A 57,166-nucleotide genomic window follows, 5' to 3' on the forward strand; every position below is an offset into this window, starting at 1 on the left:
TGATCAGTGAAGATGAGCCAAAACCTCTCCCTTAAGCAATCAGCTTATCCGGACCCATAGGCGCTGACGGGGAACACGTTTGCAGTGCCTGATTGGCTTTTGCCTTCGCTGATTTCACCAATTCGGTGATGGTTGTGATCCCCTTGTCCGCAGCTTTGATGGTCTGGACGGATTGGCCCATATCATCAAGCAACGTGCCGAGATCACTTGCCCGGGCATTGAGACCCGACGCCGTAAAGAAGGAATTCGGATTGTCGAGGGCCGAGTTCACCTTCTTTCCGGTCGCCAGTTTGTTCTGGACACCGGACATGAAATCAGCAGTGGACTGGAGGGTAAGCAGATTCTGCCTTACGGCAGCCGACAGAGTGATGTCAGACATTCAGGATCCCTTTCCTGGGGTCATGACGCCTCTTCCTGAGGCGTCAAAAATTACATTGTTAAAAATAACAATAAAAACTGTGTCGCACTTTTATGGTTAATAAGGGTTTAACGACGTGTGGGAAGGGAATTTCTTTGTTTTGAAAAAAGCCGAAAGGGGAGGCAGGCGCAGTTGCCGTAAAAGCGACGGATCGTCGGCCTGGCGGTTCGCGGCCGATCAGTGGAGACAAAAGAAAAAGGCGGGCCAAAGCCCGCCTTCTCTGATTGTGTTTAAGACTTTCTGTCTTAGAAGAGACGCAGAACGTTCTGGTCTGCCTGAGATGCGAAGGACAACGAAGTCGAAGCCAGCTGCTGACGGGTCTGCAGGGCCAAGAGGTTTGCACCTTCCTCGTTGGTGTCGGCAAGTGTCAGCTTACCAGCACCTTCTTCCAGCGTGTTGATCAGGCTTCGTGTGAAGTCCTGACGGTTTTCAACAATGGAAAGGTTGGTACCGAATTCAGAAGCTTGGGAACGCAGGTTGGACAATGCGTTGTTCAGCTTGCTGATCGTCCGGTTGATGTCGTTGTCGGTTGCGAAACCAGAGTCGGACAGTGCAGAGATGCTGAAAGAACCGTTGGTCGTTGCAGCAAAGTTCTCACTACCGAAGTCGGTGTTGTTTGAACCATCACGGCTACTGTTGATGGTCAAATCCGTTTCTGAGGTAACGCTGATCCGTCCACCAGCGAAAGTTGAACTTACGCCGTTGAAGTCGTTAATAAACGTGTTCAGATCATCAACGGTTGAGGAACTTTCGACTTCGAAAGATCCAAGCTCATAGCCGTTGCCGTCGGTCAATGTAATGACATCACCAAGTGCGAACGAGCCACTGTCCGTTAGGGACGAACCAGACGTGAGCGCAGATGCATTTACCGAGGCCGCAGAACCAATCGTCAGAGCGGTTGTAGCGGTGGTATCAGTATCAGAGATCAAGAAGTCTTGGTTGCTGTAAATCGTCAGCTCGCCGTTGGTTTCGTCAAATTCCGCACGAACACCTTCAGTTGCGTTGAGAGAGTTGACCAGATCCTGAACGGTTGCGCCGTTGCTCACGGTCGTACCGATCAAAGTTGGAGTCGAGGACTCAACGTTCGTGAATTCCAGAGTTGTTGTTGTTGAAATCGCAGTGGATTCGTTCAACGTGGAGCTGGAGTTCAGGGATCCATCAGCACCTGTCAGGGTGATGGTGGTCTTGCCGCCGGACAGGTTGAACGCAGTTGCGCCACCTTGACCTTCAGTCAGATCGGACAGGTTCAGACCAGTCGACAACGTGGTGTCGGTGTAATCAACAGCGGAAACATCCAGTTTGGACGTGGAGTCTTCGTTGAAGATGGTCCGAAGGTCATTGCCGGAACCCGCGAGCAGGTTCTTGCCTTTATAGCCGGCGTCTTTTGCAACGTCTTCGATCTGTGTGAGCAGTTCATTGTACTGCGCAGCAAACTGTTTCCGCTCATACTGGCTACCGGTTTGCAGGGCCTGGTTAGCTTTAGCTTTCGCGGACTCAACAAGCTTCGTGATGGCGGTGATACCGTCGTCGGCTGCTTTAATGGTCTGAACCGATTGGCCCATGTCATCGAGCAGGGTGCCCAGATCGTTTGCACGGGACTGAAGACCGGAAGCGGTGAAGAAGTTGCTCGGATTGTCCAGAGCCGAGTTCACTTTTTTGCCGGTGGCCAGTTTGTTCTGGACATCGGACATGAACGATGCGGTCTGCTGGAGAGTGTTAAGGTTCGCACGAACCGCGCTGGACAGAGTAATGTCAGCCATTTTGTTTCCTTTCTAGGAACACGAGATACACAGCCCCTTTCTGGGACTGGCACGCATGAAACGGCTGAAACTGAAAACGGAATCTAAATAAACATGGTTAACAAGCGTTATGGATAACGTAAAGTAAACAGGTGTAGGCGGCGGGGTTACACCCCGTCGCCTGAAATAGTCGTCATTTCAATGCTCTACTGTTGCTCTTGGCTTTTTGTTGAAAGCGCCAGGAACTTGAGAGCAGTCTGCCTTAGAACAACCGCAGCACGTTCTGTGATGCCTGGGACGCCATCGACAGGGAAGTGGACGCCAGCTGCTGCTGTGTTTGCAGAGCCAGAAGGTTCGCGCCTTCAACGTTGGTATCAGCCAGTGTCAATGCGCCCGCACCTTCCTGCAGTGTGTTAATCAGGTCGGTCGTAAAATCTTGCCTGTTTTCTACAATGGAAAGATTTGTACCAAATGTGGACGCTTGAGCACGCAGTGTGTCCTGAGCAGATTTCAATGCAGAAAGGGCTGTCTCGATTTTTGCATCCGTGTCGAAGTCACTGATTGTTCCACCAGTCCCGATTTCTTCGGATCCGTTTTTCAGCTGAATGCCTTCACCGGCAAACGTGATGTTTCCGGTCGTGTTGTCATAAGTTGACGTAACGCCGGTTAAGCCGTTGAGTGCTGTTGCTAGATCGGCCATTGACATGGTGTCAGTTATTGAAACTGTTCCAACAGAGTCGCCTTTACTGTCCGTAACGGTGAGGGTGTCGCCAGCTTTATATGTACCCTGATCTACGACGTGAGCTGTAGTTGACGTTCCGTCGGCGGCAAACTCAAGTTGAGCTGTTGCAGAAGTGGCCGTGCGGTCGATATCGCTCAGACCAAGGCCAGCAGATGAGTTGGTGTAATCAACTGCTGAAATTGACAGGGATGACGAGCCGTCTTCGTTGAAGGTCAGAGAAAGGTCATTGCCAGTTCCGGACAAAAGGTTTTTACCCTTATAGCCCGAGTCTTTGGCCAAATCTTCCATCTGGCTCAGCAGGTCATTGTATTCCTGAGCGTATTTGGAACGCTGTACTTTATCTGACGTCTGCAGCGCCTGGTTGGCTTTTGCCTTGGCGGCATCGACCAGGTCGGAAATCGCCGAAATCCCTTTGTCTGCTGCCTTTAGTGTCTGAACGCCTTGGCCCATGTCGTCGAGCAGGGTGCTGAGATCGCTTGCGCGGTTCTCCAAGCCCTTTGCCGTGAAGAATGAATTCGGGTTGTCGAGCGCGGAGTTCACCTTCTTGCCGGTCGCCAGCTTGTTCTGAACATCCGACATCATTTTCGCGGTCGAAGTCAGAGTGTTGAGGTTGGCCCGTACGGCGTTGGTGAGGGTGATGTCGGACATTTCTTTTCCTTCCTTGGAAAAACGCAAAACAAGATTCCCGTCCTGGGGATCACCGACCAAGAAAGACTATAGGTATTAATGACAATGTAAAAAATACGGTTAGCAGAAATTAAGGTTAACAAAGTCCTACAGTCACAATTTGGCTGAAACGAGCCGTTCCTGCAAGGAAGACTGCTGTGTTTCTGGGAATGAGTGCTTTAACCGAGCCGCCTAACGGTCTCTTTCGAACGATTTTCTTGGACTGTTCCCGCCCGTGGCTGACCGATGTTGGTTTTGATTTTGGCGACGGCTGATTGGGGGAGGCCTGGGGAGTGATCGATCACGTTCGGATGGATACTTGCAAAGCCGGTTGGACTGGCAGCAGCGGGAACTGCGGTCTCAGTGGGAATGACGAGCTTCTACCCGGGCGACAGACTCGACACGATGCGGGAGCTCATCAGATGATAAAGCAGTTCAGATTGTGATGTTTTGGAAACTGGAAATAGATATCCGTGGCCCATGAAGCATGGGTCCGGAACGAGCCGTTCAACCGTGATTTACACTGTGCGTTGAACGGCTTCGTCTTCAGAGCTTGAGCGCTGCTGTTCTTCGACCTGGGTCCGGTAAGCGGCAACCGTTTCGCTGTAGGCACGCAGCCTCAGCAAGGTTTCGCTTGGAATCTGACGAATAACATCGCCTGTTTCCGTGTTGGTTGCGACGTAGATGAGGCTTTCGCTGTCTTCGTCGAACACGTTCTGGCGTGTCACGGGCGGCGTGTAACGCTCCAGTGCAGACTGATCAGCGCGGCCTTCACTGGCCCTGTTTTGTTCGTTTGTCGCAGCCCGTTGAGATCCAGATGAATCTGGGGAAGGACGGACGGTGTCCTCCGCCGGCAAATCCGTAGAACTTGCCGGTTGATCTTTTTCCGGGGCGCGTGTCACCGGCGTGATCGCCGTATATGTCGGCGATGGAGGCCGGACTAATGCGGTATCCATTTTGCCCTCCGGGTAACGTCATACTATGACCCGATAATGACAAAAATAACGTAAGGGAATGAATCTTCTGTTAACGGAATAGTTAGAATTTTAAGGGGTTGGATTTATCTTCTTGTGACCATTTTGATTTGTTTTCAAGCCCGGGTCTCTCAGTTCGTTTTGATAGCTAAAACTGGATACTGAGGAAAATATCAAGGCTTAGCTGGTGTCTCAAAGAGATTGGTTCACAGCAATGCCTTGAGCTGATTGCGGCCCATTGGGAGAGGCGCCCGTCCGGCCGTAAGTGGTCGGCGCTGTTGCGTTTTTGGCCCCAACAGCCTTTGCGACCGACGTCACAATGTTATTCGTCACTTCGCGGGCCGTTGCAAGAACAGCCAGATTGATGCGCAGCACGGGTTGGAATTCGCCATGCTGTCGGCGCAGCGACTGTGTCGCGGCAGGCGCAAGGTTGCCAAGCGCAACAGCATGGTCCTTTGCGGACATCATGCCGCGCGTATATTCATGAATGAGACGCGCCTTGTCGGCTTGCAACTCACCGGCTTCCTTCAGCTTTCCCGCACGGACAAGATCTGTCTCCATTTCGATCACGGACAGGAGCGCTTCCATGGTCCCGGATAATGCGGAGCAGAAGTTTTCAGCCTCCTGCTTGCTGGCCGGCCGGTCGAGAGAAAAGGGAAGGGTGCTGGTATCTGGTTGTGCGGTCATCGGGCGCCTTCCTGCAAAGCAAGCAGTTCACGTTCAACACTATCTGCGATTCCAACGCCGCCGGCAGCAGAAATCGTACGGGCATATTCATCGACAAGCATGCCTTGCCAGGCATCAGACCCCGTTCCGCCACCCCAGGCACCGCCATTTTCAAGGCCGGAAAACATGCTTTGCAGCATATTGTTCAAGAACACGGCTTCGAATTCTTCTGCAGCGGCCCGCGCGGCGGTCTTGTCACCCGGGTTCACACCCTGGAGGACATCAAGCGGGTTGGAGCGCGGCATGGAAGGGGCAAGTGGCAAATCCATCAGAGCACCTCGATTTCGGCTTGGAGAGCACCGGCAGCTTTGATTGCCTGGAGGATGGAGATCATGTCACGCGGACCAATTCCGAGCGCATTCAGTCCATCAACGAGTTGTTTCAAAGTCACTGTATTTGGAACGATCGCCAATTTCGCGTCTGGATCGGTGTTCACGTTAAGATCCGTGCGTGGTGCGATCGCCGTTTGACCGTTTGCGAAGGGCAGGGGCTGAACGACTTCCGGTGTCTCTGCAATCGTCACGGTCAGGTTGCCCTGAGCAACAGCCACCATCGAAACCTTGACGTCCTGGCCCATAACGATGATGCCGGAGTTTTCATCGATGATGACCCGTGCGGCAAGGTCCGGTTCAACAATCAACTGTTCAATGTCGGTCAAAAGATCAACGATGTTGCCATCGTATTGGCGCGGCAGGTCAAGCTGGACTGTTGCTGGGTCGACAGGCTCTGCAGTTGGCATGCCGATCAATTCGTTGATGGACAGAGCCACGCGCCGTGCTGTGGTGAGATCCGGGTTGCGCAAGGCAAGGCGAACTTTTGTCAGCGATGCCAGTTTGAAATCCAGTTCGCGCTCGACAAGGCCGCCATTTGCGATCCGGCCAGCTGTCGGGACGCCGCGGACAATAGACGCAGCGTCGCCTTGTGCCGAAAAGCCGCCAATCGCGACTGAACCTTGCGCGATTGCATATACTTCGCCATCTGCACCAACCAAGGGCGTCACAAGTAGCGTTCCGCCCTGTAGAGAAGAGGCGTCGCCTAAAGCGCTAACGCTCACGTCTATCCGCGTCCCTTGAGTGGAGAACGGTGGCAGGTTTGCCGTCACCATGACGGCTGCAACCGTGTTGGTGTTGAGCGGAATGTTTCGTGTGTTCACACCGAGCCGTTCCAGCATGGCCTGCAAGCTCTGCTGCGTAAACGGTGTGTTGTTGAGGCTGTCGCCAGTTCCGTTCAAGCCGACAACCAGGCCGTACCCGATTAGTTGGTTCTCACGAATGCCTTCAAAATCCGCGATGTCCTTGATTCTTGAGGAAGCGACAGCTTGAACGGCGATCGCAAGCTGTAAGCCGACAAGGGCAGCCGCAATGAGTGTGACGCGGGCCGCGCGGTTTTCGAAATATGTGATCAGACGACGCATTCTTCACGCAGATCCATCTAAGAGGCCGTTTTATCAGCCAAGGGTCACTATGGTTCGAGATGCATTATGCGAGAGTCGTGCCAAGTTTCAGGCCTGGTTGGATTGAGACGCTAAAGTGGCTGGATTCTGCGCCGTTTGCGGAAGAATGGCGAGTATATCCACGCAAATGTGGCGAATAGAGTTAATGATTAACAATAGATGCCCGGCAAATATTGCCTTGCTTGCCCGGACTCATTTACCCTTCAAGGCAGATTCTGTCAGGCCATGGAACAACTTGGTGTTGACCAGCCGTTCAGAACATTAGGAAAGAGCAATGCGTATAACCGGGAGCAAACCGTTAACCGGAGTTCAGGGGCGCGGCGCAAAGAAGAGCAGCAGTTCAGGCAGCGATTTTGCGCCGGACCTTGGTGGAGCCGCTGAGCAACCGGCAACGCAGGCCACAGCCGGTGGAGCTGGCATTCAGGGCATCGACGCGCTTCTAGCTCTGCAGGAAGTGGATGAACGGACCGAGCGGCGCAAGAAAGCAGCGCGTCACGGGCATACACTGTTGGACAGCCTGGAAATGATCCGGGCGGATCTTTTGGCAGGCCATGTTTCCGAAGATCGTTTGGAGCATCTTTCGCTGACAGTTTCAAAGCGCCAATCCAGCGGCGACCAGGAGGTCGACAGGGTGCTGGAAGAGATCGAACTTAGGGTCAAAGTAGAGCTCGCAAAGCTCGGCCGATTCCCTGATTGAGCGTGCCCAAGGGCGTTGAAACTGAGCCGGGATATTGGCTAAAATTTACGCAACAAATTGAATTAATTGCAGAATTTATGACGCTAATTTTACCAAATGAACCGTTGTCCCCGGGACGAACCGCCTATATATTGCGCCCGTCATAACGGTAAACCGGAGTTGTAGATGACGGTTGATATTGAGTCTGAATACCGACCCTCGGAAGACGAGCCGTTCATGAATGATAGGCAGCGGGAATACTTCAAAAACAAGCTGCTTGCCTGGAAAGATGAGATCCTGAAAGAAAGCGCTGAAACACTCGCGACCCTTCAGGAGGAAAGCCAGAACCACCCTGACTTGGCAGACCGCGCATCTTCGGAGACGGATCGTTCTATCGAGCTGCGCGCACGTGATCGCCAACGCAAGTTGATTTCAAAAATCGATGCCGCCCTGGAGCGGATTGCGGATGGCAGTTACGGATACTGTGAAGAGACGGGAGAGCCGATTGCTCTGCGCAGGCTCGAGGCGCGGCCAATAGCGACGTTGTCGATTGAGGCTCAGGAAGCGCACGAACGCCGTGAAAAGGTGTATCGCGACGACTGATTTCCAGTAACGGCCGGTTTGCTGAATTCGCAAGCCAATTTGACTTGAAGACCTTCCCGGAGACGGGGAGGATTTTTTTATGTCTGATTGAATGTCGGTGATCGCTGGGATCAAAAGAAATCGGGCACGGCACTCGGGGAGCGAGATGCCGTGCCCGGTTCAGCTGCAGTGGGCCTTTCACGTCTGACTTGCCTGCCGCAGCCGGGGGAGCTGGTGTGTGATTTTGCCGGTTTAAAACGGCAGGAGGATATCCAGAACCTGATTGCCGTAGCGCGGCTGCTGAACATCGGTGATCTGGCCACGTCCGCCGTAACCGATGCGAGCTTCCGCAATCTGCTGGCTGGCAATCGTGTTGTTGGAGGTGATGTCTTCCGGACGGACAATACCGGCTACAATCAACTCTCTGACTTCGAAGTTCACCCGGATTTCCTGACGCCCCTCAATGACGAGATTGCCGTTCGGCAGAACCTGGGTCACGACAGCAGCAACAGTTGTGCGCAGTTCTTCTTCACGGTCCACTTCGCCGGCTCCGGCGAAAGTCGAACTGCTGTTAACGTTTCCAAGGTCACTGGCAGAAGTGCCTGCCGGCAGGAAGATAGTGTCGATTGCAGTTCCAAGCGCACCGCCAACGCCCGCGCCGTTGGTTTCGGTACGGCTTCTGGCTGTATCGTTTTCGATCTCCGCTTTTTCATCGATGGAGACCACGACGGTCAAGATGTCACCGACTTGGCTTGCGCGCTGATCCTTGAAGAAGGCTCGGCTACCTGATTGCCAAAGGGAGTTCGGATTGTAGTGCGCCTGAACCGGGTCCGGCATCGGCATTTGAACCGGCCTGTATCCGGGAGTTGTTGTCGGGTCCTGAATGGCGTTCAGGGCGGGCTGCTGGCCGACATTCGCCAGCCGGTCTGCGGAGCCGCATCCTGCAGCAAGTGCTGCGAGGGCGATGCTGCCCAACAGGGATATGTTGCGAGAGATAGACATTAATTGGCCTCGTGGTTCAGGCTTGCAACAACTGCATGAGCGGCATGAACAACTACTTGGCCGCGGGAAGTCACGGTCGCAGGTACAACACGCCGGGACTGGAGATTCATGACATCAATGACGTCGCCTTTGGCGCCATTGGTCAGGGCTTTCGCCCGGGAGGTGAGGTTCATAGCGCCGAGATTGTAGGTAACTGTGACCTTGTCGCCGCGTTCGACCAGAACCGGATATTCAAAATCCTTGTGCGACAATGGTTGGCTCGGGCGCAGGTTCACTCGAGCAGCCTTGCCGACAATGTTCGCGCCGTCCTGGAGCGCGGCGGTGTTTACCTTCAAACGCGGCAGGCGGACCGTTGTGAAGTCTCCCTCTTGAACGATGTCGCCGCGCTTCAGCGGCTGGCCGAGCACAAGAACGTCAATCATCTCAACCGCAGTGCCAGTGACGGTCAATGGACGTGTGCCGTGTTCGACTGCAATGGTTGCGAACACTGTGAAGTGTCCGTTGTTCCGGCTCCAGTTGATCCTGTCGATACGGACCGGATCCACCGCCTTCGGGTCGGCCAGGATCTGGTCGGGGGCCTGCAGAAGCGTGATTTCGAGCCCTTCAGGATCAATGCCTGCTTCAAGCTTTGCCAGATCGTTGCGAATAAGGTTTTCCAGCTGATGGCGGTTGAGCCTTGTCGCGCCGCGGTGAACGACGACAGTGCGCAAGCCGTCCGTGCCGGCTGTAACCAGGCCGGCATCCCGGGCGCGTTGTGCAACCGTGGTTGCCGGGACATTGCCTGAGGTTCCCATGTCAGGGGACCGGAACAGCGGCACTTGTGCCACATCTCCGGCGTTGGAGTAGAAGTCCCCGACTGTCACAATGTCCGACAAGGTCATGACCTGGGACCGTAGAACCGGGCGCTCATTGGCTGCTGCACCAAAACTGGCCAGTGCTGCCATTGCCAGGCTAAGAGCGGCTATCATTAAGGCCTTCATCGACTTAAGCCTTTCTCGTTAGCGGATCTGAGTGGTGGTCGAGTACATCTGGTCGGCCGCCTGGATGACTTTCGAGTTCATCTCATAGGCGCGCTGGGCCGAGATCAGATCGGCGATTTCGGTCACCGCATCCACATTGGCCATCTCCAGAAAAAACTGCTGAGTGCTTCCGTAACCATCCTCATTGGGATTGCCGGTCTGCGGTGCACCACTGGCATCCGTTTCGAGAAACAGGTTGTCACCGATCGCTTCAAGGCCGGCTTTATTGACGAACCGGGCAAGCTGTATCTGACCGAGATCAACTGTGGCGCCTGCTTCGTCAACGCCTTGAACCTTACCAGATGGAGCGATTGTTAGATCGCGCGTGTTTTCCGGAATAGTAATGTTTGGATCAAGTTGGTAGCCATCAATGGTCACCAGCTGGCCGTTTTGATCCCGTTCGAACGAGCCATCTCGTGTGTATCCGGTTGTTCCATCAGGGAGCTGAATCTGAAAGAAGCCTTCCCCGCGGATGGCAATGTCCAGTTCCTTGCCGGTGTTCTCCATTGATCCTTGCGACATGACTCGGCCAGTTGATGCCAGTTTCACACCGGTGCCGATCTGGATGCCGGTCGGGACGATCGTGCCTGCATCGGAGGTTTCCGTGCCCATGCGGCGCAGGTTTTGGTACAGAAGGTCCTGAAAATCGGCCCGCTGTTTCTTGTAGCCCGTGGTCCGCATGTTGGCGACGTTGTTCGAAATGACTTCAACGTTGTATTCCTGCGCCTTCATACCGGTCGCGGCGGTGTAGAGAGCTCTCATGTTGCGTTCTCCTTAAGGCGCTTAGGCTTCAAGTTTTCCAAGGACCTGGATCGCCTGTTGGCGAAGATCATTCACGTCCTTGAGCATCTTGGTGATGGATTCGTAGGCCCGGGTGACTTCGATCATCTGGGTCACCTGGTAAACACCTTCGACATTGGAGCGTTCGAGGGCGCCCTGAACGACATTGAACCGCTGCGGGATGCCCGGGTTTTCGCCCCGGTACAGGTTGTTACCCTGTTTCTCGAGTTCCTGCGGATCTTCAAAGGACGCCACGCGGATGACGCCGCGAATTCCAAGTTCCGTTGAAATCGTGCCGTCTTTGGCGATCTCAACAGATCCATCTTCGGTCGAGAAAGTGATCGGGCCGCCGGTGGTCAAAACCGGGCGTCCATCGGATGTGACGAGTTGACCGTTCTGATCGATCACAAACGCACCGTCGCGTGTGTAGGCTTCGGTCCCGTCACCCATCTGGACGACGAAAAAGCCTTCGCCTTCGATCGCCAGGTCCAGATCGTTCCCGGTCATCTTGAATGCGCCGGTGTCGAAGTCCGTGATGGACTGATAGTCCAGAACATAGGACAGCGTTTCGTCCGGTGTTTCGAATTCTGTCGCTTCGGCAACCGGCATCAAATACTCTTCAAAGAGCAGCCGCTGCGACTTAAAACCTGTCGTGTTGATGTTCGCCATGTTGTTGGCGACCACATCAAGCTGATTCCGCAAAGCGGACTGCCGGGACAGGCCTATGAGATGTACGTTCTCCATAATGAACGGTTCCTTTGCTCCCCGATGAGCGCTTCAGCCTCCCCAGACGTCGGCGCCCGTTAAGGTTAATGCAGGAGCCGTGCCAGTTTTTAAATCCTTGGGAAAACTGGGCAAAACCCGTGAGTGGGTGGTGCGTCCGGCAAGAGATTCCGGCAGAAGTTAACCACTTGGCAATTTTTGCCCGGTGACTCGCTGAAGTGGATTGGTAACCATTCGTTAACCTTTAACACTTTAGTAATTTTTAAAGCGCGCGCGAGCGCTTGCGCATGTGCGGAGGGCAGCATGACCGACGAGAATGCCGCAGCCGAAGAAGATGGTGAGGAAGATGCCGCCGGTGGTGGCGGTAAGAAGAAACTCATTCTCTTTGGGGCGATTGGGCTTGTGGTTCTGCTCGCCGTTGGAGGCGGGGCTTACTACTTCTTGTTCATGGGCGACAGCATGCCGGCGCCTGCGCCAGGTGAAGATGCGGCGCCGCAGGAAGTGCAAAGACCGGTGGTCTTTTATGACCTTCCGGAAATGACTGTGAATTTGGCGACCGAGGGCCGCACGACCTACCTGAAGGTCCGCATCGCTCTGGAGGTCGAAAACCGCGCAATGATCGATCAGATACAACCGTATCTGCCGCGCATCCTCGATGCGTTTCAGATCTACTTGCGCGAGCTTCGTCCCGCAGACCTGGAAGGGTCTGCCGGCCTTTTCCGTTTGAAGGAAGAATTGCTCAGGCGGATCAACTTGTCGGTCTATCCGGCAAAAGTGGAAGGGGTGCTGTTCAAGGAAATCCTTGTTCAGTGATGGTGTGAATGGCAAACGCCGACGACGATGATGATCTGTCCGAAGAGGACATGGCTGATGCGTGGGGTGCTGCTCTGGCGGAGCAGGGCGCAGGTGGCGATGACGATGAAGATCTGGCTGCGGCCTGGGGTGCTGCTCTAGAGGAGCAGGGCGCTGGCAGCTCGGACGATATGGCTGCGCAATGGGCGGCCATGATCGACGACAGCGAGCCGGATCTGGAAAACGCCACCCGCGGCGCCGACCGCGTTCTCAACCAGGAAGAGATCGACAACCTCCTCGGGTTCAATATCGAGGACACGATTGCTGGTGATCAGAGCGGGATTCGCGCGCTGATTAACTCGGCAATGGTGTCCTACGAGCGTTTGCCGATGCTCGAAATCGTGTTCGACCGTCTCGTGCGATTGACCACGACGTCCTTGCGCAACTTCACCTCCGATAACGTTGAAGTGTCGCTGGACTCAATCAGCTCCGTGCGTTTTGGCGACTATCTGAATTCCATCCCGCTGCCGGCGATCCTCGGTGTCTTCAAGGCGGAAGAGTGGGACGGATTTGGCCTGATCACCGTTGAATCGAGCCTCATTTATTCGATCATTGACGTCTTGCTGGGCGGTGGCCGGGGCACCACGGCGGCCCGCGTGGAAGGGCGTCCTTATACGACCATCGAAACGAACCTTGTTCAGCAGATGGTATCGCTGATCCTTCAGGATGCCGAACAGGCTTTCGCGCCGCTGTCTCCGGTTCATTTCAATCTGGAGCGTCTGGAAACCAACCCACGCTTTGCTGCCATCTCCCGCCCGGCGAACGCGGCGATCCTCGTCGAATTGCGTATCGACATGGAGGACCGTGGCGGCACCGTTGAAATCATGATGCCCTACGCAACTCTGGAGCCGATCCGTGATCTGTTGCTCCAGATGTTCATGGGCGAAAAGTTTGGCCGTGATCCGATCTGGGAAGGCCACTTGGCGACAGAAATTCATGCGGCAGAGATTGAAGTCGATGCGGTGCTTTATGAGACCTACTTGCCGCTCGGCCGGGTACTCAGTCTGGATGTGGGGCAGACCTTGGTCTTCGATGTGTCGCCGACGGATCCAGTGCTGGTGAAATGTGGAAACATCCCTTTGACAGAGGGAACGCTTGGCAAAACGGAAGACTCCATTGCCATCCGTATCGCGCGGAACCTGCGCAAACCGAAAATGACATTGGCGGCGTTCGAGCGGGCCATGCAGAGTGAAATGGAGCAACCATGACATCCTTGCCAATCGGATTGATTATTGAGGCTCTTGTTGCCGTTCTGCTGGTCATTACGATCGCTTACTGCTGGATCTTGAACCGCCGTTTGCAGCGCTTGAGAGCCGATGAGCAGACCCTGCGGGCAACCATTTCCGAATTGATGACGGCGACGGAAATTGCCGAGCGGGCAATCCTTGGTTTGAAGACGACCGCAGCCGAGGCAGACAAGTCGCTCGGCAAGCGTCTTAAGGAATCGGAAACCATGTCGAACGCCTTGGCTGACCAGATCCGCGAAGGTGATAAAGTGTTTACGCGGATATCTCAGATTGCAGGGGCCGCGAAGTCATCGGCTCCGCAACGGGAACCTGTTCCGGCAGCGGACCCGTACCCGGTGCAGGCGCAAAATGCTCCGGTGCCGCAACCTGGGGGGTACGGAGCTGTTGAACCAGTGGTTCCGCAAAGTGCGCCAGCTGTCGAGCCAGAGCGCAGACGTGCAAGCAGGGCCTCGGATATCCGCAGTGCTGCTGAGGAAGCCACGGCGCGGTTGGAGCAGTTTCGAAACAAGCGTAAGGGCGCTGCTGCATGAACTTGAGATTGTTGCCATTGTTGGGTGTCGCTGCGAGCGCGCTGTTCGGGTTGAAGCTTTTGGGACTTGCTGTGGGTCCTGAAACCGGCAGCCTGCCAATCAATGGTGCGATTGCACAAGAAACGACAGAACCCGCGGCGGATGGCGGTGAAGCGCCACCAGCCCCTGCTGATCCGGCGGCGCAACCTCCCGTGGCCGTGCCTCCGCCTGCCCAGCCGGTGCTTCCGGATAGCTTGGAAATCGGCGGATCTGCGGCTGAGCGCGCTGTTTTGGAAAGCCTCGGGAAACGTCGGGAAAACCTGCAGAAGCAGGAAGGTCAGTTGGATCTGCGGGAACGCCTACTTCAGGCGACCGAAGAACGGATCGAACAGCGAGTTGAAGAACTCAAACAACTCGAGGCCCGCATCGGTGCTGCCGTTGAGGAAAAAAAGCAGCAGGAAGAGAACGAGATCGCTGGTCTTGTGACCATGTACGAAAACATGAAGCCGAAAGACGCAGCGCGTATTTTCAACCGTCTCAGCCTGCCGATCCTTTTGAAGGTCGTACGCCAAATGAAACCGCGGAAAATGGCGGATATTTTGGCGCGCATGTCACCTGATGCCGCGGAACGTTTGACGGTGGCGATTGCCAGCCAATCTTCGGCGCCGCCAGAGCCGGAAGCGCAACCTGTTCAGGCCCAGGCGCCCACCGGTGGAATCCTACCTAAGATTCCGTCGAATTGAGCAAAAAATAGCCTGATCTCTGCAAGCGACGTAAGGGCGCGTTAACAAGACATAACTAAAATACAGTGTTGGCGGCAAACGAGGTCAAAACAACTTGCCAAGGCGAATTCAGACATCGCTGGCTCTTATGAAATTCGCAGATTACTGCGAACGGAGAGCCTTTGCGTGCCTGCAGGTTGCCGTCTTGCTCGTTGCGGCCTTGGTTTCGCTAACTGTTCCTGCGTCCATATCTCGTGCAGACACACTGGAACCGGTTGAACTGGAAGTTTCTCAGGAACAAGGCTTTGGCCGTATCGTTCTGACCTTCAAGGACCGGACCCTCCTGCCGACGTATGATGCGGTTATAACGGGCGGTGTGCTTCGCATTTCGTTTCAAGATCCAATTGACGTCAATGTCGATGATGTTCCTTTGGACCTTAGCGACTACGTCACCATCGCCCGGCGCGATCCGGATGGAGCCGCGATCCGCTTTGCTCTGAAAACCCAGTACCAGATCAACACGCTTGAGGCCGGTGAAAAGCTCTTCATTGATATCCTGCCGATGACCTGGAGCGGTCTGCCACCAGGACTGCCAGACGATGTTGTCCGGGAATTGGCGAAACGCGCCGAAGAAGCGATGCGCAAAGTGCGCGCTTTGGAGCAGGCGCGCTTGAAGGCGCAAGAAGGACCTCAGGTCACATTGCATGTCGGAGAGCATCCAACGTTCACACGATTGGTGTTCGACTGGTCGATCAAGTTCGATACCGCGTTTGTTCGTGAAAACGACATTATCAAGCTGACATTCAATCATCCGGCACAGTTGGACATCTCGCATCTGCGCACACACCTGCCACCTGGTGTGATTGATGCGACGTCGTTCCTGGACAAAGGCAAGCTGAAGTTTTTGATGCGCGTTGAACCGTCGGTTGATATCCGGGCGTTTCGCGAAGAGCAGACCTATGTGATCGATGTTACGCCGGAGAACATGGAACCGAATGATCCGGCGAATGCTCTTATCAATCAGGAACTGTCCGTTGCTGATAACGAAAACCGCTCGCAGATGATAACGGCTCCGGGGCTGCGGGACACGCGGGAGGTCCGAAACCCTCGCGGCTTGCCGCCGGCAGCCGTGTCTTCTTCCGGTGGTGGGCGGCTCAAGGAATCCCGTGCGGATGAGTCTCCAGGTTTTACAGCAGTTCCACTTGGAGGGGTTGGGGCGGGCTCCTCGGACAATGGCCGCCAAGCGGCGCCAAGCGATGATTCAGCTCAGGCACCACCGATAGAAGAAATTACAATCGCTCAGGCGCCTCCGCCGGCTGGCGTTGCAGGCGATGGGCCCCGGCAGAAACCCCCTGGTACTTCCGGAGTTCCCAACGCAGAAAACAGAGCCAATAACAGGACCGGGCAAGGCCCGGTTCAAGTCGTTTCTGAAGACGAAGCTCCTGGCGAAACCAATTTGCCGCTTGAGAGTGTGTCCGCAGATCCAGTGGTTCTGGCAGATGCTGATGGGAACGAGGCGTCTGCGGCAGAGGATGGCAGTGAAATCACCGCTTCGATTGGGCCCCAAGACGGCGAGTTCGGCGATTCTTATGCTACCGGGACGTCTGATGTGAACGTACCGCGGCCGATCCAATTGGCTCAGGCAAGCCAACGCGCCATGCCGCTCGGCGACGTTCCGCCTCTGGAAGAACAAATTTCGCGACCAGCCCCTATGCTGGATTTGTCCACGCAGCAACCTGGTGATCCAATACCAGAGGTGCCGCAGCCTGGAAACGCCATTCCGACCTTGCAGCCGGCAGAAGCACTCGACGAAGACAATCGTCCTGCCGTGCCAAACAGTTCGGTTCAAATCCGGCAGAACAATACCCTTGGCGGCAGTGACATTCCGGCCGGGATACAGCTGCCGCAAACCGAGGTCCAGGCGCCCGAGACTTGGCGCGCCACCGGTGGCCGTGATGTCGGGGCGCGGCGTGTGTCGCCCGAGCGCCCGCCCGAAAACTTCGGCGCGGAAGCCAGAAACTTTGTGTCCGCAGAAGCCCGCCGGATCGGCAACACCGTCCGGGTCGTGTTCCCGTTCTCAGAACCGGTATCGAGCGCAGTCTTCCGCCGGAATGATAGCATCTGGCTCGTGTTTGATACGGACGCAACGATCGATACGCGCGGCATGGTCTCCGCCCTTGCCGAAACCGCTGAAACGATCGATGTCGAGCAACACGGGGACTATCAGATCCTCCGCTTGGACATGAATGATCCGGTTCTAGCGACCGTTGGCGCTGATGGCAATGCCTGGTCCCTTGTCATTGGGGACTTGATTTTGGAACCGTCCATTCCGCTGAAGATGGAACGGACGGTTCGCGGTGATGGCGGTTCCATTTTGCGGGTGCTCTATCAGGATCCGCAACATATTCGCAGCATCACAGACCCGTTTGTTGGCGACACGATTTCCCTGGTGACAGGGTTCGGACCACCGCGCGGCTTGTTGAAGCCGCAAAACTTCGTCGATCTGGAAGCCTTGAGTTCTGCGCAAGGCATCGCGCTTGCAACACGCTCTGATGGTGTGAAGATCAAGATCCTCGGTGACGATGTCATCATTGAGAAAGACGGTGGTCTTGCTCTGTCCAACCGTCATCTTCGCGGTGGCACCGGAACGCTCAGCCGGATTATCGAGCCGGACGACGATGGAACTGTCGAGTTTGTATCTTTGAGCACAACAGGGCCGGGCGCATTCCGGTCCCGCTTGAACGAACTGCAATCAGATCTTGCGCAAACACCTGAAGGCAAACGCGCCAAGCCCCTGATGGCTCTGGCCCGATTTTACCTGGCACACCAGTTTCCGCAGGAAGCGATGGGCTGGTTAAACCTCGCATTGGAAGAAAACCTTGCCCTTGCCGAGGACAGTTCGTTCAACCTGGTCAAGGGTGCGGCGCTTGCAATGGCGGATCGGCCAGAGGAAGCGTATGAGCATCTACACAGACCTGACCTGAAGAACAGCCCTGATGCGGCAGTTTGGCAGACAATCGTCGATGTAAAGCTTGGCAATTGGACACAGGCCCGGATTGCCATGCCACGCGGCCGGGCGGTGGTCGGAAACTATCCGACGTCGATCCAGACCGAGTTCAAATTGGCTGCCGCTCAGGCGATGGTTGAGGCCAATGATTTCGGGATCGCAAACGGCATTCTTGCCGAGATCGAACCTGCCGAAGTCACGCGTGCACAAGCGGCGCGCTATGACATCTTGCGTGGCCGTGTTGCCGATGCATCCGGCCGCTCCCAGGAAGCCTTGACCGTGTTTGATCTGGTCGCCCGGTCGGATGACCGGCCGCGGGCAGCGGAAGCCGAATATCGTGCGCTGCGCATCCGCTACCGCGATGGCGAGATGACCATTGATGAAGCGATCGATCAGCTTGCTGCCCTTTCGACCTCCTGGCGCGGAGACGAAATCGAACTCAGAACGCTTCGGTTCCTGGCCCAGCTTTATGCGGAGCAAGGCCAATACCGGGAAGCGTTTGAGGCGATGAAATCCGCCGTGCAGGCCGAACCGGACGCAGACACTACGCGGCTGCTTCAGGAAGAAATGAACGCGTTGTTCAATTCGCTTTTCCTGGATGGAAAAGCGGATGAGATGCCACCGATCAAGGCTTTGGCGCTGTATTACGATTTTAGAGAATTGACGCCGATCGGCCGCCAGGGCGATGAAATGGTCCGTCTTCTCGCCAAGCGCCTTGTCGAAGTCGATCTTCTCGATCAAGCAACCGAATTGTTGCGGCATCAGGTCGACAACCGGTTGAAGGGAGCTGCTAGGGCCCAGATCGCCGCCGATCTTGGGGCGATCTATCTAATGGACCGGAAGCCTGAAGAAGCGCTTCGTGTCTTGAACCGGACCCGCCAAGCCAGCCTTCCGTCGACGCTGACACGTCAGCGCAACATCGTCGAAGCGCGGGCGCTCACTGAAAGCGGCCGCCCGGATCTGGCGCTGGAGCTTGTTCGGAACATGCGCGGAACTGATGTGGATCGGCTCCGGGCCGATACATTCTGGGCCGCAGAGAGCTGGCGGGATGCCGGTGATCAACTTGAAGCCATGCACGGCTCCCGCTGGTCGGACCAGATCCCCCTGGATGAGCTTGAGCGCCGAGATATTCTGCGCGCCGGGATTGCCTATTCTCTTGCCGGTGATCAGCTGAGCCTGGAGCGTTTGCAGAACAAGTATATGGCCAAGATGGCCGACAGTCCGGAAGCTTTGGCATTTGAAGTCGTCACCCGGCCGATCCAGGCACAAGGTGTCGAGTTCCTTGAAGTTGCCAGCCAATTGGCGGACGTCGACTCGTTGGAAACATTCCTGGAAGAGTACCGGCGTCAGTACATGTCCCCGGACCGCAGTTCCAACCGCGCGGAAGGTCCACCGGTTGAAGCTGAGCCTGCGGGTTAAGGCCTGATATCTATCTTTATTGATTAAATGCGGAACGCGCCTGGTAGCGCGAGCGTTGTAATTTGTGCGAGCAAGGCAAGGTGTTAGAGCGTCGCAAGCTAGCCGCTGCCAATTGAATTAACATTTAAGGTGGGAAGACGCTTCAGTGCGCCGTGACGGTCGCGCCCAGGGTCGACGCTGCTGCAGCCGCTGCTGCGGCCGCAGCAGCATTCCGAGGCTTCTTGAGCTCTTTCTTGTACCGCATCACCAGTTCCGGAATACTCCGGGTGCTTCGGTCCAGCCATTCGCAGCGCGCTTTCAGGAAATCACGGTAAGTTTTCTCGTGAATGCCGGTCTGCAGCATCAATCGCATAATCGCGCCGTCCGCATCTGACTTCAGCGTGTCTGACACCACATCGTCGGCGAGATTGATCTTGCGGCTGATCAACCAGATCGCTGCATCCAGCCTTTGTTCCTCGAACAGGGTCCTTAGGATTGCATCAAAGGACAGCTCACCATTGGCGATCTGTACGCTTGCTTCATGCCGGGAGTAAATGACCCCATCGATCTCGATGTCGCCTTCGCCGCGTTTGATGTTGTTGATCTGCGCGGCCAGCTTTTCCAAGGTGTCTTCCTCGATGGCGCGCTTTAGAGGCGCCGGAAAGATCGGACAGTTGGTCTCCAGGATTTGCATCTGGGTTTCCAGGAACTCGCTGTCGCGCAAGGCGCGCCGGGCCAGGCCGCCAAGCACTTCAACTTCCGTGTTTGCAAAGATCAACAGCGCCAACACGCCGCGGACGGAGAAGGGGGCGTCGAGATTTTCCAGGAGCGCATGCACCACTGGCCGGGCACTTCTGGCAATCAGCTTGTCGGTGACCTCTTCGCTGAGATCGTCGCGGTGCGCCATGACCCCCCGCTTGTCGTTTCCGCCGTCGACGGCGATTGCCATCAGGGCGTCCTGGCTGATCACCGGGGAGCATTCGATGACAGGTTCGGACAGGGCAAAATCTTCTTGGGCAAGACGGTCGGCAAGGTCCGGAATGATCCGGTTGGTTTTGGCGAGACGGACAACCAGTTCATAGCGCGCGCTGCGGTCCAGCTGATCGAAGACGGACAGCACAATCCTGGAAAAGAGTTCCCGCTCATTTTCCGTAGGGTCGTGGTCTTCCGAACGCGCATATTCCCCCACAAGGGTCCGGATCAATTTTGAGCGTGCTTCAGGTTCTTTGATGCGCGCGAGTTGTTCAAGTTGTTCTATGAGCACCTAAAAACCAAACTTCTTTTGGAGTGGCGTTCTGCAATGATCGGTATTATTTCAAATACTGTGTTAATTTTTCTCTACTTGTCAGCATCAGAAAAGTGCAGGGTCTCATCCGCGATTTGGCATTTTGCGCCAATGGTTGGCGACCATTAGCACAAGCCAATGTTTCCAGTGAAACAAGACCGCTCAGAATTGGAGCGTTTGCCCGAATCTGGAAGTCGGGCATTGCACAGCAATACTCGCTAGCCGCCCCCGAAACTCTTGACCAGGGATCCCGCCACTAGGTTCCAGCCGTCGACTAGAACAAAGAAAATCAGTTTGAAGGGTAGAGAGATCACCACTGGCGGCAACATCATCATACCCATCGACATGAGGACCGAAGCAATCACAAGGTCAATGATCAGGAATGGCAGATAAAGCAGGAAACCAATCTCGAACGCCCGCCTGAGTTCGGAAATCATGAAGGCCGGAATGAGGACCGCCATCTCGAGATCTTCCGGTGTTTCAGGAGCGTCCCGGCCTGACAGTTCCTGAAAGAGCATCAGATCTTTTTCCCGCACCTGTGACAGCATAAAGTCCCGGAACGGCTCGGACGCCCGTTCATAGGCCTGATCGATTTCGATATCGCCATCGATCAGGGGCTGGATACCTGCGTCATAGGCCGCTTGAAGTGTCGGCATCATGATAAAGGCAGACAGGAACAGGGCGAGGCTCACCATCACCATGTTGGGCGGAGCGGTCTGCAGGCCGATCGCCGACCGCAAGAGCGACAGAACCACCACAATCCGGGTAAAGCTCGTGACCATCACAAGGATGGACGGCGCCAAGGACAGCACCGTCAAAAGGATCACGAGTTGAACCGCACGCTCGGTCAGGTTCGCGTCATCCCCGAAGCCTACGGAGATTTCCTGCGCCTGCGTCGGCAAACTGAGTGCAATGGCACCCAGTGCAAACGCAAGGCTTGCTGTCAGATATTTAAGCCAGTGGATGCGGCTAATGCGGCCCGTCATTGTTTCGGCTGTCCACCCAATTCATCCAGAATTTTCGCCATCTCTGCTTCGATCGGATTGCGGTCTCCAATGCCTTGGTCTTGCGGGGTCTGGGCCTGCTTGCCTGTACCGATCTCTTTTTTCTCCTCGCCGGAGTTTTCGGCGGTTGCGGCCGTCTTGTCCGGCTCGCTCACGTCATGTGCGTCTTTTTTCTCGTCTGTTTCTTTGGTCTCGACGACGATGCCGGCTGGCTTTTCCTCAGTTGGCTCTGATGCCGATGCCTCAACCTTTTGTGGTTCTGTGCCGGTTGTGGTCGTGGCGGGCTCGTCGAACAATTCCTTTTCAATGCTCTCGGCCATCACATTTGTCAGATCCGCCTTTTCTGCCGAAGAGGAGTTGTCTTTCGGCTTTTCCGGATCTGACGCATTTTCAACTGCAGGTACTGCTTCCGCACCGAGTTTCGGTTTTTCTGCCTGTTGGTTTGAACCTTGAAGAGTCTCTTGAGATTCGGGTGTGGTGTTGGTGTTTGGGGTCAGGACAGGCTCAACCCGTTTTTGTGAGCTGTCCGTTTCGACCGGTGTAACCAACGCCGTTTTTGCCCGGGCTGCTGGACCAGAAGCTGGCGGCGATATTTTTGCAGACCCATAGGACGGCCGGTCCTTTGGAGAGAACGGCCGCGCCAATGAACTTAAAGAGTTGCTGAGCCGGGAAGCCGGTTTTGGGGCTTCATCCTTGGTTGCAGACAAAACAGGCGCAGAACTGTCCGATTCTGGTTTGGCCGCGTTGACCGTTGAAGCGGAGAGGGGCGGTGCCTTGTCATTCGAAACCGGGCTTGCAGGTGCAACGGTGACCGGCGGCGTCTGCGCATTTGCCGAACTCGGTGCTGTTGTTTGTTCAGCGGGGCGAGGACTTGCCGGCTGAGCGCTTTTGTTTTGGCTGATTGAGCCCATGGAGGGTCGAGGGCTGCCGGCCAGGGTCTGTGGCTTCGCGGGTGCCGCGGGCGAGGAGGGCTGCGGTACTTGGCGCGGAGGAAGAGCAGAGGTAGCCGGCGCTTTGGGCGCGCTCTCTACCGGTGTGGCCGGTGCCGGTACAGGTGCCGTGGCCATTGCCGTTGATGGTGCCGGTTGCGCCGGCGCTTTCAGATCTGGCGCCTGATGAGGTTGCTTTGCAGCCGCGCTGTCTTCCGGTGTCAGAGGAATATCCGGACCAGGAGCAAGAGGTGCCTTGATGCCCCCTGCCTGCGCTGCGGCCTGATGGGTGCCGGTTCTGGTTTGCCCGGTAGCGAGCGGCGTGTTGCGGATGATGTTTTGCTCAACCACGACATCTGTCGGACCGCCGACAAGGATCAGATGCTCGATATTGTCCCGGCGCACCAGCAAAAGCCGGCGGCGATTGTCGATCGCGGCACTGTCCATAAGTCCGATGCGCGGCTGGCGCCCGCGCGACTGTGTGATCCGGCCGCCCATCAGCCGTTTGATGATGAATATGAACAATCCAAACAGGGCTAGAACAACCGCCAGAGAAATGATCAGCGCCAGTCCCTGCGCCACGCTTTCTCCGACCTGAAATGTGTTTTGAATCCAGTTGTACATCTTTACCTCGTGCCGTCCCTTGGCGCCCAAACCAGGAGACAGCGTTTACTGTTGAATGTGTTCCTGATGACGGCTTGTGGCGTTTATCCCCAGTAATTCCGAACATCACCGCGTTGGGGCGTGCTCATTCAAATCGGCTGTAATTGCCTGCCGTTTTCGATCAGTGCCGCACCTGTTCTGGCTGCTCTTGGCAATTTCTGCCGCTTGATGCCCCGTCTCGAATCTCTCTTAGTCTCAAAGTTAACAGAGCTAGGCAGAATTTGCCTGTGGTCGGGGTGCGGTAATTCGCGAAATGCACGGAAAACATGCGGGGCTTTGGCGAAAAATTAACGCCTGGCCTGTCTACGTTAAGAATAGTTAACCACTCGTTAACCATTTCATCGGCAATGTTTGCCTGTTGGTTAACAGAAAGTGAATCGGATGGCTTTTACGGACTTGCCTCTGTTCCAGGCGCTGAAATCCAAGATGCAATGGCACCAAACGCGCCAGGGGGTCTTGGCTGAGAACATTGCGAACTCGGATACGCCTGAATTCGAAGCGCGCGATGTCAAAGCTTACTCGTTTGATGATCACATAGGGCGTGAGGCTTTCGGCCTGACAACGGAACGCACCTCCGTTGCCCACATATCCGGAATGATCGGATCGGGTATCGGCGGCAAAGCCGAGCGCCGCGACAGTTTTGAGATCACACCCAGCGGCAATGCGGTCAACCTGGAAGAGCAGATGATGAAAATCACGCAGAACCAGATGGACTTTCAGGCAGCAACGACCCTTTACACAAAAGGGCTTGGGTTGATCCGCACTGCACTTTCGAAGACCGCGTAACAGAACGGCAATGCAATGAGGAGTGACATCTTATGGATCTGATGAAGTCCCTGTTCATCTCCGCTTCCGGCCTGAAAGCGCAGAACGGACGGATGCGGGTGATTGCGGAAAACATCGCCAACGCAAATTCGACCGCCCGGACCCCGGACGAAGAGCCGTACCGGCGGAAAATTCCGACCTTTCAGTCCGAATTCGACAAGCAACTTGGCGCCGACAAGGTGGAGCTTGGACGGATTGTCGAAGACAAGTCCGCTTTCAAGTCGACCCATATGCCCGGGCATCCGGCGGCGGATGAAAACGGCTATGTGCTGCAGCCGAATGTCAGCACCTTGGTTGAATCGGCCGACATGCGGGAAGCTCAACGCTCCTATGAAGCCAACCTCAACGTCATCGAAACCACGCGCAAAATGCTGCAGCGGACGATCGATATCCTGCGGGCCTGAGGGCACTTGCGCCATCGCCTGAAGCAACCGGATAAAGGAAGTAACCCATGTCGACAATGTCCATTGCCAACAATGCCTACCAGATGGCGGCCCAGCTTCAGCAGCAGGCAAAAGCGATTGAAGATCCGACACCTGTTCGTGAGCAGGTTGATTTTGGGCAAATGGTGCAAAGCGCGGTCGAAAATGTCGTTGACCAGGGCCGGGTGGCGGACGCCAAGGCCGTCGGCTTGATTGAAGGCAAGGCCGATGTTGTCGATGTGGTGACAGCCGTTGCCGAGGCTGAGGTTACACTGGAAACTATGGTTGCGGTCCGCGACCGTGTGATTTCGGCATATGAAGAAATCATGCGGATGCCGATCTGATCTGATCTGATCTGGTCTTGGTTTTGTTTGAAGGCGCTGTAGCGCGGAGGTGGTGCAATGACCGGTCCTGAAGTGCTTGATCTGGCCCGGTCTGCTGTGTGGGCGATGATCCTGATTGCCGGGCCAACCATGGTGATCGGTCTGCTCGTCGGTGTGATCATCGCGCTGTTTCAAGCCTTGACCCAAATCCAGGAAATGACACTGGTCTTCGTGCCAAAGATTCTCGCGATCTTTGTGACGCTTTTGCTTTCCCTTCCGTTCATGAGCCAGGTCCTGGAAGGATTTATGGGTGAAATCGCCGAGATGATCCTCGCCACTGGTCCGGTTTGAGGCCTGAGGTATGACGATCGAGCTTGATTTCCTGCCAGACGTTGCTGCCGCATTCATGCTGATGTTTGCGCGTCTCGGCACGATGATCATGCTGCTTCCAGCTCTTGGAGAAAGCTCGATCCCGACGCGGTTTCGCCTAACCATCGCCCTTGCTCTGACCCTAGTGCTCTACCCGGTCGGCTCCCAGCTCTACCCGGCGGATCTGGTATCGAACCCGGCACAGCTCGGTGTCCTCTTGATCAGCGAAATCATCATCGGGGTTGCCATCGGCCTTTGCGCAAAATTGGTGACGTCTGCCGTGCAGATTGCCGGCGTGATCATGGCGAACCAATCCGGCCTTGCCTTCGCACTTGGCACTGACATCTCCAATGAAGGACAGCAAGGCGCGCTTTTTGGAAACTTTCTCGCCCTTGTCGGTATTACGCTGATCTTCACCACAGACACGCATTATCTGGTGATCGCTGCCCTTCACGACAGTTTTACGTTATTCCCGCCTGGCAGCATGCCGCCAGTTGGAGATTTTTCCGAGAATTTCGCTGAGACAGTGGCGATGGTGTTCTCGATAGCGGTGCGGATGAGCGCACCGTTTCTTGTCGTTGGTCTGGTCTTTTATTTCGGCCTTGGTTTGTTGAACAAGCTGATGCCGCAGATGCAGATCTTCTTCATCGCCATGCCTGTGAACATTGCGATCGGGTTCTTCCTTCTCATGGTGCTCATAAGCACGCTGATGATGTTCTATCTTGAACACGTCCAGCAGGCCCTGGGCAAGTTTATAGCGGGGTAGCGGTGCGTTATGGCAGACGAAACCGACGACTCAGAAAAGACTGAGGACCCCACGCAGAAACGTCTCAAAGACGCGCATGACAAAGGGGACGTTCCGAAATCGCAAGAAGTCAGCACCTGGTTCACGCTTGCTGGTGCGACACTGATGATTGCCATCATGGCACCGGGGGCGGCTGCGTCGCTCGGAAACTTGCTAAAGGGCTACATAGAGCACGCTCACCAGATCCCGGTTGATGGTTATGCGCTCAAAGCCCTTTGGCGGGACACTGGGCAATCCGTAGCGCTGATTGTGGGTTTGCCGCTGCTTGCCCTGGTGATCATGGCGGTGTTCGGCAATTTGATCCAGCATCAGCCATTGCTGACCGCTGAGACCATCAAGCCCAAACTCTCCAAGGTCTCTCCGCTTTCTGGCTTCAAGCGACTGTTTTCCTCCGAAAGCCTGGTCAACTTCGCCAAGGGGATGGTGAAGATCCTGGTCGTTGGCGCGGTCATGGTGGCCGTGTTGTGGCCGCACCGGGACGAAGCTGAAATCATGATCTTTGCGGATGAGATGATCATCTTGGAAGAGGCCCGCATTCTGATCCTTCAGGTTCTGGCCGCAATCCTTGCCGTGATGACAGTCGTTGCCGCTGCGGACTTCGTCTACCAAAAGAACAAATGGTTCAACAAACAGAAGATGAGCCTCAAAGAGGTCAAGGAAGAATTCAAGCAGACAGAAGGTGATCCGCACGTCAAAGGCAAGATCCGGCAATTGCGCATGGAGCGCTCCCGCAAACGCATGATGTCCGCGGTGCCGGCAGCAACGGTCGTAGTCACCAACCCGACGCACTATGCCGTCGCCCTTCAGTATGAAGAGGGGATGGGCGCGCCGCTCTGTGTTGCCAAGGGAACGGATGCACTGGCCTTGCGGATCCGGGACGTGGCAAAGGAACACGAGGTTCCGGTTATCGAGAATCCGCCGCTCGCCCGCGCGCTTTATGCCAGCGTTGAGATCGAACAGGAAGTGCCGGAAGAACACTTCAAAGCCGTTGCAGAGGTCATCGGCTTCGTCTTCAGAATGCGCAAACGGGCCGCCTGGCGGGCCAATTGATTACGGTAAAAAGTAACGATATCGCAGGGAATGCGGATTAACGGGTGAATTTCAACAGGACTGAGCGCTTGCTCTGTTGAAATTACCGGCCAACAACAGAATGCTGAAATTCGGCCTAAACTAAGCGAATCGGGCCGAGGAGACGGATTGTATGAGTGACCTTGACGGAGCGCCAGGCGGGCCGATGATCAATCGGCCGGAGCGATCCGGAAACATAGGGTTGTTGATCGGGCTTGCGCTTGTGCTTGCCGGGGCTGCGGCTGCCTTTGCGGTCATGGACCGTGCCGTTGCACAGCCGTTCATTCTCGCGTTGCTCGGAATTCTGGCTGTTGTCGGCGTATTCTGCCTTTTTGCCGGTGCGATTGGGTTTCTGCGCCTTTCCGCAAGGCCTGGTGAAGCCAATCCGCTTGCCTCTGCATTTGTCGATACGCTGGAAGACGGTGCGCTCATAACCGACATCGATGGCCGTCTGGTCTACGCCAACAAGGCTTACGCTGAGCTTACAGGCGCGGAAACCGCTGCCGATATTCGCGTCGTTGAACGCGTGTTTTCCTCCGATCCAGACGCGACCGACGCGATTTTCCGTTTGTCTCAGGCAATGCGCGATGGCCGCAAGGCGCAGGAAGAAATCCGTATGCCGTTCCCGCTTGGCCGGGCGGAGGGAAAAGCGCGCTGGTATCGTGTCTCAGTGCGGCCGCTCCAAGTGTCTGGCAACGCGTCCGGCAAGGTCATGGCAGTCTGGCAGTTGTCGGACATCACCCGGGATAGGGCAGAGCAGGAGAATTCCTTCCAGGAACTTCAGCGCGTCATCAATTTCCTCGATCATGCCCCGGCAGGGTTCCTGTCGTCCGACGCCCAGGGACGGATCGTATACCTCAACGCGACCCTCGCCGATTGGCTCGGCTATGACCTGGCGCAGTTTGACGCTGGGGATCTCGGGCTCTCCGATATTGTCCGGGGTGACGGCACTGAGCTGATCCGTTCCGTGAAGGGGCAGGCCGGTGAGGTCAAGAGCGAGACCTTCGATCTGGATTTCGTCACCCGCAATGGCCTCGGGCTTCCGGTTCGCTTGTTGCACAGGGTTCCGTTTGGCGAAAACGGCACCCAAGGCGACAGCCGCACGCTGGTTTTGAACCGGTCGCGAGGCGAAGAAGCCTCTGAAGCGCTGCGCGCCGCGGAAGTGCGTTTCGCCCGCTTCTTCAACAATACGCCGATTGCAATCGCCTCCCTCGACAAGGAAGGCCGCGTGCTGCGCACAAACGCGCCGTTCCTCAAGTTGTTTGGTGCTGTTGACACCGATGATCAGGCGCCGAAACTTGAAGCCTATGTCGCCGATAACGGTCAGGAAGATCTCCGCAAGGCCTTGAGCGCAGCGGCGAACGGGATCAGCGAAATCGCGCCGATCGATATTCCGCTGGTCGAAGGCAATGACCCGCGTTCTGCAACTTTCTACGTCTCCGCGGTTCAGGAAGGCGAGGGTGATGGCGAGGCCGCCATTGTCTATGCGCTGGAAACGACCCAGCAACGTGCCCTTGAGGCTCAGTTTGCGCAAAGCCAAAAAATGCAGGCCATCGGCCAACTGGCCGGTGGTGTTGCGCATGACTTCAACAACGTTCTGACCGCGATCATCGGCTTTTCCGATCTGCTTTTGGCAAGCCACCGTCCAACCGATCCGTCCTTCCAGGACATCATGAACATCAAGCAGAACGCCAATCGCGCCGCCGGACTCGTGCGTCAGCTGTTGGCGTTCTCGCGCCGCCAGACCCTGCGTCCGCAGCAGCTTGAACTGAATGACGTTTTGGCTGATTTGTCGATCCTGCTTGACAGGTTGCTTGGCGAGAAGGTCGACCTGAAGGTTATTCATGGGCGGGATCTGTGGCCGGTCATGGCCGACCTCAACCAGCTGGAGCAGGTGATCGTCAACTTGGCCGTGAATGCCGGGGACGCGATGCCGGATGGCGGCCGCCTGACGATTTCCACGCGCAATGTCTCCGAATCTGAATCGACCCAGTTTGAAAACACCCGCGGTATGCCGCCGGGTGAATACATGCTGGTCGAGGTGGAAGACACAGGCCACGGCATTCCGCCCGATGTAATGGAGAAGATCTTCGATCCGTTCTTTTCCACCAAGGAAGTCGGCAAAGGCACGGGGCTCGGGCTCTCGACCGTCTACGGGATCGTCAAACAGACCGGCGGCTTCATCTTCTGCACCTCGGAAATTGATGAAGGCACAACCTTCCGCCTGTTCTTGCCGCGCTACATCCCGGCCGTTGTCGATGAGCCGAAGCAAGAAGCGAAGGAACCTGAGAAGGAAAAGGTTGCGGATCTGACAGGGTCTGCTTCGATCCTTCTGGTAGAGGACGAAGAGGCGGTTAGGGCCTTTGCCGCGCGCGCCTTGGCCTCCCGCGGCTACACGGTTCACGAGGCTGGCACGGGCATGGAAGCGCTTGAGGTCATGGAAGAGACCGGTGGCGATGTCGATCTCGTGGTGTCCGACGTGGTCATGCCGGAAATGGACGGCCCGTCATTGCTGGTGGAACTGCGCAAGACCCGTCCGGATCTGAAGATCATCTTCGTGTCCGGTTATGCGGAAGATGCGTTTGAGGAAAACCTGCCGGCCAACGAGAAGTTTTTCTTTTTGCCCAAGCCGTTTACCCTCAAGCAGCTCGCAACGACCGTGAAGGATGTACTGGACGGCTAGTCATGGCCGAAGGATCTGCGCTCGGTATGCCTAGTGCAGATAAAGGAGTTGCCCGTGGACCTGCCTGATTTCATCAAGTCTTTCCCCGCTTTGGATGTGCCTTTTCCTGAGGACGTTGTCTCTTCCTACGCAGTCCAGTCGGACCGGGGATTGGTGGTTTTCTTTGATTTCAAGAAGGATATGGTCCTGCCGCCGCATTCCCATCTGGCGCAGTGGGGGACAGTGCTGTCAGGAGAGATCGAGTTCACCATCGGCGGTGAGACCCGGACCATGGGCCCCGGCGCGATCTACGATATTCCGGCAAATGTCGAGCATGGCGCTGTTATCAAGGCCGGCACCAAGGTGATTGATGTCTTTGAAGAGCCGTACCGGTATCCCTTGCGGGGAGAGTGATCCGCTGCGCTTCTACTCCCAAGGCGCAAAGGTTTTTTCCGACGAGAGGTCGCTAAACCGGTCTTGCAGGGTGTTCATGAACTGAGTCCGGTCACCCGCCCAAGTGATTGGTTTGCCGACAAAAATATCGCAGAAAAACGGCACAAGCAAAAACGAACCCTTTGGCAGCGCCTTGCCGAGGCCGTGGGTGAACACTGGAACGACAGGGGCGCTGGGCGCGCGTTCGGCGAGATAGGAAATGCCTTTCTTCAGGCCGGTCATTTCTTCCGGTTCGCCTCGAGAGCCCTCCGGAAACAGGATCAACACCTTGCCTTTGTCCAGCGCCTGGTAACAGCCTTCCAGTGGATCGGAGGTCCGGTCCGCGCCTTTGCGTTCGACCGGGATGATGCCGAGTACTTGTTCGGAAACCCAAGCCTTCCAGGGCGAGGAAAAGAAATAGTCGGCGGCGGCAACCGGTTTGATGTTCTTCAGCTTTGACAGCGGCATCAAGGCCATCAGCACCATCGTGTCGAGATGGCTGTTGTGGTTGGCAACGATGATTGCCGGTCCTTCAGAGGGCAGCAGGTCTTTGCGCCTGACATTCAGCCCGAGCAGAAACAGCACCGCGATCTTGACGAAGATATAAAAGACCTTCTGCAGCATCATCCCGGCCTAATAATAAAAATAGCGGGTGAAGTGAAAGAACAGCGGGGCGGTGAAGGTCAGGCTGTCGATCCGGTCGAGAATGCCGCCATGGCCGGGAATAAGGCTTCCGGTGTCCTTGACGCCGAGATCGCGTTTGAGCGCTGAGACGGTGACATCGCCAATAAACCCGGCCACGGGGATCAAGAGCCCGGCGGCTGCTGCATGTGTAAGGCTGAACGGCGTCACCAAAGGCGCAGTTACAATGGCGAGAACAAAGGTGGTGCCGACGCCGCCCAGGAACCCTTCCCAGGTTTTGTTCGGGCTGACGCCCGGTATGATTTTCTTTCGTCCGAACATTTTGCCCCAGGTGTACTGGGCAACGTCATTGAACTGGGTCAGGAACACCAGGAACAAAAGCAAGCCTGCACCGCCCGCCGAGCTGCCGTCGGTCGGCGGCAGGATCAAAAGGAAGGCCGCGTGGGAGATTGAAAACACGCAGAGCATCAGGCCCCAGTTGAGCGTGCCGACGGACTTCAGAAACCCTTCGGTCTGCTGGGAGAGCAAGCTGGCAAAGGGTAGGAACAGGAACATGTAGACCGGGATGAAAACGGCAAACATCCCGTAGTAACTGTCATAGACCCAGAAATACTGAACCGGGATCGACAAATACGCCCAGAACAGCACGCGCCGGTCCGCACGCCGGGTCGGGATCATCGAGAAATACTCTTTCAGCGCTAGAAAACTGATCAAGGCGAAAACGATGATCGAAATCGTGTTGGAGACGAGAAAGGCGACGGTGAAGATCGCCAACATCACCCACCAGCTTTGGGTGCGCTGAACGAGTTCCGAAAGGTTTTTCTCTGAGCGTTTGGAGAGGATGTAAACGATGAGGCTAGCTGCGATCAGTAGCCCCCAGATGCCGATCAGGGCCCAGTGGATGGCGTGCAGGGTCATTGTATCTCCAGTTCGCCCAGGGCGTTCTTGGCGCGGTTCCAAATGGTGACGGCGGACAGAAGAACGCCAAGACCCATCAGGATCGTGAAGAAGAGTTCCGCGGTCAGCCCAAAGGCCACCAGAACGCCGCACAGGCCGAAAAGGGCGGCCCGGTCGCTTTTGCCGAACGGTCCGTCATACCGCCGGCTTGCACCGATCTGGACGGCGATGACACCGGTCATCTCGCCGATGATCGCCAGGACCACCAATCCGACAACCAGTTCGCCCGGAAAAAACGGCAGTGCGGCGAAGGGCAGGTAAAGAACGGCATCGGACAGCACATCGCCGAGTTCATTCAGGATCGCGCCAAGATCCGATTTCTGGTCGTGTTCGCGGGCGAGCATGCCGTCAATAGCGTTTAGGCCCATCCGGACAAACAGGATTACGGGCAACAGAATGAGCGGCCAAAAGGCGCCCGGAAATATCCAAAGCGCCAAACCCTCCGCAATCGAAAGCACGAGAGCCAACAGTGTCACCTGGTTCGCCGTCACACCAGCAGAGGCAAGCCTTTTACAGAGTGGACGGAGGAGATCCTGAAAGCGGGATTTGAGCTGATAAATGGTGGGCATGAATATCCAGCGCTTCGGAAAAGGATGGAGACACTATAACGGTAGTTGGGCGCGCGGTAACCTGTTCAGATCATTGAGTGCCAACTCACAGCGCCAGCATGATGCGCACCGGATTTGCTGGATCAAGAAGCAGTTTGACGGCCATGGCGATGCACGAACACACCAGGAGCGGGCGGATAATCTTCGCGCCGTTCTTCATCGCAAGCTTGGACCCGGCCTGCGCTCCGAGAAACTGCCCCAGCCCCATCAGCAGGCCGATCTTCCAGAACACGGCTCCGCTCACCATGAACACGAGAAATCCGGCAAGGTTCGACGCAAAGTTCAGCACCTTCGTATGGGCCGTGGCTTTCAAGAGACCTGCGCCCATCAGGGCGACAAAGGCGAGCATGAAAAAGGATCCAGTGCCCGGGCCGAAGATGCCGTCGTAAAAACCGATTGCCGGGACAAGGGTCGCGCCGAAGGCAAAACTGGTCATCCGCGGCACCTGTTCGACCGCGCCGACATTGGGTTTCAGCGCGAAATAGAGAGCAATCAGTATCAAAACGACGGGCAGGGCCGTCTGGAGCACATATGTCGGCAGGATCGTGGCGACCAGTGCTCCACAGACCGCGCCAGCCGCTGAAAGTCCAGCCATCGGCAGGATGACTTTGTAATCAACAAGCCCTCGGCGGGAGTAGGCAAGGGTGGCGGACCCGGAGCCAAACAGCGCTTGCAGTTTGGCTGTTCCGAGTGTTTCCAGCGGGGGGAGCCCAGCCATGAGGAGGGCAGGGATGGCGATCAATCCGCCACCGCCTGCAATGGAATCAATAAACCCGGCAATGAAAGCGGCCACGAACAATAGCAGCAGAATATCAAACGCAACTTCGGCCAAATTGGACCCGATCTTTGGAAACTGGCGCGGACGGACAGAATCTGGCTGGTCGGACGCGATGGGAAGGTGGGGTCCTCTTAGTCCCGTTTTGTTATGATTACCAGCTCACTTGGCTGCCAAGACACCGGCGAGCAGGGTCTTTGTTGCTGTTTCGTAAGCTGAACGGTCTGCGCCATTCGCAATTTCCAGCGCGGCTCGATCAAAAGAAGCGGACAACAATTCTGCGAGCGGCTCCAGGGGAACGTTCTTCAAATACCCGTGCGCCGCACTGTGCTGCAATCCTTCAAGCAGGGTTGCCCCACCGGTTGTCCGGTCGATCTCGGCCATTTCTTCCAGGCCGAGCACCGTTGGGCCTTCAAGCAGCAGGATCTTTGCCCGTCCAGGCACTGACAGCGCGGAAAAGTAGGCATTGGCTCCCGCCATGAAGGCATCGAGTGGAGACTGGCTTGTGTTGGTGTCAGAAGCAATCTCGGCTGCGACTGCCTCGGCTTCCTGCTGCACCAGGGCGCGCATCAGGTCCGGTTTGTCCTCAAAATGATGATAGAGCGCGCCGCGCGTCACGTTGGCGCGTTTGACGATCTCCGGTGTCCCGGTTTCCGCATACCCCTTTTCAACAATGAGTGCGCGGGCAGCGTCCAGAAGTGCTTTCCGGGTTTCAGCACGGCGCTCGGCCTGAGACCGGCGCGGTTTTTCATCTTGCATACATACAGCCTGTATGTTAATTGAAATTCACATACATACTGTATGTTTATTTGTTGTGGCTGAAAAGCCCCATCAGCTCAATTGGGTTGATGACCGTGTTTGATTGCAGGAGACGCGTGATGAAATGCACCCAGTATTACCCTGTCCTTATGACTAAGGACGTGACCAAGACTGCCCGGTTTTATCGAGATCACTTCCGGTTCAAGGCCGTGTTCGAGGCGGACTGGTATGTGCATCTGCAGTCGGTCGAGGATGAAGCCGTGAACCTCGCCATTCTCGACCAGGACCATGAGACCATCCCGGAAGTCCGCCGGGGGCAGGGCACGGGGGCGATGCTGTTGAACTTTGAGGTGGAAGATGTCGATCAGATCTATGAAGGCGCGAAGAATGCCGGATTGCCGATCCTGCTGGCGCTGAAGGATGAACCCTTCGGTCAGCGGCATTTCATCTCCGAAGACCCGAACGGCATCATGATCGATGTTATCAAACCGATCCCTCCGAGCCCGGAGTTCCTGAAACAATTCGCGCCCGAGGTCGTGCCCGCCTGAACCCTAAGTTTGGTAGCCCGCCCGAAAGGCATCCCATAAGGGTTGGTTCAACCTGAGGCGGAATTGCCGAGGACGAGCGATTCCACTGAACAGATGCGGTCTTGTTCCAGTGCGAACAGGATCGCTTCCACGACATGCCGGGCGGTCATTGTTTTGCCTGTGCCTGGGGAGGGCCGTTCGAACCAGGCTGGGCTCTTATAATCCAGATCGCTTTCAAAATCGGGCGGAAAGACGGACATCACCCGAATATGGGGATGTGTTTGACGAAGCCGGTTCATGAAGGCGGTCTGAGCGCTCTTGGTGGCATGGTATGCAGCATTTGGCCCCGATTGGCCCTCCAATGCCAAACCCGACTTTGACACAATGGTCAGGATGTCAGGGTTTTCTGACATTTCCAGAAGCGGAAGGCAGTGTTTGGTCAGGAGGATCGTTCCGGTCACCGTGGAATTTACGGCGGCGATCAAATGATCGTCGTCCGTCGCTTCAAAGGATCCGGACAGCCACATGGCCGCATTGTTGATCAGGATGTCGATCTTGGGCGTCGCCGTCTTCAGAGCCAAGACAAACTGACAGATGCTGTCCGGATCGGCGATGTCGCAGCTGTAGGCAGTGGCAGATGAGCCGGTGACATCTTTGATAAAGCGGCACGTGTCTTCGGCCTGTGACTTGTCCCGTGCGGACAGATGAACATCTGCGCCACAGTCCGCCAAGGCTGCAGCGAGTGCCCGGCCGGTTGATCGGCCCGCACCGGTGATAACCACTGTCTTGCCATCTAGCGTGCCCATGTTTCTTCTGCTCCTTCGCCTGTCACTGCAACCATCAATTCCGAGCGACAGGTGGGTATGAAGCGAAATTAAACAAGAAAATACTTTTTATATATTCTAGATGAGCAGATAGACGCGGTTAAGTCCGGCGTCACATTGTGATGGTTTAAGACGCGATCGGCGGGCAGGAACTGCTCTGCTCGGCACGGCTCTTCAGGCCTTGCAGGCTTTGCATGGTGTTCGGATTGCCCGGCAGAACGAAGCTCTGTTCCAGCGCCGTGCGGACGTTGTTGATCACGGCAAGATCCTGAACAACGAGCGTTTCACACGGGGTGCCTGTGAAGCGAAGCCGGATGCGGATAACCCGGTTGCCATTGTCTGACGGGCCAAACTGGCTGTCCAGTGCCGGGTTTTCACCGGTGAGTTGGCGTTCCATGACGACCATATTCGGCTCGTCCTGGATCACGATGGTGCCGCGTTCCTGGGCGCTTGAGACCAAAGCGGAGCGAACGGTCATCGGGTCGGCGGCGACTTTAACGCTTTGCGCGCCTTGCGGCACGGTCAGCTGCGGCTGGTTTCCAAGGGACGCTTGTTGGGTGTTGCTGGACTGGCACGCTGCAAGTGTGAGTGCACAAAGGCCTGCAAGAATGAGATGCCGCATGAGATCGCCTGAGCTTGAATGAATGTCTCTATTCGTTCGGTCTAAAACAGGTCTTTCGCCAGTGCAAGGAAGCTGCCGTATCGTAAAGGCCGGTTTCTGCACCAGTGTCACATTTTTGATCCGCTAGGGTCAGGACCTATTAAATTGGATAAAATGGCGCAACAAACAGCATAGAGCTGCAAGGAAACACGCGCCAGGCGGGCTGGTTGCCCGTCTAAGCAGTTTGACACAGCAGATCAAAGCTGTTTTTGCGTCCCTTCACGATAGGATGAATTTGCCCGGTAACAGCGTTGCAAATCTTTGAAAACCAGACGGTTTTCCTGCAGTTTTGCGCCTCGTATCCGAACAAATTCATCTCTACCATTTCACCCAATTTAATAAGTGCTGCCCCTAGAACGTATCTCCGGTTTTGAAGCCACCGCCGCCAAATCCGCCGCCGGTCTTGAAGCCGCCGCCACCAAACCCGTCATTGCCGCCCGGCATACCGGCTCCCGGCCCGCCGAACCCGCCGGGACCTGGAATGCCGCCGAAGCCGCCCATGGAGCGGGGAAGGCCTTTGCCCTTTGGAAATGCAACACGGCGGCCTTTGGGACGGCGGCGCTTGTGGGACCGTTGTGCTCTATCCCAATACTCCGCGCCGGAAATCGCGCCCTTTACGAGTTCGCCAAGCAACACTGTCGTCAAGCGATCATCGGAAAAAGTCGTTTCCCAGCTGCCATACCCGTTGGAGCGGAACCTTTTGACAACATCCGCTAACTCGGCCCGGCGGCGGCCGATATCACGCTGCAGTTCCCGGTCCTGGCGGACTTCCCGGGCGACCTGTTCTATGCGGTCCTTAAAGTCCTCAATGCGTTGGACAATCTTCTCGTCTTCCGGAGACGGCGTTTCGATGGCCGCCCGCCACAGATCATTGAGGGCATCCATCTGTAGCGAAGACGCGAGGTGTTCTTCGGCCTTCTGGAAATCGTTGTCTTCGCCGCTTGCGAACTCTGCCAGGGCACCGGCGAGGGTCTCGATCCGACGGTCCAGTTGATCCAGCTCGCCATCGATGCCGTCGATCTCGCTGCTCAGCGTTTCAATGCTTCCGACAAGATCCGTGCCTGCGGCATCGGTCATGGCGTTGCGGCTGAGCTGTGCCAGTTTCGACTGTTCCTGGTCTGCGATCTCGGCGCAGCGCGCCGCATGTTTGGCCATGCGCTCGGGGATCCCGGTAAGCATCGCGTAGTTGGCTCTGGCGTCATTATACCCGATCAACCCGGCAACCCAGCGGTCCAACGACCGGGTCAAACCGCGTTTGTCATATGAAGGTGTCGCAAAGCCCCGGTCCCAAAGGTAGAGAAACAGCGGATCAGCTTCGTAGGCTTTCCCTTTTTCGAGCCGGTCAGCCTCAGACGTTTCTGCCTTTGCAGCTGCCGCAGCTGCCGTTTCTTCAGCGCGCTCGACTGCAGCCTTCTGGCGTTGAAAGGCGTCATCGCTTTCCAGGCGCGTGTCGACCGCCTCCAGAAGGTCGTCCATCTGGTTTTCGGCGGTATCCCGATCCGCATCCAGCTGCTGGCGGCGGGCATGAAGCGTGCTGCGTTCGCTCTCGCACTGCCGCAGTTGGTCGCTCAAGACCTTGTAGTCTGCCGTGCGTTTTTCCAGAAGCCGACGGGCTTCCCGCGCGGCGCTGTCCAGGCGGGTGTTGAGAGCGCCGGCCGCATCATTGTCCAGATGAAAGCGGGCAAGGTCTCGATAGGCTTCGGTCTGCCGCTCCTGCAGGTCGGTCAGTCCGCGGGTCGCACGTTCGATCCGTTGGCTGAGCTCTGCCTCTTCGCGCCGCAAGTCGCTCAGCGCCTGTTCAATGGTTCCAAGGGTCTGCCGGCCTGTCAGCATTGTCTGTTCCGCATGTCAGGAAATCGGCAAAGCAGTCTTACCATTCGGTGATCGCTCCGTTTTGGACGCCGCTGCGCCAGGTGATGTCCAGCTCACCGCGCTGCTTTTGGCCCAAGGTTCCTTTTTGGACGATGCCGTCATCGACCTTGTCGCGCCGGACTGCAGTGTAGATGGTATCCGATACCCGCTGTGCCCACTTGTTGACCCGAACCGTCTGGCCGTTTTCTTCCGAGACGATGTCGCGCTCCAAGATGTTGCCGTCCGGATCGACCGCTTCAACCACGATGTAGTGATTTTCCGCATCCTGATTGGCGTCAGGGATCCGGGTAATGCCGGTTGGTACGCCTTCCCTTGAAATGATCTGAACGTCAAAGACTTCGGCAAGGCGGCTGGCCAAATTCCTGAGGTCAGCCTCCGCCTTGAAGGCCGCATCGGTCTTGCCGTCTGCAAGCGCGATGGTTCCATCGTCCACAAGGCGCTGGGCATCGGCCTCGATATCGGTGTTTCCGGTCAGGTCATCGATGCGTTGAAACAGTTCGGAATAAGTTTGCGGCATGTTTTCAAGCCGCTCAGCAAGGGCAGCTTCGGATCGCTGTGCCGGCAGCGTGACGAGCATATACCAAGCAGTGGTCGCGACGATGAGAACAGCGGCCAGCCCGGCCAGCCACTTGGACCAGATCGAGCGGGTGATGTAGACCATGGCCAGCGTGCGCTGAAAGCCAGCGGCCGGCGGACTGTAGACAAACCTGTCCCGTTTGAGGTCTTCAACACCGGCTTTCAGAATATGGTCTGGGACGTCGATTCCTTGCGCGGCATAGACCTTGCGCAGCCGCTCCACCATGGCGGCATCGCGTTCGTCGGCTTTCAGTTCGCGCGCGACCTGGCCTTCTTCGTGGCGGAGCGTGTCCACCACGTCCATCGCCATCATCAGATCATCGAGCGGCGTGTCGGGCTGTGCAGCCATGGACTTGGGTCTTCCCAAATTGCCGGAGCCGGGCAGACCCGGCTCCTAATAAGTCTTGATCCGAAGTTAGAGCCCTTGGCCTTCGGCCGTCAACTTGGCAAGGCGGCGCTTGCCGTCCTCAACTGCGTTGCGGATCTCTTCGGAGTTCTTGGTCGACATATCCCGCATTTCTGAAATGATTTCACGGGACTGGACCTGAAAGTTCACAACAGAATCAACCAGTTTCTTGACTGAAGCCGCCGCAACAGTTGGACCATAACCGGCTTTGAGTGCCTCTTTCTGGACGGCGTCGCCGATCTCCGCCAGCGTCTCCAGGCTCTTGTTGATGCCGTCCTTCATGGCGTTCAGCGTTTCGGTGGATTCATGCAGGCCTTGCAGACCTGTGAAGGAGGCATTGAGCGCAGTCAGAACAGACTCGTTCGTCGAGAAGAAGCTGACCGACTGGGCGTACACCCGCTCCTTGGCGTTGGTGGTCTGGACGAGCCGTGCCATGATCACTTCGGACGTGTTGTAGCCAACGGTCAGGTTGTCTGAGAGATCCTTGGCGATCTGGTACCGTTTTTCCTCGTCCTGCATCTCGCGCAGCCGCTCATCGCGAGCAAGCTCCAGCCGGGCCTTTTGGGCAGCATCATCGCCGGCGTAGGCTTCAACTTCTGCTGAGGCGCCTTCAAGTGCTGACTTCGCTGCATCCAGCTTGGCGGTGGCCATGTTCAGCAGCTCGAGCGCTGTGACTTCAGCTTGCTTCAGTGCGCCCCGGAAATCCCGGTAGGCCTCAAGGATTGTCTGTTCCCGTTCAATCTGGTCCTTGGTCGCCTTGGCAACATCCTTGTAGGTGGTGCGAATGTCGGAAAAACGATCAGAAATGGTGCCGCGGCGCATGTCCCGCCACTTGTTTGAGAGATTCTCGGTGAAGGAGATCTTGCCGTCTGCGAGTTGGTCGACCAAAGTCTTGGCGTCGTCCCGGATCGAATTGAACGCGTCGGTGATTTCTTCATACCGCTCGCCAATGTCCATTTGCTGGACCTGATTGCGGACCACCTCGTTGAAGTTCGAAGCCTGGCCCAGAGTGCGGGAAATGATCAGCACCTTGTCCGGAGACAGATCCGAAATCTGTTCCAAAAGGGCGTTGATCGGCGCGTCCGCTTCTGTTTCCGGCGTGATGCCGATGTCGCGCAGCGTTGTCAAAGCGCGGTCGAGGTATTGAAGGGGCGAAAATCCACCGGCCGGAGCTGGGGTTTGAACAGCGGTTCCTTGGGAATTTTCTTCAACCATTTTAGACACCTCGATACCTGTTTACATATTCTTGGCCGCACGAGATTTGCGCGATCCGAATGACTACAGCGCTTCACATAGGACTGCCAACGGGCATGTTGTCAATGAAAACCCATCCCGTTAGGTCACTTAGCCTTACAGCCATGAGATGACAGTCTTTTTGCATCACGGGTCAGCCTTGCCTGGCTTTTGAGCTGACCTAGGACATAAGATCATCGGCGCCGCAATACGAGGGTCATCGTGAGTGTTTCGGATGCATACCGGCCGGGCTCTGCTCGGTAAAGTTCTTCGAAGCGCTTGAAAAACGTTGCAGTCAAGGCATCCGCCTCATCGACGGTTTTGGCCGATTTTTCAAACAGGTGCAGGCGGAGGCACGATTCTCCAAAGCCTCTGACATACCCGGTGTAGAGCTCAGCGTATTTTTCAGGGTCCGCCAGCCAGTCTTGATAAGCGTCTTGCGGGTTGATTGCAGCGTCGGTGACGGAGGCCTCAATCACTTCGAACGCAGCTTCCAGATCCTCGTTTTGAATGAGCGGACCAACTGCGTCGCTGACAGAGGGAAACCAGAGTGGAAATATGAACCGGTCAAGAGCCTCTTCAGATAATAGCCCATCGGTGACCATCGTCGCGGCGACCTTGTGAATGGCCCGGTAAAGGTGGCGGGCTGATCCGCGGATGCCATTAATCTCCTCAAGGTCCGGCGTGCTTCCAAGGGTCGAGACGATCAAATAGCCGCCGGGTGCAAGTTCGATTGCCCGGCTTCTCAAGAATCTGGTCCAATCGGATCTTGCGAGATCTTCGTAGGCCGCCCGGGCCTCGCCCTCAAGGTCGGCATACCAGACCGTGCCGGGCGACGAGATTAGCAGGGCGCGCGACAGCCAATGGCTGGCCACAAAACAGGTCGCCAATGAGACCGAATCCGGGGCTGCCATGACGTCATAAAAGGATCCGATCGAGGCCTCTGTCCGGATATTTTTATCTTGTAGATATCCGGCCTCTGAGAATACGAGACCAAACAAGCCGTTCCAGTCATTGTGTGGTTGATCGCCGTGACAGATGGCGATGCGGCCGTTTGGAGATAGGGGACGGTAGGCTGCGACAGAGGGTTTTACCGCTTCTATTGCCGTATGACCCGGGCCGCAGCCGAGATCGAGATGCCGGAATTCCGTTTTCTGCGGACCGATATCCCGAACAGCCCTTTCTATCCAGTCTGCTCTACTTTTGACCAGATTGCTCTGCATGTAAGAGTTCTGGTCGTAATTGACCATGTGCTCTGTCGCGGTGTTTGGGCCGGTCTTCTCATCCGTCATGCCATCGCCTTTCGTGAAAAATGACAGATGAGATCAGTGAAACTCAATCAAGTCAGAGCATCAAGAGGTGCTGTTTGCAGACACGCTTTTTGGGCCATTGTGCCGGTTTCAGCGCGGACTGGCAGCTCCTCAATCGTTAATCCAGTTCAGCGGCAATTCTTGCAGCGAGACGCGCATTGTTGCGCACCAACGCGATGTTGGTGTCGAGGCTGCGGCCATTGGTGAGCTCAAGGATGTTGCCGAGGACGAACGGTGTGACGTCCTTGCCGGTCACATTCTGCTCAGCTGCTGTCTTGATGGCCGCGTCGATGAAACCTGACATTTCATCGCGGGGAATTTCATCTGTCTCCGGGACCGGGTTGGTGATCAGCACACCGCCATGATCTGCAAAGTTCTCCCGCACCTTCAAAAGCGCACCGATCTCGTTTGGCGTATCCAGACGGTAGGGAGCGCTGAGGCCGCTTTCGCGGGACCAGAAGGCTGCCAACTCGTCAGTCCCGTAGGCAACGACCGGAACGCCTTTTGTTTCCAGAACTTCAAGGGTTTTCGGAATGTCCAAAAGCGCCTTGGCGCCAGCACATACGACACAGACAGGCGTGCGGGCGAGTTCATCGAGATCCGCCGAGATATCGAAGCTTTGCTCTGCGCCCTTGTGTACACCGCCGATGCCGCCTGTTGCGAAGACTTTGATGCCGGCTACTTGCGCCGCCATCATCGTCGCGGCCACCGTTGTTGCGCCGTAGCGGCCAGTGGCAAGTGCGAAAGTGAGATCCGCCCGTGAGCACTTCATGACATCTTTGGCCTGGGCAAGCCGGTCAAGATCCGCATCGGAAAGGCCGACATGGATCTTTCCGTCCATGATGGCAATCGTTGCCGGAATAGCACCGTTTTCCCGAATATCAGCTTCGACCTGCCGGGCTGTTTCCACGTTCCGCGGAAACGGCATGCCGTGAGTGATGATGGTCGATTCCAGCGCAACGAGCGGCTTGTTGGCGGCGAGCGCATCACGGACTTCGTCGCTGTAGACGATCAGGCTTTTCAAAGCGGCGGATTGAGCGGAGTGTGTCACAAGCAAAAGCCTTTTAGATGTGTGGCAAGTCGGCCGGAGCCGCGAGAATTTTGCGCCTTATAGACATTGGAGTCGAAGCCGCCAAGTGCGGCGTTTGTCCACTTGGTCAAATTTCATCCAGGGTTGCCAAGGCGTCCCACGATAATCCCTCTGCCAGGGCTCCGGTGCTTTTTAGCGTGATGGCGGCGGCTTGAAGCCCAACCGGTACGGCATCGTTCAGGGTGCATCCTCGACTGAGGCCTGCAATCGTTCCGGCGGTCAACGCATCTCCGGCGCCTGTCACGTCCACAATTTGAGTTGCAAGGGTCTCATGGGCGGTGATTGCCTCTTCGTTGAGAACGAGCACATCGGATTTGCCATTGGTCAGGACCACGCTCTTAGCGCCGAGGCGTCCAAGGTCGCGGAGCAGGCCTTCGCTCGATGTCTCTGGGCTTCTGCCGGTCATGGCGAGCGCTTCGCCGCGATTGAGCATCAGGCAATGAAGTTTCGGAAGAAGCGGCAGCAGCCGGGTGGCTTTGGCATTGGAAACGGCGTTTGCGATCAACCTGCCTTCAGGTGCTTGATCGGCAACACCCTTCAGAAGCTCATCCGGCAGGTTTGCGTCGATGAACCACAGCCCGGTTTTCAATGGTCCTGAAAGTGCCTCGAAGATCGGGTCAAAGGCATCGGCAGGTGCCTCACTTAACACCCGGTCATCCACGCTTGCAGCAGCGAGCGACCCGTCCGGATTGTGAAAGGCAATGTATTGACCCGTCGAAAATCCGCCACGTTCCAAAGTGTAAAGCTCGATCCCATCGGCGGTCAGTTGTTCCGAAAGGCTCGCCCCCGCGCCATCGGTTCCGATTGCCCCGGCGAGCCCGGTTGGAATGTCCAGCCGAACAAGTGTCCGTGCAATGTTGGTGGCAACTCCGCCGGGCTTTGCTGTCAGCTTCGCCGGTGTTGACGTTTCCGGGCCATAAACCTCGCTGCCATGGGCAAGCGTATCATAGTGGATCGCGCCGACACACAAGACCGGTAGGGGAGAGGAAGGGGACACGTTTGTCATCATTACATCGATAGAGGAGTGGGAGTGCCATTTCAGCTTGGACGTCCCTGCAGAAAATTTGAAGACCGGCGGGCTAGCAGATCGCGTCTTTGTTCGCAACAAGCCGGCCGCTCCGTGATTCTCTCAAGATGCCCGGTCTCCGAATGTTCCAAATTTAACTTACCTTGCGTTATTCTTTAAGTGTCGATGTGAGAACATATTGGAAACAAACGGCAAAATCCAATTATATACCAATCGGTTTTGGTGTCTTGAAAAATGAGAACAAAATAGGTACAAAGGAGCGGATTGAAACAGCGCGTCCATCATGGAATAAGGAGCGTTCAGCCATGTCGCAAAGTACACTTCGTCTCGTAGAAAGCAGCCAGATGGACAAGACAAAAGCGCTCGACGCAGCGCTCAGCCAGATCGAACGGGCCTTTGGCAAAGGCTCCATCATGCGAATGGGCCAGGGGCAGGCCGTGGAGGTACAATCCGTCTCCACAGGCTCGCTTGGTCTGGACATCGCCCTTGGAATTGGCGGTCTGCCGAAAGGCCGGATTGTCGAGATCTACGGACCGGAATCCTCTGGTAAGACAACACTGGCTCTGCATACGGTGGCCGAGGCACAGAAGACCGGCGGCATTTGTGCGTTCGTTGATGCCGAGCATGCGCTTGACCCGATTTATGCCCGCAAGCTGGGTGTTGATATCGACAACCTGCTCATTTCCCAGCCGGATGCCGGGGAACAGGCTTTGGAAATTGCCGATACGCTTGTCCGGTCTGGTGCGATTGATGTGCTTGTTATCGATTCGGTCGCTGCGCTGACACCGAAAGCCGAGCTGGAAGGTGAGATGGGGGACAGCCTGCCGGGGATGCAGGCGCGTCTCATGAGCCAGGCCTTGCGGAAACTGACAGCGTCGATCTCCAAGTCGAACTGCATGGTGATCTTCATCAACCAGATCCGCATGAAGATCGGCGTCATGTTCGGTTCTCCGGAAACCACCACGGGCGGCAACGCCTTGAAGTTCTACGCATCGGTCCGTCTTGACATTCGCCGCATCGGCGCGATCAAGGACCGGGACGAAGTTGTCGGCAACCAGACCCGCGTTAAAGTGGTCAAAAACAAGCTTGCCCCGCCATTCCGTCAGGTCGAGTTTGACATCATCTATGGCGAAGGCGTTTCCAAGATGGGCGAGTTGATCGACCTTGGCGTCAAGGGCGGCATTGTCGAAAAGTCCGGTGCCTGGTTCTCCTACAACAGCCAACGGCTCGGTCAGGGTCGGGAAAACTCGAAGCAGTTCTTGCGCGACAACAAAGAGATCGCTGACGAGATCGAATTGGCCATCCGCCAGAACGCTGGTCTCATTGCCGAGGCCATCATCGATCCGGCAGGCGGTGAAGAAGACGACGATTAAGTTCGTGCTATGCTGATACCGGAACCCTTCGCTTGTTGAAGCGATGGCCCGGTGTCTTAAGAAGATAAAAAGCCCTCCCTGAGTTGATCCGGGAGGGCTTTTTTGTTGAGCAGGCGTACCTGCGTGATTGCGGCTTCAGACGGCACTCGAAAGTTCTATCCGGACCGCAGAAACTCAGGCTGAGACCGCTGGACACACCGTGTGCCGAAAGTTAAAAGGCTGTTCCGGTGCGCTGGGAGTTTCTCTGCAACGCACCTTTGTCGATGTTTCTTTAGGACCCGGACGCGGGTCCGGATCTAAGCGAGACGTGAATGACCGGCGTAAACGAAATCCGCTCCGCCTTTCTGGATTACTTCAAGGCCAACGACCACGAGGTGGTCGACTCCGGCCCGCTGGTTCCCCGCAATGATCCGACGCTGATGTTCGCAAATGCGGGCATGAACCAGTTTAAGAACGTCTTTACCGGACTGGAGACGCGGGATTACAGCCGGGCCGTTACTGCCCAGAAGGTCGTGCGTGCAGGCGGCAAGCACAACGATCTCGACAATGTCGGTTATACGGCGCGCCATCACACATTCTTCGAAATGCTCGGCAACTTTTCCTTCGGTGACTATTTCAAGGAACGTGCGATTGAGCTCGCTTGGAACCTGATCACCAAGGAATACGGTCTTCCGAAGGACCGCCTTCTGGTGACCGTTTACGCAGAAGACGATGATGCGGCCGTGTTCTGGAAAAAGATCGCTGGTCTTTCCGATGATAAGATCATCCGCATTCCGACCTCCGACAATTTCTGGACCATGGGGGACACCGGTCCATGTGGCCCGTGTTCGGAAATATTCTACGATCACGGCGACCACATCTGGGGCGGCCCTCCAGGAACGCCGGAAGAAGATGGGGACCGGTTTGTCGAGATCTGGAACCTCGTCTTCATGCAGTACGAGCAGACACCGGATGAGCGCCTCGACTTGCCGCGCCCATCCATCGATACCGGCATGGGCATTGAGCGTCTTGCGACCGTTCTGCAAGGCGTCCACAACAACTATGACATCGACCTGTTCCGCGCGTTGATCTCCGCCTCGGAGCACGAAACAGGTGTTGAGGCGTCCGGTGATGCACTTTCGAGCCACCGGGTGATCTCGGATCACCTGCGCTCCACCAGCTTTTTGATCGCCGACGGCGTGCTGCCGTCGAACGAAGGCCGCGGCTATGTTCTGCGCCGGATCATGCGCCGCGGTATGCGCCACGCACACTTGTTGGGTGCGCGCGAGCCGCTGATGCACAAGCTGGTTCCGTCGCTGATCCGTGAAATGGGAAGGGCCTATCCGGAGCTGACGCGGGCTGAAGCGTTGATTACCGAAACGCTGAAGCTGGAAGAAACCCGATTCCGCAAAACGCTGGAGCGCGGCCTTGGATTGCTGGACACAGCAACCGAAGATTTGACCGCCGGTGGTCAGCTCGACGGTGAAACGGCCTTCAAGCTTTATGACACATACGGTTTCCCACTGGATCTGACGCAGGATGCGTTGCGGGTCCGGGACATCACCGTCGATACGGACGGATTTGACGCTGCCATGGAACGCCAGAAAGCGGAAGCGCGTGCGGCCTGGTCCGGATCCGGCGGTGCGGCAACCGAATCCGTCTGGTTTGCCATGAAGGAAAAACATGGGGCCACCGACTTCCTCGGCTATGAGACCGAGGTTGCGGAAGGTGTCATCGCGGGCTTGGCGGCAGATGACGCGGAGACCAGCGAGCTGAAAGCTGGTGAGAGCGGTTTTGTCGTTCTCAACCAGACACCGTTCTACGGTGAAAGCGGTGGTCAGGTCGGCGATACGGGTGTGATGACCGCGCCAGGTGTCAAAATCATCGTCACTGATACGCAAAAGAAGGCGGACGGCCTCTTTGTGCATGTGGTGACGGTTGAAGAAGGTACCGCAACACCGGGCCTTGCCCTCGAACTCAAAGTCGATCACGACCGCCGGTCGTCTGTTCGCTCCAACCACACGGCAACTCACCTCGTGCATGAAGCATTGCGGGAAGTGCTTGGAACACACGTTGCGCAGAAGGGGTCTTTGGTAACACCGGATCGACTGCGCTTCGACTTCTCGCATCCAAAGCCGGTGAGTGATGACGAGCTGGCAACGGTCGAGACCTTCGCCAACGAGATCGTCCTGCAGAATGCGTCTGTCGAAACCCGTTTGATGGCGGTCGATGACGCGATCGAGGCTGGCGCCATGGCGCTCTTCGGAGAAAAATACGGCGAAGAAGTCCGCGTCGTCTCCATGGGTACAGCGCTCCATGGCGACAAGAAGGGCAAGCCTTATTCACTGGAGCTTTGTGGTGGAACGCACGTCAAGCGGACCGGTGACATCGGCCTCGTGACGTTGGTTTCAGAAGGCGCCGTTGCTGCCGGTGTCCGCCGGATTGAAGCGTTGACCGGCGCCGAAGCGCGGGCGTATCTCGATGGACAGGACAAACGCCTGCGGGAAGTTGCCGGGATCTTGAAGGTGGGTGCTGGGGATGTACCGTCCCGCGTTGCGCAACTTGTCGAGGAACGGCGCAAGCTGGAAAAAGAACTGGCTGATGCGCGCAAGAAGCTCGCAATGGGCGGCGGCGCTGACGGCGGTACCCCGGTTAAGGATGCTGGCAGTTTCAAACTGATGGCGCGCACCGTCGAAGGCATCAACCCGAAGGACCTGAAAGGCATGGCGGACGACGCCAAGACCCAGCTCGGGTCCGGTGTGGTTGTGCTCATCAACGTTGCGGAAGACGGGAAAGCGGCCATTGTCACGGCGGTCACGAAAGATTTGACCGAAAAGGTGAGTGCCGTGGATCTGGTGCGGATCGGCTCTGAGGCGCTTGGCGGTCGTGGCGGCGGTGGCCGCCCGGACATGGCGCAGGCTGGCGGCCCAGATGGGGCGAAAGCCGACAGTGCCGTTTCTGCGATCGAGGCGCATTTGGCCGGTCTTTGAAACTGACCTGACAGCATACGGAACTTTAAAAGGGGCGGGAGCGCAAAGTCTTCCGCCCCTTTTGTGATTGCTCCTGGTGCAGCTTGCCGGTCTGCAGATATGCACTTGCGCTTCCACACGATTATTTTGCGCAATTCGAAACTTCGGCTATGTCTTTTGAAAGTTCAGTCCACTGCAAGCAGGACAGCCTGTGCCCGGCCATGATTTTAAACGCGCACTCTACGAAGTGCTTGAAGATACCGGTAAACGCCGTCTTGCCGCGCAAAGCCTGCGCAATTTTCTGATCTTCCTGATTGTGGCAAATGTCGTGTTTGCCGTCTTGGAGACCGTGCCGGAAATCCGGGACACGTTCGGCCCGCATCTAAGGTTTTTGCAGCTCGGCTCCGGCGTCATTTTTCTGGTCGAATACATCCTGAGACTCTATGTGGCGGATCTTCACCCACCGATGCGCCGCTACGGTCCTGTCGGAGCCCGGTTGCGCTATGCGCTTCATCCGGATGCGATTGTCGACCTGATAGGTGCTCTGCCACTGGTTCTTGTTCTGGTTTTGCCAAACCAGGCCGTAACGATGGTTGTCATCCTCCGTTTGTTGCGGTTCTTGAAGCTCGCTCGATATTCCCCGGCGCTCCGCTCGCTCATTTCCGCTGTTGCGGCAGAACGCAAGGCACTCATCGGGTCCAGCATGATCATCTTCGGCGTGATCCTGATGGCTGCCACGCTGATGTATTTGATTGAACACAATCACCAGCCGGAGAAATTCCGCAGCATCCTGCATGGTATTTACTGGGCCATCACCACGGTGACCACGGTTGGGTATGGCGATGTTGTGCCGATCAGCAACCTCGGCAAGATGGTCGGGGCAGTCGTGATGCTCATGGGGTATGGATTGATCGCGTTGCCGGTCGGCATCATTGCCTCCGCTTTCGCGCGCGAGATACACAGCCGGGATTTCGTGGTTACCTGGTCCATGGTTGCCCGCGTGCCGCTGTTTGAGGACCTGAGCGCGACGGAAGTGGCGTCGGTTTCAAAACTTCTTCAAGCCTTCAACGTGCGCAAAGGGGCCACCATTGCCGAAGCGGGGGACATTGCTGACCGGATGTTTTTCATCACGAGCGGTGAAGTCGAAATCCGCATGGAACACGGGACGGTGTTCTTAGGGGAGGGCAATTTTTTTGGCGAGCTGGCACTCCTCAATCAGGCAATTCGCAGCACGACAGTCGTTGCCTACCGGGATTGCCAATTGCTTGTGCTGGAAGCCGGCGCCCTGCAGCAGCTGATGGATCAGGATGCCGCTCTTGCGAAGAAAATCATGGACGAAGCCCGGGAACGGGTGGAGGCGGGCAAGAAGGTTCTTGGCGAAATCGCAGAAGAAGAACTGGAACAGGCGGGCATCGTGCCTTCCGATGAAGATAACGATCTGCAGCCGGAGTTGTTCGAAGACGGCCGGCCCGTGAAGGCTGACTAAACCCGCTTTCTGCTGAACTGCTGCCTATGTCCGCCGCAAATGACAATTAGGGCGTCAAGCCGGGTGGGACCTGCCGGTAGAGCGGATGGCCGTGCCAGAAGACGTCCGTCGGGCCGACGGCAAAATCAATTACATTCCAGCGGTCATATTGATAGCGAAGCAGAACGTAAGTTTGCAGACCGTCCATATACTCCGCCTCGCTGGCGTAAACGGTCGTGCGCAGTTCGATCGGCGCGCCTCCGGGCCGTTGTGGCGCAACGCCTGCAAAGGCCCAACCACCGCCAGCCCGAAGCCAGCTCACAACAAATTCGACCGGTGCACCAAAATGGGCTTCGGCCAGCGGGCGTATCGCGTTGAGGATGGCGGAGCGCTCTGCAGTGCCTCGTGCCGGCTCCTGGACCGGTTGGGCATGTGCTGCGGGGGGGAGGATCATGAGGCACGCGGCGCATAAGAGTGCGCTGACAAACCTCTGGAATACATATAAAAACCGGCTTTGTTCAGAATTTGATTCAACCAGCTTCCGTTTGGGAAGAAGTTGTCCGCCTGGCGCGGACGTTTGAAGATGAAAGTCAGTCATGAAAACCATTGGTCTGCTCGGCGGTATGAGCTGGGAAAGCACAGTCACATATTACCAGCTTTTGAACCGGCTGACACGGGATCGGCTTGGCGGCCTGCATTCTGCGAAGTGTCTGCTTTGGTCTTTCGATTTTGCCGATGTTGCCAAGGCACAGTCCGATGGCGACTGGGCACGGGCAACGCGGCTCATGATTGACGCAGCGCAGAACCTGGAGCGCGGCGGTGCGGAGTGCTTGGTGATCTGTACCAACACCATGCACAAAATGGCCGGAGAGGTTCAGGCGGCAGTCGACATTCCGCTCATCCACATTGCCGATGCGACGGCACCGGCAATCACGTCAGCAGGCAGTACTGCGCCCTTGCTGCTCGCAACCGCCTATACGATGGAGCAGGACTTCTACAAAGGTCATCTGCGTGATCAACACGGGATTGAGGTGCGGACACCGGAGGCGGAGGACCGAGCGGAGGTGCACCGGATCATCTACGAAGAGCTTTGTCAGGGAGACGTGTTGGACCGCTCCAAGGCGCGTTATCTTGACGTGGTTGACCGCGCCGTCGCTGCTGGGGCTGATGGCGTTATTTTCGGATGCACGGAAATCGGGCTGCTGGTTTCAGAAGCGGACTTTTCAGTTCCGGCCTTCAACACAACAACGCTGCATGCCGAGGCCGCCGTCAGTTTTGCACTCGGCTGAAAACGAAAATCTGAAAAGAGACACTTGAAACTGCGGTCGGCAATGGGCATTTGCGCAAAAGTAAACTCATCAGTATACTTTTATCGCAAAGCTTGAAAGGAAAGACCATGACCGCCACCGCTCTGATCACCGGAGCCTCTTCAGGTATCGGTGCCGCATTCGCCCGCTACCACGCCGCAAAAGGCGGAGACCTGGTTCTCGTCGCCCGGCGTGAAGACGCGCTCGAGCAGTTGAAAACAGAGCTGGAGGCAAAGCATGGCATCAAGGTGCATGTCTTTGCGCGGGATGTGGGGTCTGGCGAAGCCGCTCAAGCGCTATACGACGAGATCACCAAGGCAGGGATTGAGGTTGGCATTTTGATCAACAACGCCGGATTTGGCGGCCGGGGCAATCACATCGAGCGGGAGCTTGCCAGCGAGCAGGCGATGGTTGACCTGAATGTCATGTCTTTGATGACACTGACTCGGCTGTTCGGGCACGACATGGCCCAGCGCGGGAAGGGCTATGTTCTGAATGTCGGATCCACGGCCGGTTTCATGCCCGGGCCATCGCAGGCCGTTTATTTCGCCACCAAGGCCTTCGTGAATTCCTATTCGCAGGCTCTCAATGAAGAATTAAAGCCGAAAGGTGTGAAGGTGACGGTTCTGGCGCCGGGATACGTCGAGACGGAGTTTGCCAAGGTTGCGGATCTTGAAGGCACGCAATTGACGCGCTCGGGCGCCGCACCGGAAAGCGTTGCGAAGATCGGTTATGACGCGATGCTGGAAGGCAAGCTGGTTGCCATCAACGAGAAGGCGCTCGACTTTTCGCTCAATTGGGTGATCCCGCTCCTGCCGCGCCGGGCCGTCCTGAAAATGGTTTCCAAGATGCAGGCGAAATAGACGAAGCAGGCGTTTCACTGTGAAAGCAAGGAAGCCCCGGCTTCGGGTGTGTCCCGCCGCCGGAGCCGGCCTTTAAAGATCTGCCATCGCCTTTTGCAGGTTCTCGTCGATCTTGTCGAGGAAGCCTGTGGTGGTCAGCCAGCCCTGGTCCGGGCCGACCAGCAACGCCAGGTCCTTGGTCATGTAGCCGCTTTCAACGGTCTTGATGCAGACGGTCTCCAGCGTCTTGGCAAAACGGGCCAGCTTGTCATTGCCATCCAGTTTTGCCCGGTGCGCAAGCCCTCGGGTCCACGCAAAGATCGAGGCAATCGAGTTGGTCGATGTGCTCTCGCCCTTCTCGTGCTGACGGTAATGACGGGTGACCGTGCCATGGGCGGCTTCGGCCTCCACCGTCTTGCCGTCCGGGGTCATCAGAACCGACGTCATCAGACCGAGCGAGCCGAAGCCCTGGGCCACCGTGTCGGACTGAACATCCCCGTCATAGTTCTTGCAGGCCCAGACATATCCGCCGGACCACTTTAGGGCGCTTGCAACCATGTCGTCGATCAGCCGATGCTCATACCAGATCTCGGCCTCGGCGAACTTGTCCTTGAACTCAGCCTCGTAGATTTCCTGGAACAGATCCTTGAAGCGGCCGTCATAGGCTTTCAGGATGGTGTTTTTGGTGGAGAGGTAACACGGCACCTTCCGGCCCAGCGCATAATTCAGAGAAGCGCGGGCAAAGTCGCGGATGGAGTCATCAAGATTGTACATCGCCATCGCAACACCGGAGGAGGGCGCGTCAAAGACTTCGCGTTCGATCTCGGTGCCATCCTCGCCAACAAACTTGATGGTTAGCTTGCCCTTGCCGGGGAAGGTGAAATCCGTGGCGCGGTACTGATCGCCAAACGCGTGGCGTCCGACGATGATCGGCTGGGTCCAGCCCGGCACGAGGCGGGGCACGTTCTGCATGATGATCGGCTCGCGGAAGATCACGCCGCCCAAAATGTTCCGGATCGTGCCGTTCGGCGACCGGTACATGCGCTTCAGGCCGAATTCCTCAACGCGGGCTTCATCCGGGGTGATGGTGGCGCATTTTATGCCGACCCCGTGTTCCTTGATGGCGTTGGCCGCATCGACGGTGATCTGATCGTCGGTCTCGTCGCGCTTCTGGATCGACAGATCATAGTAGTGCAGATCAATATCCAGATAAGGGTGGATCAGCTTTTCCTTGATGAAAGCCCAGATGATCCGGGTCATCTCATCGCCATCGAGCTCAACAACCGGATTGTCTACCTTGATCTTGGTCATGGAATGTCGGCCTCTTGTCAGGTCAGGAAGGGGACGGTCCGAAACAGCCTTTTCGCGGCTCTCTCACACGCAATAAATATTGTGTGCGTATGTATACAATGTGACGCTGGCACGCAAGTTTTGTCTGACTATAAGCTTCGCTATGAAACGTAGTGATCAATTGTATACCGGCAGTGACGGACGGGTCCGGTTGTTTCGGATGCTGATCTCCGATCAAACATGTTCTTCCTTCGTCGCCTTTATCAAGGCGGCGTTGAAGTAGCGCAGACCCCGGACATGGCGGGCTGTGCCGATGATCCGCGTGGCATTTCCCTTGCGCACCACGGGCAGGGATGACTTTCCGCAGGCGTCGAAACTCTTCAGCGCGCTTTCAAGACTGTCCGTGTCATGCAGATAAGGGCCGTCGGAGCCGGGATCGAATTTGAGGGCGTCCGGGTCTTCGTTTTCCGGGGGCGGATCCATGAAGTCGCGCACCTTCACAGTCTCGCTGAGGAGACGGTGCGCCCCCTCATTGACGAAACACCCGCGCATGCCGAGCTGCCAATGGAAATAGGACTTGCCATGCACGGCCTGTGTCAGCCCGGTTGCTATGGAGACAGACAGAAGCAGCGCAATTGAAAGGGCATAGCCGCCGGTCAGCTCAAAAACGATCATCGTCGTGGAGACTGGTGCGCCGAGAACCGCCGCTGCCACTGCGCCCATGCCAAGGATCGCATAAAGCCCGTGGCTTGAGGCCATTTCCGGGAACACTGATGCCGCAATCAAGCCGAAGGCACCGCCGGTCATGGCGCCAAGATAAAGCGCCGGCGAGAAAATTCCGCCGCCAAACCGCGAGGCGAGGGTGATAGCCGTTGCCGCGGTTTTGGCCACCAGCAGGATCAGCATTGTCTGAAGCGGCAATTCGTGCTTCAGCGCAAGGTCGGTGGCTTCATACCCGACACCTAGGATGCCGGGAACAAAGATCCCCATCGTGCCGACGGCAAGACCGCCCAGAACCGGGCGAAGCCAGAGCGGCATGGTGATGTTGCGGGCAGTCCAGTCCGTCCCAATCAGCGCGAACTGGAAAATGATGGCCACAGCCGCACATGTGAGCCCCAAAAGCGCGAAGGCCGGGATCTCAAGATAAGACGTGATCTCATATTGCGGGATCACGAAGGCGGCGACATCACCGAACCACCAGCGCACGATCAATGTGCCCATGACCGATGCCAGAACAATTGGCACGAACGCGGAAACGGCGTAGTGGCCGAGGATCACTTCATGCGCAAAGAGGACGCCTGCGATCGGCGCGTTGAACGAGGCGGAGACCGCACTGGCAACAGCGCAGCCCAAAAGGACGCGCCGGGCAGAGTCGGGCAGCGAGAACTTCGAACATATGGCAGCGCCAATCGTGGCGCCCAGGTGGACAACGGGTCCTTCACGTCCGGCACTCGCGCCGGCACCGAGCGAGATCGCGGTTACCAGACCGGACCACAGCCCGGCTTTCAGCGGCAAGCCCCGGCCGCCATAGGCGCGCGCTTCAATGACGTCCGCCACACCGCCGGCTCGCTGATACGGGTGATATTTCTGCAGGATCCAGCCGACAATGAGGCCGCCAATGGTGGGGGCCGCCAAGATGACCCACCAGGGCTGAGCCGCCGCGGCCTCCATTGTGAGTTCGGTGGCCGTTCCCAGCCAGGGCAATTGGATCAGCCCGATCAGGGTCCGAAAGATGATGGCGGCAATCGCAACGAGAACGCCGACGATAAGTGCAAGCAACCAGACGATATGCAGACGGCTGGATCGGTACTGGCGCACGTTGGGCGTGATCCAGCTGATCAGGATGTCGGGCAGGTGGCTCGCGGCGTCTAGTATCTTGCGCATTCTGTCGGTCCGCTGGCGAAACGGCACATTACTCTTTACGTTTGTCAGTGTCGCTCGAGTCGTGCGCAAAATACAGGTCAAGTTGACCGATAAACGACCTAAATCACTGCAATTTGTGCTGAAATTTACGTTCTAGTTCTTCTTTTTGATCTCAATATGCCGTCCGACCCGCTCCGGACGGGGCAACGAGCTGTGCGCGTCTGCAAGCGCTTGCAGGTTTGCCGTGATGTCTTCCGGCCATGGCGCGACCTTCCGGGCCCCCATGTCCACATGCAGACAGAGCTGTTCGGATGTCGCGGAGAGCCAGCCTTCTTCAGCGTGATGCATTTCCTCGTAAAAATGAGCCCGTTTTTCATCGAAATCGATCAGCTGCAGAGAGACGATCACGGGCATTCCGGCACTGAGTTCCCGGACGTAGCAAACATGGGCCTCTGCGGTGAAGAACGAGGCATTGCGCTCCTTCACATACTCCGGGCCAAGGCCAAGCTGTTCGAACACCTGATCGCAGGCCTTATCCAGGAGGACGTTGTAGTAGGCCATGTTCAAATGACCGTTATAGTCGATCCATTCGTCCTTAACGGTCATCACATCGCACCGCACCGGCTCCGGCTTCCAGGCAATCGGCATGAAAAACTCCTCCAAATATGATCGGCCTGCGGCATTTTCAGACCGTTGACCAGTGGTTTTTTGCTGTAAGGTGCAGCTAACATAGGCGATGAAAAAGCACGAACAAAAGACATGTCCACGGAGAAAATGACAATGCCGGAATTGGCGGGAGCGGCCCAAACACTTGAAAGTTCAACCGAGAGTGCCGGGGTCGAGGGACTCGTCTCGGCACTGAAGGACCGCTTTGGCGAACGGTGTGCAACCTCCGCAGCGCTTCGCGAGCAACATGGGCACACCACTACCTGGATCGAGACTCAGCCGCCGGATGCCGTTGTGTTTGCGCAGACAACAGAAGAAGTCTCCGACATCGTCAAACTTTGCGCGGCAGCCAAGGTGCCGGTCATTCCCTTTGGGACTGGGACCTCGCTGGAGGGACACGTGAATGCCCCATATGGGGGGATCTCCATCGATGTCAGCCAAATGAACCGTATTCTGGACGTACATCCGGAAGATCTGGATTGCGTCGTTGAAGCTGGTGTGACCCGAAAGCAGCTGAACAGCTACCTTCGGGACACAGGTCTGTTTTTCCCGATTGATCCGGGCGCGGACGCCAGCATTGGCGGCATGGTGGCGACCCGGGCGTCCGGTACCAACGCCGTGCGCTACGGCACGATGAAGGATGCCGTGGTTGCGCTGACCGTTGTGATGCCGGATGGGTCGATCGTCCATACGGGCGGAAGGGCGAAAAAGTCCTCGGCGGGATACGACCTGACCCGGTTGATGGTCGGATCGGAAGGCACGCTCGGCATCATCACGGAAATCACCTTGCGCCTTCACGGTCAGCCGGAAGCGATTTCTGGCGGCGTTTGCCCGTTCCCGGATGTGCAGGCGGCGTGTAACGCTGTCATCAGCACGATCCAGATGGGTTTGCCGGTTGCCCGGATCGAGCTGCTGGACAGTTTGCAGGTGCGGGCCTGCAACAATTATTCAAAGCTGGATCTGGCCGAAACGCCAACGCTTTTCCTGGAGTTTCACGGCTCCGAAGCGGGCGTGAATGAACAGTCGGAAATGTTCTCCGCCATTGCAGAAGAGCTCGGCGGCGGGCCGTTTAAATGGGCAACGGCGGCCGAAGAACGCACCCGCCTTTGGACGGCACGGCACGATGCCTATTGGGCTGGTAAATCGCTCAAGCCGGATGCAGATATCATGGTCACGGATGTCTGTGTCCCGATTTCCCGGCTGGCGGACTGCGTTCAGGCAACTGCGGACGACATTCAGGCGGAAGGCTTGCTCGCCCCGATCGTCGGTCATGTCGGGGACGGCAATTTCCACGTTCAAGTTCTCGTTGATATGGAGGATGCAGAGGCAGTGCGTGGTGCGAAGGCGTTCGTTGAACGGCTGTCCTTGCGGGCTATTGACATGGGCGGTACCTGCACCGGCGAACACGGGGTCGGTCAGGGCAAGCGCAAATACATGGAGCGCGAACATGGCAACGGGCTGGGCCTCATGAAGGCGATCAAACAGGCTCTTGATCCGGACAACATCATGAACCCGGGCAAGATCTTGCCATAAAGCTCTGGTGCATAATTGCAGAGGCTCCGAAACTGCTTCAAAAATGGCTGCCTGCGGCTTGCCGGACAAAGGTAATTCTCGAATTTACGCGTTTCTGGCAGATCACGTTGTGCGGCAGTCATGATAGTGTAGGGAATCGGATAAATAACAGGGGAAGAGGCTGGCTGTTTTCAAATCCGGATTGGCCTTACAAACAGGCACAAAACCGGACATCAGTTGGCGCGATTGGCTGAACCTTAAGGAGATACAGCCTGAACTCGGTTTACATTACTTTCGGGATTGCAGTGGTCCTGGTGCTGATTACAGCACTGGTGGGGCCGTTTTTCATTGATTGGACCATCTACCGGTCGACCTTTGAAACCTACGCAAGCCGGGTGCTTGGGCACCGCGTGACCGTTCTCGGGGAGGCGGATCTCCGCCTGTTGCCTGCGCCCTATATTCGATTCTCCGATGTCCGTGTCGGTGAAGCGGAAGACCCGCTGCTGGTCGTCTCCCGGTTCGACATGCGTGTTGAGTTGCCGCCGCTTCTGAAAGGCGAGTTCCGGGTTGTCGACATGGCCCTGGAACGGCCGCACCTGACCTTGTCCCTG

Annotated in this window: 53 protein-coding genes and 1 pseudogene (1 of these 54 cut by a window edge); 23 read left to right on the top strand and 31 right to left on the bottom strand. The window is 56.6% G+C overall.

What is annotated here, in order from left to right:
- Positions 1-70: 70 nt before the first annotated feature.
- From RBB44_RS23165 to RBB44_RS23195, 7 genes and pseudogenes are all read right to left on the bottom strand, one after another.
- Positions 71-379: pseudogene (locus RBB44_RS23165) on the bottom strand (ABC transporter substrate-binding protein); the annotation flags it as partial.
- Positions 380-663: 284 nt separating this feature from the next.
- A complete protein-coding gene (locus RBB44_RS23170) occupies positions 664-2,178 on the bottom strand; it encodes a flagellin (RefSeq protein ID WP_306150145.1) in 1,515 nt (504 codons plus the stop codon).
- Between the two features lie 241 nt (positions 2,179-2,419).
- Positions 2,420-3,547 (bottom strand): flagellin, encoded by a 1,128-nt coding sequence (locus RBB44_RS23175; protein WP_166672612.1) that lies wholly within the window; start codon positions 3,545-3,547, stop codon positions 2,420-2,422.
- 536 nt (positions 3,548-4,083) lie between these two features.
- The gene (locus RBB44_RS23180) at positions 4,084-4,521 is read right to left on the bottom strand and encodes a flagellar protein FlaG (protein WP_306150144.1); all 438 of its coding nucleotides are present in this window, start codon (positions 4,519-4,521) and stop codon (positions 4,084-4,086) included.
- Positions 4,522-4,731: 210 nt separating this feature from the next.
- Positions 4,732-5,226: a hypothetical protein gene (locus RBB44_RS23185; RefSeq protein WP_209002126.1), complete on the bottom strand. Its 495-nt coding sequence runs from the start codon at positions 5,224-5,226 to the stop codon at positions 4,732-4,734.
- Positions 5,223-5,534, bottom strand: a complete 312-nt coding sequence (locus RBB44_RS23190) for a rod-binding protein (protein ID WP_209174069.1) — start codon at positions 5,532-5,534, stop codon at positions 5,223-5,225. Before RBB44_RS23190 ends, RBB44_RS23185 begins: the two co-directional genes overlap by 4 nt.
- Entirely contained in the window at positions 5,534-6,679 is a 1,146-nt protein-coding gene (locus tag RBB44_RS23195) for a flagellar basal body P-ring protein FlgI (protein WP_209174068.1), read from the bottom strand. The genes RBB44_RS23190 and RBB44_RS23195 overlap by 1 nt, the downstream gene beginning before the upstream one ends.
- A gap of 313 nt (positions 6,680-6,992) precedes the next feature.
- On the opposite strand from RBB44_RS23195, the gene RBB44_RS23200 reads away from it, so the two are divergent.
- Together RBB44_RS23200 and dksA are read left to right on the top strand one after the other, a co-directional pair.
- On the top strand, positions 6,993-7,415 hold the full coding sequence (locus RBB44_RS23200) for a flagellar assembly protein FliX (protein ID WP_306150143.1): 423 nt from the start codon (positions 6,993-6,995) through the stop codon (positions 7,413-7,415).
- A 165-nt stretch (positions 7,416-7,580) separates the two neighbouring features.
- A complete protein-coding gene (dksA, locus tag RBB44_RS23205) occupies positions 7,581-7,997 on the top strand; it encodes an RNA polymerase-binding protein DksA (protein WP_133946556.1) in 417 nt (138 codons plus the stop codon).
- Positions 7,998-8,228: 231 nt separating this feature from the next.
- On the opposite strand, the gene flgH is transcribed toward dksA, so the two are convergent.
- The 4 genes from flgH to flgF are packed head-to-tail and all read right to left on the bottom strand — an operon-like array spanning position 8,229 to position 11,521.
- Positions 8,229-8,978: a flagellar basal body L-ring protein FlgH gene (flgH, locus tag RBB44_RS23210; protein WP_008190897.1), complete on the bottom strand. Its 750-nt coding sequence runs from the start codon at positions 8,976-8,978 to the stop codon at positions 8,229-8,231.
- Positions 8,978-9,946, bottom strand: a complete 969-nt coding sequence (gene flgA / locus RBB44_RS23215) for a flagellar basal body P-ring formation chaperone FlgA (protein WP_306150142.1) — start codon at positions 9,944-9,946, stop codon at positions 8,978-8,980. Before flgA ends, flgH begins: the two co-directional genes overlap by 1 nt.
- A gap of 30 nt (positions 9,947-9,976) precedes the next feature.
- A complete protein-coding gene (gene flgG / locus RBB44_RS23220) occupies positions 9,977-10,759 on the bottom strand; it encodes a flagellar basal-body rod protein FlgG (RefSeq protein ID WP_209178601.1) in 783 nt (260 codons plus the stop codon).
- Positions 10,760-10,780: 21 nt separating this feature from the next.
- Positions 10,781-11,521: a flagellar basal-body rod protein FlgF gene (gene flgF, locus RBB44_RS23225; RefSeq protein ID WP_306150141.1), complete on the bottom strand. Its 741-nt coding sequence runs from the start codon at positions 11,519-11,521 to the stop codon at positions 10,781-10,783.
- Between the two features lie 282 nt (positions 11,522-11,803).
- Between flgF and RBB44_RS23230 the strand changes: the two genes are divergently transcribed.
- The 5 genes from RBB44_RS23230 (at position 11,804) to RBB44_RS23250 (ending at position 19,256) form a co-directional block, all read left to right on the top strand.
- Positions 11,804-12,313, top strand: coding sequence for a flagellar basal body-associated FliL family protein (locus RBB44_RS23230; RefSeq protein WP_133946564.1), 510 nt, complete (start codon positions 11,804-11,806; stop codon positions 12,311-12,313).
- 8 nt (positions 12,314-12,321) lie between these two features.
- Positions 12,322-13,560 (top strand): flagellar motor switch protein FliM, encoded by a 1,239-nt coding sequence (gene fliM / locus RBB44_RS23235; RefSeq protein ID WP_133946566.1) that lies wholly within the window; start codon positions 12,322-12,324, stop codon positions 13,558-13,560.
- On the top strand, positions 13,557-14,129 hold the full coding sequence (locus tag RBB44_RS23240) for a DUF6468 domain-containing protein (RefSeq protein ID WP_306150140.1): 573 nt from the start codon (positions 13,557-13,559) through the stop codon (positions 14,127-14,129). Before fliM ends, RBB44_RS23240 begins: the two co-directional genes overlap by 4 nt.
- A complete protein-coding gene (locus RBB44_RS23245) occupies positions 14,126-14,851 on the top strand; it encodes a MotE family protein (protein WP_306150139.1) in 726 nt (241 codons plus the stop codon). Before RBB44_RS23240 ends, RBB44_RS23245 begins: the two co-directional genes overlap by 4 nt.
- A gap of 127 nt (positions 14,852-14,978) precedes the next feature.
- Positions 14,979-19,256, top strand: coding sequence for a hypothetical protein (locus RBB44_RS23250; protein ID WP_306150138.1), 4,278 nt, complete (start codon positions 14,979-14,981; stop codon positions 19,254-19,256).
- Between the two features lie 142 nt (positions 19,257-19,398).
- Here RBB44_RS23250 and RBB44_RS23255 read toward each other — a convergent pair whose 3' ends face one another.
- The 3 genes from RBB44_RS23255 to RBB44_RS23265 form a co-directional block, all read right to left on the bottom strand.
- Entirely contained in the window at positions 19,399-20,499 is a 1,101-nt protein-coding gene (locus tag RBB44_RS23255) for a DUF2336 domain-containing protein (RefSeq protein WP_306150137.1), read from the bottom strand.
- 239 nt (positions 20,500-20,738) lie between these two features.
- Positions 20,739-21,506, bottom strand: coding sequence for a flagellar type III secretion system pore protein FliP (gene fliP, locus RBB44_RS23260; protein WP_306150136.1), 768 nt, complete (start codon positions 21,504-21,506; stop codon positions 20,739-20,741).
- Entirely contained in the window at positions 21,503-23,077 is a 1,575-nt protein-coding gene (locus RBB44_RS23265) for a flagellar biosynthetic protein FliO (RefSeq protein WP_306150135.1), read from the bottom strand. The genes fliP and RBB44_RS23265 overlap by 4 nt, the downstream gene beginning before the upstream one ends.
- Before the next feature lie 420 nt (positions 23,078-23,497).
- On the opposite strand from RBB44_RS23265, the gene flgB reads away from it, so the two are divergent.
- From flgB to RBB44_RS23305, 8 genes are all read left to right on the top strand, one after another.
- Positions 23,498-23,902: a flagellar basal body rod protein FlgB gene (gene flgB / locus RBB44_RS23270; RefSeq protein WP_133946579.1), complete on the top strand. Its 405-nt coding sequence runs from the start codon at positions 23,498-23,500 to the stop codon at positions 23,900-23,902.
- 32 nt (positions 23,903-23,934) lie between these two features.
- A complete protein-coding gene (gene flgC / locus RBB44_RS23275) occupies positions 23,935-24,345 on the top strand; it encodes a flagellar basal body rod protein FlgC (RefSeq protein WP_008193086.1) in 411 nt (136 codons plus the stop codon).
- Between the two features lie 47 nt (positions 24,346-24,392).
- On the top strand, positions 24,393-24,707 hold the full coding sequence (locus tag RBB44_RS23280) for a flagellar hook-basal body complex protein FliE (protein ID WP_133946581.1): 315 nt from the start codon (positions 24,393-24,395) through the stop codon (positions 24,705-24,707).
- A 57-nt stretch (positions 24,708-24,764) separates the two neighbouring features.
- Entirely contained in the window at positions 24,765-25,037 is a 273-nt protein-coding gene (gene fliQ, locus RBB44_RS23285; protein WP_133946584.1) for a flagellar biosynthesis protein FliQ, read from the top strand.
- Positions 25,038-25,047: 10 nt separating this feature from the next.
- Complete coding sequence (gene fliR, locus RBB44_RS23290; protein ID WP_209178591.1) at positions 25,048-25,821, top strand: flagellar biosynthetic protein FliR; 774 nt, start codon at positions 25,048-25,050, stop codon at positions 25,819-25,821.
- A 9-nt stretch (positions 25,822-25,830) separates the two neighbouring features.
- On the top strand, positions 25,831-26,910 hold the full coding sequence (flhB, locus tag RBB44_RS23295; protein ID WP_133946588.1) for a flagellar biosynthesis protein FlhB: 1,080 nt from the start codon (positions 25,831-25,833) through the stop codon (positions 26,908-26,910).
- Positions 26,911-27,061: 151 nt separating this feature from the next.
- A complete protein-coding gene (gene cckA / locus RBB44_RS23300; protein ID WP_286183260.1) occupies positions 27,062-29,611 on the top strand; it encodes a cell cycle histidine kinase CckA in 2,550 nt (849 codons plus the stop codon).
- A gap of 54 nt (positions 29,612-29,665) precedes the next feature.
- Positions 29,666-30,004, top strand: coding sequence for a cupin domain-containing protein (locus tag RBB44_RS23305; RefSeq protein WP_306150134.1), 339 nt, complete (start codon positions 29,666-29,668; stop codon positions 30,002-30,004).
- A gap of 12 nt (positions 30,005-30,016) precedes the next feature.
- Here RBB44_RS23305 and RBB44_RS23310 read toward each other — a convergent pair whose 3' ends face one another.
- The 5 genes from RBB44_RS23310 to RBB44_RS23330 form a co-directional block, all read right to left on the bottom strand.
- A complete protein-coding gene (locus RBB44_RS23310; protein ID WP_306150133.1) occupies positions 30,017-30,646 on the bottom strand; it encodes a lysophospholipid acyltransferase family protein in 630 nt (209 codons plus the stop codon).
- A gap of 9 nt (positions 30,647-30,655) precedes the next feature.
- Positions 30,656-31,582 carry a phosphatidate cytidylyltransferase gene (locus RBB44_RS23315; protein ID WP_306150132.1) on the bottom strand — a complete coding sequence of 309 codons (927 nt, stop codon included), beginning with the start codon at positions 31,580-31,582 and terminating at the stop codon, positions 30,656-30,658.
- Positions 31,579-32,190: a CDP-alcohol phosphatidyltransferase family protein gene (locus RBB44_RS23320; RefSeq protein ID WP_306150131.1), complete on the bottom strand. Its 612-nt coding sequence runs from the start codon at positions 32,188-32,190 to the stop codon at positions 31,579-31,581. Before RBB44_RS23320 ends, RBB44_RS23315 begins: the two co-directional genes overlap by 4 nt.
- Before the next feature lie 85 nt (positions 32,191-32,275).
- Positions 32,276-33,061 (bottom strand): TSUP family transporter, encoded by a 786-nt coding sequence (locus tag RBB44_RS23325; protein WP_306150130.1) that lies wholly within the window; start codon positions 33,059-33,061, stop codon positions 32,276-32,278.
- A 105-nt stretch (positions 33,062-33,166) separates the two neighbouring features.
- A complete protein-coding gene (locus RBB44_RS23330; RefSeq protein WP_306150129.1) occupies positions 33,167-33,763 on the bottom strand; it encodes a TetR/AcrR family transcriptional regulator in 597 nt (198 codons plus the stop codon).
- Positions 33,764-33,882: 119 nt separating this feature from the next.
- Between RBB44_RS23330 and RBB44_RS23335 the strand changes: the two genes are divergently transcribed.
- A complete protein-coding gene (locus RBB44_RS23335; protein ID WP_306150128.1) occupies positions 33,883-34,311 on the top strand; it encodes a VOC family protein in 429 nt (142 codons plus the stop codon).
- Between the two features lie 47 nt (positions 34,312-34,358).
- Here the strand turns inward: RBB44_RS23335 and RBB44_RS23340 are convergent, their stop codons facing one another.
- The 8 genes from RBB44_RS23340 to RBB44_RS23375 all read right to left on the bottom strand — a co-directional run bounded on the left by RBB44_RS23340 (position 34,359) and on the right by RBB44_RS23375 (position 43,268).
- A complete protein-coding gene (locus RBB44_RS23340; protein ID WP_306150127.1) occupies positions 34,359-35,096 on the bottom strand; it encodes an SDR family oxidoreductase in 738 nt (245 codons plus the stop codon).
- Positions 35,097-35,241: 145 nt separating this feature from the next.
- A complete protein-coding gene (locus RBB44_RS23345) occupies positions 35,242-35,736 on the bottom strand; it encodes a hypothetical protein (protein ID WP_306150126.1) in 495 nt (164 codons plus the stop codon).
- A 390-nt stretch (positions 35,737-36,126) separates the two neighbouring features.
- Positions 36,127-37,608: a hypothetical protein gene (locus tag RBB44_RS23350; protein WP_306150125.1), complete on the bottom strand. Its 1,482-nt coding sequence runs from the start codon at positions 37,606-37,608 to the stop codon at positions 36,127-36,129.
- A gap of 37 nt (positions 37,609-37,645) precedes the next feature.
- Complete coding sequence (locus RBB44_RS23355) at positions 37,646-38,572, bottom strand: DUF6384 family protein (RefSeq protein ID WP_306150124.1); 927 nt, start codon at positions 38,570-38,572, stop codon at positions 37,646-37,648.
- 66 nt (positions 38,573-38,638) lie between these two features.
- Complete coding sequence (locus RBB44_RS23360; protein WP_306150123.1) at positions 38,639-39,844, bottom strand: cell surface protein; 1,206 nt, start codon at positions 39,842-39,844, stop codon at positions 38,639-38,641.
- A gap of 212 nt (positions 39,845-40,056) precedes the next feature.
- The gene (locus RBB44_RS23365; protein WP_306150122.1) at positions 40,057-41,154 is read right to left on the bottom strand and encodes a hypothetical protein; all 1,098 of its coding nucleotides are present in this window, start codon (positions 41,152-41,154) and stop codon (positions 40,057-40,059) included.
- A 136-nt stretch (positions 41,155-41,290) separates the two neighbouring features.
- Positions 41,291-42,229, bottom strand: a complete 939-nt coding sequence (locus RBB44_RS23370) for a pseudouridine-5'-phosphate glycosidase (protein ID WP_306150121.1) — start codon at positions 42,227-42,229, stop codon at positions 41,291-41,293.
- 100 nt (positions 42,230-42,329) lie between these two features.
- Positions 42,330-43,268 (bottom strand): PfkB family carbohydrate kinase, encoded by a 939-nt coding sequence (locus tag RBB44_RS23375; protein WP_306150120.1) that lies wholly within the window; start codon positions 43,266-43,268, stop codon positions 42,330-42,332.
- A 326-nt stretch (positions 43,269-43,594) separates the two neighbouring features.
- Between RBB44_RS23375 and recA the strand changes: the two genes are divergently transcribed.
- From recA to RBB44_RS23390, 3 genes are all read left to right on the top strand, one after another.
- Positions 43,595-44,662, top strand: a complete 1,068-nt coding sequence (recA, locus tag RBB44_RS23380; protein ID WP_133946627.1) for a recombinase RecA — start codon at positions 43,595-43,597, stop codon at positions 44,660-44,662.
- A 311-nt stretch (positions 44,663-44,973) separates the two neighbouring features.
- The gene (gene alaS, locus RBB44_RS23385) at positions 44,974-47,631 is read left to right on the top strand and encodes an alanine--tRNA ligase (protein ID WP_306150119.1); all 2,658 of its coding nucleotides are present in this window, start codon (positions 44,974-44,976) and stop codon (positions 47,629-47,631) included.
- Positions 47,632-47,821: 190 nt separating this feature from the next.
- Positions 47,822-49,096 (top strand): cyclic nucleotide-gated ion channel, encoded by a 1,275-nt coding sequence (locus tag RBB44_RS23390; RefSeq protein ID WP_306150118.1) that lies wholly within the window; start codon positions 47,822-47,824, stop codon positions 49,094-49,096.
- Positions 49,097-49,142: 46 nt separating this feature from the next.
- Here the strand turns inward: RBB44_RS23390 and RBB44_RS23395 are convergent, their stop codons facing one another.
- Positions 49,143-49,529, bottom strand: coding sequence for a hypothetical protein (locus RBB44_RS23395; RefSeq protein ID WP_306150117.1), 387 nt, complete (start codon positions 49,527-49,529; stop codon positions 49,143-49,145).
- A 142-nt stretch (positions 49,530-49,671) separates the two neighbouring features.
- Here RBB44_RS23395 and RBB44_RS23400 point away from each other — a divergent pair, with 142 nt between their 5' ends.
- A complete protein-coding gene (locus tag RBB44_RS23400) occupies positions 49,672-50,364 on the top strand; it encodes an aspartate/glutamate racemase family protein (protein ID WP_306150116.1) in 693 nt (230 codons plus the stop codon).
- Positions 50,365-50,471: 107 nt separating this feature from the next.
- A complete protein-coding gene (locus RBB44_RS23405; protein ID WP_306150115.1) occupies positions 50,472-51,245 on the top strand; it encodes an SDR family oxidoreductase in 774 nt (257 codons plus the stop codon).
- A 72-nt stretch (positions 51,246-51,317) separates the two neighbouring features.
- On the opposite strand, the gene RBB44_RS23410 is transcribed toward RBB44_RS23405, so the two are convergent.
- The 3 genes from RBB44_RS23410 to RBB44_RS23420 all read right to left on the bottom strand — a co-directional run bounded on the left by RBB44_RS23410 (position 51,318) and on the right by RBB44_RS23420 (position 55,025).
- Entirely contained in the window at positions 51,318-52,535 is a 1,218-nt protein-coding gene (locus RBB44_RS23410) for an NADP-dependent isocitrate dehydrogenase (protein WP_306150114.1), read from the bottom strand.
- A 213-nt stretch (positions 52,536-52,748) separates the two neighbouring features.
- Positions 52,749-54,398 carry a chloride channel protein gene (locus tag RBB44_RS23415; RefSeq protein ID WP_133946634.1) on the bottom strand — a complete coding sequence of 550 codons (1,650 nt, stop codon included), beginning with the start codon at positions 54,396-54,398 and terminating at the stop codon, positions 52,749-52,751.
- Positions 54,399-54,530: 132 nt separating this feature from the next.
- Positions 54,531-55,025: a thioesterase family protein gene (locus tag RBB44_RS23420; RefSeq protein ID WP_306150113.1), complete on the bottom strand. Its 495-nt coding sequence runs from the start codon at positions 55,023-55,025 to the stop codon at positions 54,531-54,533.
- A 111-nt stretch (positions 55,026-55,136) separates the two neighbouring features.
- Here RBB44_RS23420 and RBB44_RS23425 point away from each other — a divergent pair, with 111 nt between their 5' ends.
- Together RBB44_RS23425 and RBB44_RS23430 are read left to right on the top strand one after the other, a co-directional pair.
- On the top strand, positions 55,137-56,576 hold the full coding sequence (locus tag RBB44_RS23425) for an FAD-binding oxidoreductase (RefSeq protein ID WP_371932332.1): 1,440 nt from the start codon (positions 55,137-55,139) through the stop codon (positions 56,574-56,576).
- Between the two features lie 278 nt (positions 56,577-56,854).
- Positions 56,855-57,166 carry the beginning of an AsmA-like C-terminal region-containing protein gene (locus RBB44_RS23430; RefSeq protein ID WP_371932638.1) on the top strand. Its footprint extends 3,525 nt past the window's final position, so the window shows 312 of its 3,837 coding nt (coding positions 1-312); it begins with the start codon at positions 56,855-56,857; the stop codon falls past the right edge of the window.

The organism is Roseibium sp. MMSF_3247 (assembly GCF_030733765.1).
Lineage (GTDB): Bacteria > Pseudomonadota > Alphaproteobacteria > Rhizobiales > Stappiaceae > Roseibium.

Excerpts from the sequence above, each read along its gene's own strand:
- RBB44_RS23170 (WP_306150145.1), bottom strand. The coding sequence starts at position 2,178 with ATGGCTGACATTACTCTGTCCAGCGCGGTTCGTGCGAACCTTAACACT.
- RBB44_RS23175 (WP_166672612.1), bottom strand. The coding sequence starts at position 3,547 with ATGTCCGACATCACCCTCACCAACGCCGTACGGGCCAACCTCAACACT.
- RBB44_RS23180 (WP_306150144.1), bottom strand. The coding sequence starts at position 4,521 with ATGGATACCGCATTAGTCCGGCCTCCATCGCCGACATATACGGCGATC.
- RBB44_RS23185 (WP_209002126.1), bottom strand. The coding sequence starts at position 5,226 with ATGACCGCACAACCAGATACCAGCACCCTTCCCTTTTCTCTCGACCGG.
- RBB44_RS23190 (WP_209174069.1), bottom strand. The coding sequence starts at position 5,534 with ATGGATTTGCCACTTGCCCCTTCCATGCCGCGCTCCAACCCGCTTGAT.
- RBB44_RS23195 (WP_209174068.1), bottom strand. The coding sequence starts at position 6,679 with ATGCGTCGTCTGATCACATATTTCGAAAACCGCGCGGCCCGCGTCACA.
- RBB44_RS23200 (WP_306150143.1), top strand. The coding sequence starts at position 6,993 with ATGCGTATAACCGGGAGCAAACCGTTAACCGGAGTTCAGGGGCGCGGC.
- dksA (WP_133946556.1), top strand. The coding sequence starts at position 7,581 with ATGACGGTTGATATTGAGTCTGAATACCGACCCTCGGAAGACGAGCCG.
- flgH (WP_008190897.1), bottom strand. The coding sequence starts at position 8,978 with ATGTCTATCTCTCGCAACATATCCCTGTTGGGCAGCATCGCCCTCGCA.
- flgA (WP_306150142.1), bottom strand. The coding sequence starts at position 9,946 with ATGATAGCCGCTCTTAGCCTGGCAATGGCAGCACTGGCCAGTTTTGGT.
- flgG (WP_209178601.1), bottom strand. The coding sequence starts at position 10,759 with ATGAGAGCTCTCTACACCGCCGCGACCGGTATGAAGGCGCAGGAATAC.
- flgF (WP_306150141.1), bottom strand. The coding sequence starts at position 11,521 with ATGGAGAACGTACATCTCATAGGCCTGTCCCGGCAGTCCGCTTTGCGG.
- RBB44_RS23230 (WP_133946564.1), top strand. The coding sequence starts at position 11,804 with ATGACCGACGAGAATGCCGCAGCCGAAGAAGATGGTGAGGAAGATGCC.
- fliM (WP_133946566.1), top strand. The coding sequence starts at position 12,322 with ATGGCAAACGCCGACGACGATGATGATCTGTCCGAAGAGGACATGGCT.
- RBB44_RS23240 (WP_306150140.1), top strand. The coding sequence starts at position 13,557 with ATGACATCCTTGCCAATCGGATTGATTATTGAGGCTCTTGTTGCCGTT.
- RBB44_RS23245 (WP_306150139.1), top strand. The coding sequence starts at position 14,126 with ATGAACTTGAGATTGTTGCCATTGTTGGGTGTCGCTGCGAGCGCGCTG.
- RBB44_RS23250 (WP_306150138.1), top strand. The coding sequence starts at position 14,979 with ATGAAATTCGCAGATTACTGCGAACGGAGAGCCTTTGCGTGCCTGCAG.
- fliP (WP_306150136.1), bottom strand. The coding sequence starts at position 21,506 with ATGACGGGCCGCATTAGCCGCATCCACTGGCTTAAATATCTGACAGCA.
- RBB44_RS23265 (WP_306150135.1), bottom strand. The coding sequence starts at position 23,077 with ATGTACAACTGGATTCAAAACACATTTCAGGTCGGAGAAAGCGTGGCG.
- flgB (WP_133946579.1), top strand. The coding sequence starts at position 23,498 with ATGGCTTTTACGGACTTGCCTCTGTTCCAGGCGCTGAAATCCAAGATG.
- flgC (WP_008193086.1), top strand. The coding sequence starts at position 23,935 with ATGGATCTGATGAAGTCCCTGTTCATCTCCGCTTCCGGCCTGAAAGCG.
- RBB44_RS23280 (WP_133946581.1), top strand. The coding sequence starts at position 24,393 with ATGTCGACAATGTCCATTGCCAACAATGCCTACCAGATGGCGGCCCAG.
- fliQ (WP_133946584.1), top strand. The coding sequence starts at position 24,765 with ATGACCGGTCCTGAAGTGCTTGATCTGGCCCGGTCTGCTGTGTGGGCG.
- fliR (WP_209178591.1), top strand. The coding sequence starts at position 25,048 with ATGACGATCGAGCTTGATTTCCTGCCAGACGTTGCTGCCGCATTCATG.
- flhB (WP_133946588.1), top strand. The coding sequence starts at position 25,831 with ATGGCAGACGAAACCGACGACTCAGAAAAGACTGAGGACCCCACGCAG.
- cckA (WP_286183260.1), top strand. The coding sequence starts at position 27,062 with ATGAGTGACCTTGACGGAGCGCCAGGCGGGCCGATGATCAATCGGCCG.
- RBB44_RS23310 (WP_306150133.1), bottom strand. The coding sequence starts at position 30,646 with ATGCTGCAGAAGGTCTTTTATATCTTCGTCAAGATCGCGGTGCTGTTT.
- RBB44_RS23315 (WP_306150132.1), bottom strand. The coding sequence starts at position 31,582 with ATGACCCTGCACGCCATCCACTGGGCCCTGATCGGCATCTGGGGGCTA.
- RBB44_RS23320 (WP_306150131.1), bottom strand. The coding sequence starts at position 32,190 with ATGCCCACCATTTATCAGCTCAAATCCCGCTTTCAGGATCTCCTCCGT.
- RBB44_RS23330 (WP_306150129.1), bottom strand. The coding sequence starts at position 33,763 with ATGCAAGATGAAAAACCGCGCCGGTCTCAGGCCGAGCGCCGTGCTGAA.
- RBB44_RS23335 (WP_306150128.1), top strand. The coding sequence starts at position 33,883 with ATGAAATGCACCCAGTATTACCCTGTCCTTATGACTAAGGACGTGACC.
- RBB44_RS23340 (WP_306150127.1), bottom strand. The coding sequence starts at position 35,096 with ATGGGCACGCTAGATGGCAAGACAGTGGTTATCACCGGTGCGGGCCGA.
- RBB44_RS23345 (WP_306150126.1), bottom strand. The coding sequence starts at position 35,736 with ATGCGGCATCTCATTCTTGCAGGCCTTTGTGCACTCACACTTGCAGCG.
- RBB44_RS23350 (WP_306150125.1), bottom strand. The coding sequence starts at position 37,608 with ATGCTGACAGGCCGGCAGACCCTTGGAACCATTGAACAGGCGCTGAGC.
- RBB44_RS23355 (WP_306150124.1), bottom strand. The coding sequence starts at position 38,572 with ATGGCTGCACAGCCCGACACGCCGCTCGATGATCTGATGATGGCGATG.
- RBB44_RS23360 (WP_306150123.1), bottom strand. The coding sequence starts at position 39,844 with ATGGTTGAAGAAAATTCCCAAGGAACCGCTGTTCAAACCCCAGCTCCG.
- RBB44_RS23365 (WP_306150122.1), bottom strand. The coding sequence starts at position 41,154 with ATGACGGATGAGAAGACCGGCCCAAACACCGCGACAGAGCACATGGTC.
- RBB44_RS23375 (WP_306150120.1), bottom strand. The coding sequence starts at position 43,268 with ATGACAAACGTGTCCCCTTCCTCTCCCCTACCGGTCTTGTGTGTCGGC.
- recA (WP_133946627.1), top strand. The coding sequence starts at position 43,595 with ATGTCGCAAAGTACACTTCGTCTCGTAGAAAGCAGCCAGATGGACAAG.
- alaS (WP_306150119.1), top strand. The coding sequence starts at position 44,974 with ATGACCGGCGTAAACGAAATCCGCTCCGCCTTTCTGGATTACTTCAAG.
- RBB44_RS23395 (WP_306150117.1), bottom strand. The coding sequence starts at position 49,529 with ATGATCCTCCCCCCCGCAGCACATGCCCAACCGGTCCAGGAGCCGGCA.
- RBB44_RS23400 (WP_306150116.1), top strand. The coding sequence starts at position 49,672 with ATGAAAACCATTGGTCTGCTCGGCGGTATGAGCTGGGAAAGCACAGTC.
- RBB44_RS23405 (WP_306150115.1), top strand. The coding sequence starts at position 50,472 with ATGACCGCCACCGCTCTGATCACCGGAGCCTCTTCAGGTATCGGTGCC.
- RBB44_RS23410 (WP_306150114.1), bottom strand. The coding sequence starts at position 52,535 with ATGACCAAGATCAAGGTAGACAATCCGGTTGTTGAGCTCGATGGCGAT.
- RBB44_RS23415 (WP_133946634.1), bottom strand. The coding sequence starts at position 54,398 with ATGCGCAAGATACTAGACGCCGCGAGCCACCTGCCCGACATCCTGATC.
- RBB44_RS23420 (WP_306150113.1), bottom strand. The coding sequence starts at position 55,025 with ATGCCGATTGCCTGGAAGCCGGAGCCGGTGCGGTGCGATGTGATGACC.
- RBB44_RS23425 (WP_371932332.1), top strand. The coding sequence starts at position 55,137 with ATGTCCACGGAGAAAATGACAATGCCGGAATTGGCGGGAGCGGCCCAA.